At 68.7% G+C, this 57,671-nt stretch carries 49 protein-coding genes (1 of these 49 running past the window's edge); 27 read left to right on the top strand and 22 right to left on the bottom strand.

The window, feature by feature from the left end; all coding sequences use genetic code 11:
* The coding region annotated (locus ACWCPQ_RS28495) for an amino acid adenylation domain-containing protein (RefSeq protein ID WP_449904566.1) crosses the window boundary (this coding region is incomplete at its 5' end): on the top strand, positions 1 to 3,016 show 3,016 of its 10,263 nt. 7,247 nt of the annotated region lie to the left of the window's left edge.
* Positions 3,017 to 3,120: 104 nt separating this feature from the next.
* On the opposite strand, the gene ACWCPQ_RS28490 is transcribed toward ACWCPQ_RS28495, so the two are convergent.
* The 3 genes from ACWCPQ_RS28490 to ACWCPQ_RS28480 form a co-directional block, all read right to left on the bottom strand.
* Positions 3,121 to 4,224: an epoxide hydrolase family protein gene (locus ACWCPQ_RS28490; RefSeq protein ID WP_449904563.1), complete on the bottom strand. Its 1,104-nt coding sequence runs from the start codon at positions 4,222 to 4,224 to the stop codon at positions 3,121 to 3,123.
* A gap of 142 nt (positions 4,225 to 4,366) precedes the next feature.
* Positions 4,367 to 4,906, bottom strand: a complete 540-nt coding sequence (locus ACWCPQ_RS28485) for a GNAT family N-acetyltransferase (protein WP_449904561.1) — start codon at positions 4,904 to 4,906, stop codon at positions 4,367 to 4,369.
* Positions 4,906 to 5,562: a maleylpyruvate isomerase N-terminal domain-containing protein gene (locus ACWCPQ_RS28480; RefSeq protein WP_449904559.1), complete on the bottom strand. Its 657-nt coding sequence runs from the start codon at positions 5,560 to 5,562 to the stop codon at positions 4,906 to 4,908. Before ACWCPQ_RS28480 ends, ACWCPQ_RS28485 begins: the two co-directional genes overlap by 1 nt.
* A gap of 120 nt (positions 5,563 to 5,682) precedes the next feature.
* Between ACWCPQ_RS28480 and ACWCPQ_RS28475 the strand changes: the two genes are divergently transcribed.
* Together ACWCPQ_RS28475 and ACWCPQ_RS28470 are read left to right on the top strand one after the other, a co-directional pair.
* On the top strand, positions 5,683 to 6,219 hold the full coding sequence (locus tag ACWCPQ_RS28475; protein ID WP_449904556.1) for a potassium channel family protein: 537 nt from the start codon (positions 5,683 to 5,685) through the stop codon (positions 6,217 to 6,219).
* A gap of 9 nt (positions 6,220 to 6,228) precedes the next feature.
* Positions 6,229 to 7,095: an Fpg/Nei family DNA glycosylase gene (locus tag ACWCPQ_RS28470; protein WP_449904553.1), complete on the top strand. Its 867-nt coding sequence runs from the start codon at positions 6,229 to 6,231 to the stop codon at positions 7,093 to 7,095.
* Positions 7,096 to 7,139: 44 nt separating this feature from the next.
* On the opposite strand, the gene ACWCPQ_RS28465 is transcribed toward ACWCPQ_RS28470, so the two are convergent.
* The 6 genes from ACWCPQ_RS28465 to cobF form a co-directional block, all read right to left on the bottom strand.
* Complete coding sequence (locus tag ACWCPQ_RS28465) at positions 7,140 to 7,625, bottom strand: hypothetical protein (RefSeq protein ID WP_449904551.1); 486 nt, start codon at positions 7,623 to 7,625, stop codon at positions 7,140 to 7,142.
* Positions 7,626 to 7,684: 59 nt separating this feature from the next.
* Entirely contained in the window at positions 7,685 to 8,329 is a 645-nt protein-coding gene (locus ACWCPQ_RS28460) for a hypothetical protein (protein WP_449904548.1), read from the bottom strand.
* Between the two features lie 164 nt (positions 8,330 to 8,493).
* Positions 8,494 to 10,215: a carboxylesterase/lipase family protein gene (locus ACWCPQ_RS28455; protein ID WP_449904546.1), complete on the bottom strand. Its 1,722-nt coding sequence runs from the start codon at positions 10,213 to 10,215 to the stop codon at positions 8,494 to 8,496.
* Between the two features lie 68 nt (positions 10,216 to 10,283).
* Positions 10,284 to 11,777, bottom strand: a complete 1,494-nt coding sequence (locus tag ACWCPQ_RS28450; protein ID WP_449904543.1) for a dihydrolipoyl dehydrogenase family protein — start codon at positions 11,775 to 11,777, stop codon at positions 10,284 to 10,286.
* 8 nt (positions 11,778 to 11,785) lie between these two features.
* Positions 11,786 to 12,031 (bottom strand): DUF2630 family protein, encoded by a 246-nt coding sequence (locus ACWCPQ_RS28445; RefSeq protein ID WP_449904541.1) that lies wholly within the window; start codon positions 12,029 to 12,031, stop codon positions 11,786 to 11,788.
* Between the two features lie 36 nt (positions 12,032 to 12,067).
* Complete coding sequence (gene cobF / locus ACWCPQ_RS28440; RefSeq protein ID WP_449904538.1) at positions 12,068 to 12,808, bottom strand: precorrin-6A synthase (deacetylating); 741 nt, start codon at positions 12,806 to 12,808, stop codon at positions 12,068 to 12,070.
* 228 nt (positions 12,809 to 13,036) lie between these two features.
* Here cobF and ACWCPQ_RS28435 point away from each other — a divergent pair, with 228 nt between their 5' ends.
* The 8 genes from ACWCPQ_RS28435 (at position 13,037) to ACWCPQ_RS28400 (ending at position 19,493) form a co-directional block, all read left to right on the top strand.
* A complete protein-coding gene (locus ACWCPQ_RS28435) occupies positions 13,037 to 13,861 on the top strand; it encodes a hypothetical protein (RefSeq protein WP_449904535.1) in 825 nt (274 codons plus the stop codon).
* A 96-nt stretch (positions 13,862 to 13,957) separates the two neighbouring features.
* On the top strand, positions 13,958 to 14,797 hold the full coding sequence (locus ACWCPQ_RS28430) for a thymidylate synthase (RefSeq protein WP_449904532.1): 840 nt from the start codon (positions 13,958 to 13,960) through the stop codon (positions 14,795 to 14,797).
* A 5-nt stretch (positions 14,798 to 14,802) separates the two neighbouring features.
* Positions 14,803 to 15,300, top strand: a complete 498-nt coding sequence (locus tag ACWCPQ_RS28425) for a dihydrofolate reductase (RefSeq protein ID WP_449904572.1) — start codon at positions 14,803 to 14,805, stop codon at positions 15,298 to 15,300.
* Between the two features lie 140 nt (positions 15,301 to 15,440).
* Complete coding sequence (locus tag ACWCPQ_RS28420) at positions 15,441 to 15,767, top strand: cupin domain-containing protein (RefSeq protein ID WP_449904530.1); 327 nt, start codon at positions 15,441 to 15,443, stop codon at positions 15,765 to 15,767.
* A gap of 51 nt (positions 15,768 to 15,818) precedes the next feature.
* Complete coding sequence (locus ACWCPQ_RS28415; protein WP_449904528.1) at positions 15,819 to 16,847, top strand: Dyp-type peroxidase; 1,029 nt, start codon at positions 15,819 to 15,821, stop codon at positions 16,845 to 16,847.
* Positions 16,844 to 17,641: a family 1 encapsulin nanocompartment shell protein gene (locus tag ACWCPQ_RS28410; RefSeq protein ID WP_449904526.1), complete on the top strand. Its 798-nt coding sequence runs from the start codon at positions 16,844 to 16,846 to the stop codon at positions 17,639 to 17,641. The genes ACWCPQ_RS28415 and ACWCPQ_RS28410 overlap by 4 nt, the downstream gene beginning before the upstream one ends.
* Positions 17,642 to 17,688: 47 nt before the next feature.
* Positions 17,689 to 18,258, top strand: coding sequence for a hypothetical protein (locus ACWCPQ_RS28405; protein ID WP_449904524.1), 570 nt, complete (start codon positions 17,689 to 17,691; stop codon positions 18,256 to 18,258).
* A gap of 98 nt (positions 18,259 to 18,356) precedes the next feature.
* Positions 18,357 to 19,493 (top strand): lipase family protein, encoded by a 1,137-nt coding sequence (locus tag ACWCPQ_RS28400; protein WP_449904522.1) that lies wholly within the window; start codon positions 18,357 to 18,359, stop codon positions 19,491 to 19,493.
* Positions 19,494 to 19,499: 6 nt separating this feature from the next.
* Here ACWCPQ_RS28400 and ACWCPQ_RS28395 read toward each other — a convergent pair whose 3' ends face one another.
* On the bottom strand, positions 19,500 to 21,119 hold the full coding sequence (locus ACWCPQ_RS28395; RefSeq protein ID WP_449904520.1) for an acyl-CoA dehydrogenase family protein: 1,620 nt from the start codon (positions 21,117 to 21,119) through the stop codon (positions 19,500 to 19,502).
* A 123-nt stretch (positions 21,120 to 21,242) separates the two neighbouring features.
* On the opposite strand from ACWCPQ_RS28395, the gene ACWCPQ_RS28390 reads away from it, so the two are divergent.
* On the top strand, positions 21,243 to 22,655 hold the full coding sequence (locus tag ACWCPQ_RS28390; protein WP_449904517.1) for a hypothetical protein: 1,413 nt from the start codon (positions 21,243 to 21,245) through the stop codon (positions 22,653 to 22,655).
* A gap of 4 nt (positions 22,656 to 22,659) precedes the next feature.
* On the opposite strand, the gene pgi is transcribed toward ACWCPQ_RS28390, so the two are convergent.
* The 3 genes from pgi to ACWCPQ_RS28375 form a co-directional block, all read right to left on the bottom strand.
* A complete protein-coding gene (pgi, locus tag ACWCPQ_RS28385) occupies positions 22,660 to 24,297 on the bottom strand; it encodes a glucose-6-phosphate isomerase (RefSeq protein WP_449904515.1) in 1,638 nt (545 codons plus the stop codon).
* A gap of 805 nt (positions 24,298 to 25,102) precedes the next feature.
* A complete protein-coding gene (locus ACWCPQ_RS28380) occupies positions 25,103 to 25,903 on the bottom strand; it encodes a biotin--[acetyl-CoA-carboxylase] ligase (protein ID WP_449904513.1) in 801 nt (266 codons plus the stop codon).
* A 61-nt stretch (positions 25,904 to 25,964) separates the two neighbouring features.
* Positions 25,965 to 26,141, bottom strand: coding sequence for a hypothetical protein (locus ACWCPQ_RS28375; RefSeq protein WP_449904510.1), 177 nt, complete (start codon positions 26,139 to 26,141; stop codon positions 25,965 to 25,967).
* A 283-nt stretch (positions 26,142 to 26,424) separates the two neighbouring features.
* Here ACWCPQ_RS28375 and ACWCPQ_RS28370 point away from each other — a divergent pair, with 283 nt between their 5' ends.
* From ACWCPQ_RS28370 to ACWCPQ_RS28360, 3 genes are all read left to right on the top strand, one after another.
* Complete coding sequence (locus ACWCPQ_RS28370) at positions 26,425 to 28,065, top strand: acyl-CoA carboxylase subunit beta (protein ID WP_449904508.1); 1,641 nt, start codon at positions 26,425 to 26,427, stop codon at positions 28,063 to 28,065.
* A gap of 114 nt (positions 28,066 to 28,179) precedes the next feature.
* A complete protein-coding gene (locus ACWCPQ_RS28365) occupies positions 28,180 to 28,509 on the top strand; it encodes an acyl-CoA carboxylase subunit epsilon (protein ID WP_449904506.1) in 330 nt (109 codons plus the stop codon).
* A gap of 25 nt (positions 28,510 to 28,534) precedes the next feature.
* Positions 28,535 to 29,179 (top strand): Maf family protein, encoded by a 645-nt coding sequence (locus ACWCPQ_RS28360; protein ID WP_449904503.1) that lies wholly within the window; start codon positions 28,535 to 28,537, stop codon positions 29,177 to 29,179.
* Here ACWCPQ_RS28360 and ACWCPQ_RS28355 read toward each other — a convergent pair.
* Entirely contained in the window at positions 29,108 to 30,088 is a 981-nt protein-coding gene (locus ACWCPQ_RS28355) for a helix-turn-helix transcriptional regulator (RefSeq protein WP_449904500.1), read from the bottom strand. The genes ACWCPQ_RS28360 and ACWCPQ_RS28355 overlap by 72 nt on opposite strands.
* A 167-nt stretch (positions 30,089 to 30,255) precedes the next feature.
* Here ACWCPQ_RS28355 and ACWCPQ_RS28350 point away from each other — a divergent pair, with 167 nt between their 5' ends.
* The 3 genes from ACWCPQ_RS28350 (at position 30,256) to ACWCPQ_RS28340 (ending at position 35,061) form a co-directional block, all read left to right on the top strand.
* Positions 30,256 to 31,113, top strand: a complete 858-nt coding sequence (locus ACWCPQ_RS28350; RefSeq protein WP_449904498.1) for a sulfurtransferase — start codon at positions 30,256 to 30,258, stop codon at positions 31,111 to 31,113.
* Between the two features lie 1,056 nt (positions 31,114 to 32,169).
* A complete protein-coding gene (locus tag ACWCPQ_RS28345; protein WP_449904496.1) occupies positions 32,170 to 33,960 on the top strand; it encodes an acetyl/propionyl/methylcrotonyl-CoA carboxylase subunit alpha in 1,791 nt (596 codons plus the stop codon).
* A gap of 144 nt (positions 33,961 to 34,104) precedes the next feature.
* Complete coding sequence (locus ACWCPQ_RS28340; protein WP_449904494.1) at positions 34,105 to 35,061, top strand: patatin-like phospholipase family protein; 957 nt, start codon at positions 34,105 to 34,107, stop codon at positions 35,059 to 35,061.
* A 194-nt stretch (positions 35,062 to 35,255) separates the two neighbouring features.
* Here the strand turns inward: ACWCPQ_RS28340 and amaB are convergent, their stop codons facing one another.
* Positions 35,256 to 36,791, bottom strand: coding sequence for an L-piperidine-6-carboxylate dehydrogenase (gene amaB, locus ACWCPQ_RS28335; protein WP_449904490.1), 1,536 nt, complete (start codon positions 36,789 to 36,791; stop codon positions 35,256 to 35,258).
* A 112-nt stretch (positions 36,792 to 36,903) separates the two neighbouring features.
* Between amaB and ACWCPQ_RS28330 the strand changes: the two genes are divergently transcribed.
* Both ACWCPQ_RS28330 and lat read left to right on the top strand, forming a co-directional pair.
* A complete protein-coding gene (locus tag ACWCPQ_RS28330) occupies positions 36,904 to 37,356 on the top strand; it encodes an Lrp/AsnC family transcriptional regulator (RefSeq protein ID WP_449904487.1) in 453 nt (150 codons plus the stop codon).
* 85 nt (positions 37,357 to 37,441) lie between these two features.
* Positions 37,442 to 38,800 (top strand): L-lysine 6-transaminase, encoded by a 1,359-nt coding sequence (lat, locus tag ACWCPQ_RS28325; RefSeq protein WP_449904485.1) that lies wholly within the window; start codon positions 37,442 to 37,444, stop codon positions 38,798 to 38,800.
* A gap of 19 nt (positions 38,801 to 38,819) precedes the next feature.
* On the opposite strand, the gene ACWCPQ_RS28320 is transcribed toward lat, so the two are convergent.
* The gene (locus tag ACWCPQ_RS28320; protein ID WP_449904569.1) at positions 38,820 to 39,164 is read right to left on the bottom strand and encodes a hypothetical protein; all 345 of its coding nucleotides are present in this window, start codon (positions 39,162 to 39,164) and stop codon (positions 38,820 to 38,822) included.
* Between the two features lie 263 nt (positions 39,165 to 39,427).
* Here ACWCPQ_RS28320 and ACWCPQ_RS28315 point away from each other — a divergent pair, with 263 nt between their 5' ends.
* The gene (locus ACWCPQ_RS28315) at positions 39,428 to 41,188 is read left to right on the top strand and encodes a serine/threonine-protein kinase (protein WP_449904483.1); all 1,761 of its coding nucleotides are present in this window, start codon (positions 39,428 to 39,430) and stop codon (positions 41,186 to 41,188) included.
* Between the two features lie 11 nt (positions 41,189 to 41,199).
* Here ACWCPQ_RS28315 and ACWCPQ_RS28310 read toward each other — a convergent pair whose 3' ends face one another.
* Positions 41,200 to 41,751, bottom strand: coding sequence for a histidine phosphatase family protein (locus ACWCPQ_RS28310; protein WP_449904481.1), 552 nt, complete (start codon positions 41,749 to 41,751; stop codon positions 41,200 to 41,202).
* Positions 41,752 to 41,854: 103 nt separating this feature from the next.
* Here ACWCPQ_RS28310 and vapB point away from each other — a divergent pair, with 103 nt between their 5' ends.
* The 4 genes from vapB (at position 41,855) to ACWCPQ_RS28290 (ending at position 47,955) form a co-directional block, all read left to right on the top strand.
* Entirely contained in the window at positions 41,855 to 42,133 is a 279-nt protein-coding gene (vapB, locus tag ACWCPQ_RS28305) for a type II toxin-antitoxin system VapB family antitoxin (protein ID WP_449904479.1), read from the top strand.
* Positions 42,134 to 42,218: 85 nt separating this feature from the next.
* Complete coding sequence (locus ACWCPQ_RS28300; protein WP_449904478.1) at positions 42,219 to 46,769, top strand: ATP-dependent helicase; 4,551 nt, start codon at positions 42,219 to 42,221, stop codon at positions 46,767 to 46,769.
* A 104-nt stretch (positions 46,770 to 46,873) separates the two neighbouring features.
* Positions 46,874 to 47,653, top strand: coding sequence for a DNA-formamidopyrimidine glycosylase family protein (locus ACWCPQ_RS28295; protein ID WP_449904476.1), 780 nt, complete (start codon positions 46,874 to 46,876; stop codon positions 47,651 to 47,653).
* A gap of 113 nt (positions 47,654 to 47,766) precedes the next feature.
* The gene (locus ACWCPQ_RS28290; RefSeq protein ID WP_449904474.1) at positions 47,767 to 47,955 is read left to right on the top strand and encodes a hypothetical protein; all 189 of its coding nucleotides are present in this window, start codon (positions 47,767 to 47,769) and stop codon (positions 47,953 to 47,955) included.
* Between the two features lie 31 nt (positions 47,956 to 47,986).
* Here ACWCPQ_RS28290 and ACWCPQ_RS28285 read toward each other — a convergent pair whose 3' ends face one another.
* Positions 47,987 to 49,720 (bottom strand): glycerol-3-phosphate dehydrogenase/oxidase, encoded by a 1,734-nt coding sequence (locus tag ACWCPQ_RS28285; protein WP_449904472.1) that lies wholly within the window; start codon positions 49,718 to 49,720, stop codon positions 47,987 to 47,989.
* A gap of 404 nt (positions 49,721 to 50,124) precedes the next feature.
* Here ACWCPQ_RS28285 and glpK point away from each other — a divergent pair, with 404 nt between their 5' ends.
* Complete coding sequence (gene glpK / locus ACWCPQ_RS28280) at positions 50,125 to 51,621, top strand: glycerol kinase GlpK (protein WP_449904470.1); 1,497 nt, start codon at positions 50,125 to 50,127, stop codon at positions 51,619 to 51,621.
* Here glpK and ACWCPQ_RS28275 read toward each other — a convergent pair.
* The 4 genes from ACWCPQ_RS28275 to ACWCPQ_RS28260 form a co-directional block, all read right to left on the bottom strand.
* The gene (locus ACWCPQ_RS28275) at positions 51,603 to 52,808 is read right to left on the bottom strand and encodes an aminotransferase-like domain-containing protein (RefSeq protein ID WP_449904468.1); all 1,206 of its coding nucleotides are present in this window, start codon (positions 52,806 to 52,808) and stop codon (positions 51,603 to 51,605) included. The genes glpK and ACWCPQ_RS28275 overlap by 19 nt on opposite strands.
* A gap of 84 nt (positions 52,809 to 52,892) precedes the next feature.
* Positions 52,893 to 53,987: a hypothetical protein gene (locus ACWCPQ_RS28270; protein WP_449904466.1), complete on the bottom strand. Its 1,095-nt coding sequence runs from the start codon at positions 53,985 to 53,987 to the stop codon at positions 52,893 to 52,895.
* A 73-nt stretch (positions 53,988 to 54,060) separates the two neighbouring features.
* Positions 54,061 to 55,092 (bottom strand): hypothetical protein, encoded by a 1,032-nt coding sequence (locus ACWCPQ_RS28265; RefSeq protein WP_449904464.1) that lies wholly within the window; start codon positions 55,090 to 55,092, stop codon positions 54,061 to 54,063.
* A gap of 296 nt (positions 55,093 to 55,388) precedes the next feature.
* Positions 55,389 to 56,792, bottom strand: coding sequence for an NAD(P)H-quinone dehydrogenase (locus ACWCPQ_RS28260; RefSeq protein ID WP_449904462.1), 1,404 nt, complete (start codon positions 56,790 to 56,792; stop codon positions 55,389 to 55,391).
* A gap of 244 nt (positions 56,793 to 57,036) precedes the next feature.
* Here ACWCPQ_RS28260 and ACWCPQ_RS28255 point away from each other — a divergent pair, with 244 nt between their 5' ends.
* The gene (locus ACWCPQ_RS28255; protein ID WP_039822672.1) at positions 57,037 to 57,516 is read left to right on the top strand and encodes a gamma-glutamylcyclotransferase; all 480 of its coding nucleotides are present in this window, start codon (positions 57,037 to 57,039) and stop codon (positions 57,514 to 57,516) included.
* Positions 57,517 to 57,671: the final 155 nt, after the last annotated feature.

Here is a 57,671-nt window from a genome sequence, read left to right as displayed (position 1 = left end):
GCTCACCGGGTTGCAGAGCGCACAGGCCGCACTCCTGGAACACCACTACCTGGGATTGACCGATATCCAGCGGGCCGCCGGTACCGCCGTCCAGTTCGACAGCCTGTTCGTGTTCGAGTCCTATCCCACCGATCCCGCCGAGGTCGCGGCGACCACCGATATCGACGGGATGGCGATCACCGGAGTCGGTACCCGGGACAACAGCCACTACCCGCTCACTCTCGTGGTGACCGCCGACAGTACGGTCAGGATCGCACTGAAGTACCAGACCGGCCGGTTCGACGCCCCCACGATCGAGGCGACGGCCACCCGGTTGCTGCGGGTGATCGATCAGCTGGTCGACGCGCCGCGACTGCCGGTGGGCGAGCTGGAATTCCTGAGTGCGGCCGAGCGTGCCGAACTGGGTTCGCGTTCGGGCGGGCCGGCGGTGCCGGCCGGTACGCTGCCGGATCTGCTGGCGGCGGCGGTGGCCCACAACCGCTCCGCGCCGGCGGTGGTCTTCCGGGATCAGCGTCTGTCGTACGGGGAGATGGACGAGCGTTCCAACCGCCTGGCACGGGTGCTGATCGCCCGTGGTCTCGGTGCCGAGGATCTGGTGGCGGTGGCGGTGCCGCGGTCGGCGGATTCGGTACTGGCCGAATGGGCGGTCACCCGTTCGGGTGCGGCGTTCCTGCCGATCGATCCGACGTATCCGTCGGACCGGATCGCGCATATGCTCAGCGATTCGCGGGCGCGGGTGGGGGTGACCGTATCGTCGGTGCGGGCGGACCTGCCGGATTCGGTGGACTGGCTGGTGCTCGATCAGCTTCCGCTGTCGCAGTATTCCGCCGAGCCGGTCACCGACGCGGACCGGATCCGGCCGCTGACTCCGGCGAACACCGCCTATGTCATCTACACCTCGGGTTCGACCGGTGTGCCCAAGGGCGTGGTCGTCACGCACGCGGGTCTGGCGAACTTCAGTGCCGAACAGGTCGAGCGTTACCGGTTGACTCCGGATTCGCGGGCCTTGGCGTTCGCGTCACCGTCGTTCGACGCCTCGATCCTGGAACTGCTGCTCGCGGTGGGGTCGGCGGGTGCCCTGGTGGTGGTTCCGCCGGGTACCTACGGCGGTGCCGAACTGGGCGAACTCATCGCCCGGGAGCGGGTGACGGTCGGGCTGATCACGCCGTCGGTGCTGGCCTCGCTGGACCCGGCCGATCTGGCGGGGATGCGGGTGATCATCGCCGGTGGCGAGGCGATCTCGGCTGAGCTGGTCACCCGCTGGTCGGCAGTCGCAGCGGGCGGGGTGGAGCGCCGCTTCCACAATGCCTACGGGCCTACGGAAGCTACGATCGCCACGAATATCAGCGGGGTGCTGCTGCCGGGCGACCCGGTCACCATCGGTGGCCCGGTGCGGGGTATGCGGGCACTGGTGCTCGACGATCGGTTGAATCCGGTGCCCGAGGGGGTGGCCGGCGAACTGTACGTCGGCGGGATCCAGCTGGCGCGCGGCTATCACGCACGCGCCGGTCTGACCGCGGAACGTTTCGTGGCCGATCCGTTCGGCGCGCCGGGAGCGCGGTTGTACCGCACCGGCGACATCGTGCGCTGGCAGCGTGACGGTGTCGGTGATCCCGCGGTGGAATACGTGGGGCGTAACGACTTCCAGGTCAAGATTCGTGGCTTCCGGATCGAACTCGGCGAGATCGATGCCGCGCTCACCTCGTTCGGCGCGGTCGACTTCGCGGTCACCCTCGGCCACCGGACCGCGGTGGGCGCGGACGCGCTGGTGTCGTATGTGGTGGCCGGACCGGGCGGGTCGATCGATCCGGCGGAGCTGCGCTCGTATATCGCGGACCGGTTGCCCGCCCATATGGTGCCGTCGTCGATCACCGTGATCGACGAGATCCCGCTGACCCCGGCCGGGAAGCTGGATCGCAATGCCCTGCCCGAACCGGTTTTCGCGGCCGACGCCGGCTACCGCGCCCCGCGCACACCGTTGGAGCGGACCGTCGCCGAGGTCTTCGCCGAAGTCCTCGGGGTGGAGCGGGTCGGCGTCGACGATTCGTTCTTCGCGCTCGGCGGCAACTCGCTGCTGGCGACGAAGGTGGCGGCCCGGCTCGGCGCGGTCACCGGAGCCGAGATCAGCGTGCAGTGGTTGTTCACCGAGGCGACGGTCGCCGGGCTCGCCGCCCGGATCGCCGAACCGGCCGCCGCGGGCGAACTGTCCGAAGCGGCACTGCGGGTGGTGTTGCCCATCCGGGAGACCGGTACCGCGACCCCGATCTTCGCCATCCACGCCCGCGACGGTCTGGCCTGGAGTTTCGCCGCACTGACCGGGCTGCTGCCGGAGGATCAGCCGATCTACGGTATCCAGTCGCCCGCGTATTCCGAAGCCGATTACGATCCCGCCTCGCTCACCGAGATCGCGGACCGCTACCTGTCCGAGATCCGGCGGATCCAGCCGACCGGTCCGTACCGGCTGCTCGGCTGGTCGCTCGGCGGCGTGCTCGCCCACGCGGTGGCCACCGAATTGCAGGCGGCGGGTGAACGGGTCGAGATGCTGGCGCTGCTGGACAGCCATCCCGATGTCGATCCGGGCGTATTCGAATCCCTGCTCCGCGCGGCGCTGGTCGAACAGGGCATCGTGACCGACGAACCGGGTGCGGAGCGGGGTGTCGGGGAACTGAGCGATGCGGAACTGTCCCGGTTGCATCAGCTGATCCCGCCGGAGTTGCTGACACTGCCGGTGGAACGGTTGCGCGGTGTGTACCGGGCCGCGGCGCGCTCGGCGGAGCTCATCGCCGAGTATCGGCCCCGGACCTACCGTGGTGTGATCGATTTCTTCCGTGCCGAGGTGCCGACCCCCGATGCGCGGCAGCCGGGTCCGCGCGCCGAGGACTGGTTGCCCTATGTGGCCGGTGAAGTCACCGAATACGCGGTGCCCGCGACGCACGACGATATGACCACCGCGGCGGCGTTCGCGGTGATCGTGCCGTGGCTGGCGGCCCGGCTCGGCGACACCTCGGGCGAATAGTCCCGAGCCGGCACACCGAACTCGCGGCGGCGTCGCGATCGGTGTGCCGGTGCGGCGGGCCGGGCCGCGCGAGAAGTATCGGCGGCGGCCTGCCGGTGGTCTCGTCAGCGAGTGGCGGTGCCGGTGTCCCGGGGCAGGACGCGGAAGAAGTCCCGGACATCCGCGGCGAACAGGTCCGGTACCTCCATCGCGGCGAAATGCCCGCCGCGGTCGAATTCCGACCAGTGCCGGATGTCGTACAGCCGTTCGGCCAGAGGCCGGATCGATTGGGTGATGTCGTGCGCGAACACCGCCACCCCGACCGGCACCGGGCACGCTGTGCTGCCCCGCTGCGTTTCCCGGGTCAGCCGGGCCGAGGAGGCCGCCGTGGCGGTCAGCCAGTACAGGGAGACGTCGGTGAGGATTCGTTCGTCGTCGACCGGGGTGCGGGGGTCGGTCCACTGGGCGAAGCGTTCGGCGATCCAGGCGAGCTGGCCGACCGGTGAATCGGTCAGCGCATAGCCGATGGTCTGCGGAGTGAGGGCCTGCAGGGCCTGGTACGGCGGGCGGTTCGCCATCAACTGCCGGACCTTCGCGAGCCGGGCCTCGTCGGTATCGGACAGTTCGATATCGGCAGTCGGATCCGGCCGGGTGGGCAGGTAGTTGACGTGTACGCCGACCACGTGTCCGGGGTCGACGGCGCCGAGCGCGATGGAGATCCCCGAACCGAAATCACCGCCCTGCGCGCCGTAGCGTTCATGGCCGAGGCGGTGCATGAGTTCGGCCCAGGCCCGTGCGACGCGGGTGGCGTCCCAACCGCGTTCGTGGGTGGGCCCGGAGAAACCGAATCCGGGGATGGAGGGGATGACGAGGTGGAAGTCGAGGGCGAGGGGTTCGATCACGTCGAGGAATTCGAGGAACGATCCGGGCCAGCCGTGCGTGAGGATGAGCGCAAGGGCGTCGGGATTCGCTGATCGGACATGCACGAAGTGGATGTTCTGGCCGTCGATCTCGGTGGTGTAGTGGGGGAGTTCGTTGAGTTCGGTTTCGTGTTTCCGCCAGTCGTAGCGGGTGCGCCAGTGCACGGCGAGTTGTTGGAGGCGGGCGAGGGGGAAACCGTAGTCGTTTCCGGCGTCGGTGATCTCGTTGGGCCAGCGGGTGCGGGCGAGCCGGTCGTTCAGATCGTCGAGGTCGGCCTGGGGGATATCGATGTGGAAGGGGGCGATCATGGCTGTGACTCCAGGGCTTCGGTCGGTGCCGGGCCGTCGATCGGCTCGAACCTTTAGTTGGCATAACCAATGTTGGCTGATCCAACTATATCCCGATTGTTGTTGGTTACACCAACTGATTGCCGGGTCGGTCGCTCGCACCTCATGGTCGGCCGGGACCCCACCCGCTTCGAGGGCCCGCGAACCGAGGCGACACCAGGTAGACCAGTCGCCCCCGGTGGTCCGCACCGATGTGGTGGCGGGTGAATCCGGCTCTCGCCGCGGCACGTAGCGAGGCGGCGTTCTCCGGCCGGACGGTCGCCCACACCCGCGGTATGCCACCGGCCGCCGCCTCCTGGAGCACCGCCCGCGCGACTTCGCTTGCGAATCCTCGCCCCTGATGCGACCGGCGGATCTCGTACCCGATCTCCGGTTCGTCGGCACCGGTTCGTCCGGCGAAGAGACCGCAGTTCCCCAGGAGCCGGTCGGTCGCGGTCTCCCGCACCGCGTACCACAGCAGCCCCGTCCGCTCCCGGCTCTCGATCCGCCGCCGGATCCAGCTATGGGTCTGTTCCGGCGCGGTGAACGGGCCGTCGCCGATGGTGTGGGTCGCCGGGTCGGCGAAGATCGCGTGCAGTTCGGTGCTGTCCTCGATACCGAACGGACGCAGCAGCGTTCGCTCTGTCCGGAGGACCCGGCTCATCATCCGAGTACGAGCGGTAGTTTCGTGGCCAGCTCGCCCAGCGCCGCGGTCTCGGCGTCGGTCGGGGCGCGTCGGCCGGTGCCGACCAGTAGCGCGTCGCGATCGGAGAACGAAGCGGGGAAAGCGATACCCGCGATGTCCTCCAGTAGTTCGCGGGAGCGGGTGAGTCCCGCATCCGGCGGTTGTGCCGCATCCGGGAGATTCGCGACCAGGTCGAGGTGGTGCAGGGTCCATTCCAGGACATAGGCGGTCAGATAGTCGTTCACGGTGAGGACTTCGTCCCGGGTGCTCACGCGCAGATCCGGATCGGCCAGGGCAGCAGCGCGCCCGGCGGCCGAGCCGACATCGTCGAGATGCAGTTCCAGCAGGCGCGGCTCGCCGTACGCCGCCGCCAGCCGGACGATCAGCGCGTCGAGAGGATCGGCTCCGGTAGGTGGTGTCTCGGCGATATCCCAGTAGGTCGCCGCGCTCCGGGTCGGCTCCTTCTCGGTGGGCGTGACGAGGGTGATCAGCACATCCTGTGCGTCGATGATCAGATGGCACACCAGATCACGGACCAGCCAGCCGGTGCACCCGCACGGCTGCGCGAAATCCACGTCCGAGAGTCCGGCGACCGCCGTGCGCAACGCTGTCCACGAAAGTGAGAACGGGTCCACTGCCGCAAATTAGCAGCGCACACCCCCGGCTGCGAGCGATTTCCCGCTCGCGGCGAGTTCTGCCTGCCTCCTCGGCGCGCCCGGCCCGCGAGACAGGTGCCGCGGGCCGATCATGGCCGCATGGCATCTCGACGTATCAGCGGCCGGGCGCATCTGTGGCGCAACGTGGGCACTGTGCTGTGCGCGCTGCTGTTCTACTACTTCGTTCCGGTCGGCCTGGAACTGCCGGGCTTCTGGCCCACCCGGGTGGTCACCGTGGTCGCCTTCGTGGCCGGGGTGGGCGGACTGTCGTGGCTGGCCTACCGGCGTATCGGCCAGTTCCTGGCACAGAGCGACGATACCGGCCACCGGGTCGACGGGTTGCTCTTCCTGATCTCGCTGGTCGTGCTGTTCTTCTCGTTGTTCTACTACGTGCTGGAACTGCACCAACCCGGGCAGTTCGCCGATCTGCGGACACGCAACGACGCCCTCTACTACACGGTCGCCACGCTGGGCACCGTGGGATTCGGCGACGTCCACGCGGTGGGCCAGGCCGCGCGGATCGCGACCACCGTCCAGATGGCGTTCGACCTGGTGGTGATCGGCACCCTGCTGGCGGTCACCACCACCGGGATCACCCGGCGTTTGGATCACCCCGATGTCGGAGAGCCCCGGTAGCCTGATCGTGTGCCCGAACTACCGGAGGTGGAAGCGCTGGCGCAGTTCCTGCGGGAACACGCGGTCGGCGCGGTGGTGGGGCGTATCGATATTGCGGCACTGAGCGCGATCAAAACCTTCGAACCGCCGGTCACGGCCCTGTCGGGGCGCGATGTCACCGGAGCCGGCCGGTGGGGGAAATTCCTCGGGATGGACTGCGGCGGTCTCTGGCTGATCACGCATCTGTCCCGGGCGGGCTGGCTGCGTTGGACCGACAATCCGGCCGTGAGCCCACCCAAACCCGGTCGCGGCCCGCTCGCGCTGCGGGTGCACTTCTTCACCCGGGAGGGTGACACCCCGGCCTTCGACCTCACCGAGGCCGGCACCAAGAAGCGGCTCGCCGTCTATATCGTCGACGATCCCGCGAAGGTCCCGGGAATCGCCCGCCTCGGGCCCGACGCGCTGGCGGTCACCGAGGAAGAGTTCGCCGGACTCCTGGCCGCCGCACCGGGCCGGATCAAGAACGTCCTGGTCGATCAGACCGTGCTCGCCGGGATCGGTAACGCCTATTCCGACGAGATCCTGCACACCGCGAAGCTCTCGCCGTTCGCCACGGCGAAGACGCTGCCGCCGGCGAAGGTCGGTGACCTGTACGAAGCGCTGCGCGCCGTTCTGCTGGATGCCGTCGCCCGCTCGGCGGGGCAGGACGCGGCCCGGCTCAAAGGGGAGAAACGTTCCGGGATGCGGGTGCACGGACGCACCGGTCAGCCCTGTCCGGTATGCGGGGACACCGTTCGCGAAGTCGCGTTCACCGACCGGTCGTTCCAGTACTGTCCCACCTGCCAGACCGGCGGCAAGGTCCTCGCCGACCGCCGGATGTCTCGACTGCTCAAATAGGCCGCCGCCCGGATACACCTGTCGCCGGGGTTCGGCCGTGCGGGCTACTGGGCCGCGGCGGTGCCGGGGTCCGCGCCGCTCCTCTCGACGGCTTCCCGCAGTACACGCAGATCGGCCGACAGTTCCGCTTCCGTCGGTTCGTCCGCGAGCCAGGAATGCCGCTGCTTCGCCGCCCGCAGGCAGGCCAGATCCTGGCTCGTCCGGGTTATGGCGGCTGCGCGTTCGGAGTCGCTGCCCTCCGCGGCTATCGCGCGATTGGTCAGCACGCGCCATTCGACTCCCAATCGGTCCAGCGCCTGCCGCAGAGCCCCCTCCGGTGGCCGATGCAGCCCGATGAAATCGATATCGGCGACGGTGATGTCGAACATCTGGGCTTCGACGAAAAACAATGAGCGGAACTCGGCGCCGGTGTAGTCACGGTCGATCAGCCCGACGCTGCGGGGAGTCATCCCGGCACCATAGGAATACTGCGACGGATCGTCCACGGGTGAGGGGATGGCCCGGTCCTTCTCGACTATCGAATCACCCATTGTCACGGTCGTCCGGGAGCGCACGTCCGGTTTCAGGTAGATCTAGTTGTCGCCGTAATTCAACTCCGACAGCGCGTCGAGCAGTTCGTTCTGCGAGGGCCGCACTCCGTCCACCGCGACATATCCGTATACGGGTGGGTTTTTGTGCACGCCCGGGCCGAACCACTGTTCTTCGGCGTAGGCGCGGGGCCCGTTCGGGTTGCGGGAGCCGGGATCCGGCCCTCGTCCAGGATTTTCACCAGCTCTCTGTCCCGCACCCGGATCGCGATCGGCTTGCCGGCCAGCGCGATTCGCAGTTCCTCCCGCATCTGCGCGCGCACCGCATCGCTGTCGCGGCCCAACCTGACCGCCACGTCGTCGATCTGCCGATCGATCACCGCATACTGGCGTAGGGTCGGCCAATCCTCCTTCATCAGCTCGCCCCAACCGTCTTCATCCGGTCCCCGGTCACCGAATCGTCGGCGCAGTTCCCGGTCGAGATCCTGCCGCGTCCGCGCCAAGGTCGCCCGGTCCGGCGGTGGCAGGCACAGGCGGGCCCGGCCTACCTCTTCAGCGGTCTGCGTGACCCCGGCCCCTTCGCGGGCAAGTGCACCGGCCTGCCGGCAATTACCTTCGATCAGGTCGGCGGCCGACGCGTCCGCCCGTCCCGGGCCCAGGCTCGCGAGCAGGCGCTGCCGGAGCTGATCGGCGATACGGCGGATCATCGTGACAGCGGACCGTGTACCGCCCCGGGAGCGGCACCGGCGCCGTGGACATCGGCTCGGGACAGGTCACGCCGACGAGAGGTCCGACCGTTTCGGCGCTGCACGACCCGAATGTAGCGGACTGCCCGGCGAGGGGAAGCGGCTGCGCCCGAAAGAGAACCGGTTCAGTCCGTATGCTTCGGTCCGGGTGTGCCGCTGGCGGGTTCGGAGCGCTCGTCGCCGTCGGAGAGTTCGTCCGTCACGTTCACGGCGGCATCGGCCGCGGCGGCGGCCAGGGGGTATTCGGCCGCGACGGCGTCGAGCAGTGATCCGTCGCCGACCGGATCGGCCGCCGTCGTGTCCTCGACAACGGTTCCGCTACCACCGATCCCCGCCGGGATCAGCAGTGGTGCGCGTACCCCCGCCCACAATTTCCGCCGGGCGCTGTCCGGGTCGTTGTCCACCCGGGCAGGCGCGTCGATGATCAGTGTGCTGCGTTCGTGTTCGGTGTAGCGCGGCCAGGACGCCAGCGGTTCGCCCGTCCGGGCGAAATGCAGCCAGTTGTTCTGGATCCGGCGGGTCACCGAGAGCAGACCGCGCCGGCTGCCACCGGCGGTGAGGGCCCGGCTCCACGGTTCGTAGACCGCGCCGAAGGTCGGCAGCAGATCGGTCGCGTGGGTGGCGCCCAGTTTGTACAGCTGGAACGCCCGTGGCGCGAAATCGTAGCGATAGGCGTAGGTGGGGGAGTGGCGGCTGTGCCCCTCCATCACTGCGACCGACGGACGCCAGAAGAAATAGTCCCCACCGGCGCGGATCGCCGCCCGCTCGGCCGGGAAGCCCGGATAGGTGGAGAACACCCGGGGATAGATATCGGGACCGGCGACCGAGAGCGCCCGCTTCAGGCGTTCCGGCCGGGTGGGCAGCGTATCGGTGAACCTGTTGAACAGGGCACCCTCGTCGCGGCAGGTGCCGATGATCAGCGGGACCCGATGGGTGTGGCCTCCGGTGAAGGCATCGATAGGGGTGCGCGGCAGCAAATCGCCGTCGGCCACCGGCGCGGCCGGGAAAAAGCCCGGGAACTCCGCCATCACCGCATTCGACGCCCGGTTGAACGCCCGGCGGATATCGTGCGGATCTGCTTCGCGCAGGGCACGATTCGCGTCCTGCGGCCGGATATCCATCCGGTCGAGGATGCGGCGGGCGAATTCCCGGGATTCGGCGACCGTGAGACCCCAGTCCGCGGGCGGGCTCTGCGCGATCCCGCGATGGAACAGTCCCTCCGCGGAAGGGGTCGCCAGCAGGCTCAGTACCGCGTGCGCGCCCGCGGACTCACCGAAGATCGTGACATTTTCCGGGTCGCCGCCGAATGCGGCGATATTGGCCCGGACCCAGCGCAGTGCGGCGATCTGGTCGCGCAGCCCGAGATTGGAGTCGTAGGGGCTGTCCGGAGTGGAGAATTCGGAGAAATCGGCATACCCGAACGCGCCGAGCCGGTAGTTGATCGATACCACGATCACGTCGCCGTCGGCCGCCAGCTGGACACCCGAATAGAGGCGCAGCGCCGAAGTACCGAACAGATAGCCGCCGCCGTGGATGAACACCATCACCGGACGCGGTCGCGTCGAAGCGGTGGCGGGGGCCACGACATTCAGTGTCAGTGAATCCTCGCTCATCTCCTGGATCTTGCGCGGACCGAGGCGTACGCCGAAGCGCGGCTGGATCCCGGCGGCACGGAAGTAGGTCGCGTCCCGCACGTCGGTCCACGGCCGAACCGGCTGTGGCGACCGGAACCGTAGGTCACCGACGGGTGGGGCGGCGTAGGGCAGCGACCGCCAGTGCAGCACGCGGCGACCACGACGACCTCGGACGATACCGTCGGTGGTCGTGATCTGCCCGGTAGTGCTCACCTGTCCATCGGGTATGTGCGAGGGCCCTCCGTGGCTACGCTCCGCTCCCGCCTCCGGGCCTGACTCGCTCATACCTGCGATGGTAACGACGACCGATCGGTCTCCAACAGTCGTAACCAGAATTCGCTGATCGACGGAAAAGCCGGCACTGCGTGCCACAGTGCGTCCAGCGGGACGCGACCCGCGACCGCGATGGTCGCGGCGTGCAGTTGTTCGCCGACCTCGGGCCCGACGAAGGTGGCACCGAGCAGTGTGTCGGTCGCGTTGTCGATCACCAGTGCGGCGCGGCCCGTGTAATCGTCGCGGGCCAGTGCCGAACCGGCGACGGCGATATCGAGTTCGACCGTGCGGATGTCGTATCCGGCCGCGCGGGCGGCGGCGGCAGTGCGGCCGACGGCGGCGACCTCGGGATCGGTGAACACGACCTGTGGCACGGCGTGGTGGTCGGCGCAGGCCCGATAGCGCGGCGCGGACAGCGACCGGCCCTCGGCGCGGGCCGAGATCACGTCGCCGCAGACCCGGCCCTGATACTTGCCCATATGCGTGAGCGCGGCGCGGTGGTTGATATCGCCCACGGCGTAGAGCCACTCGCCGCCGACCCCCGATACGGTCAACTGATCGTCGACGGGGACGTAACCGGTTTCCAGACCGACGGTCTCCAAGCCGATATCGGTGGTGTTCGGCACTCGTCCGGCCGCCACCACGATCTCGTCGGCGACGAGCGTGGTCGCGCCGCCGGGCCCCTGCGCGTGCACCGTCACGGTGCCCCCGTGGATCCGGCCCTCGCCGTGGTCGGCGGCGTCCGGCCGGGACACCCGCTGCGGTTGTGTCCCGAACAGGATCCGAACTCCCTGCGCGGTGAGCGCGGAGGCGACGTACTCACCGGCGAACGGCTCCACCCCGGCGAGCAACCGCTCACCGCGGACCAGCACGGTCACCTCCGCACCGAGCGCCGACAACCAGGTGGCGGCCTCACAGGCCACCACTCCGCCGCCGATCACCACGACCCGATTCGGGACCTCGTGCAGATTGGTGGCGTCCCGGGACGTCCAGGGCAGGGCCGCGCGCAGGCCGGGAACATCCGGAACCGCGGCGTGGGTGCCGGTGGCCAGCACCACCGCTGCGCGGGCCCGCAATATCCGGTCACCGACGCGTACCCGGCGTTCGCCGTCGAGCCGGCCGGTACCGCGGATCACCTCGATGCCCTGCTGGGTCGCCCACTCGACCTGGCTCGAATCGTCGTGGTCGCCGTGCTGGGAGTGCACGAATTCGTCCCGCCGGCGCAGCACCTCGGCAATATCGGGACCCGATGCCTCGATACCGGGCAGACCCAGCGCTGCCCCCATGACATGGCCCGGCCGCAGCAGTGCCTTGCTCGGGATACAGGCCCAGTACGAGCATTCACCGCCGACCTTTTCCGGTTCTACGATGGCCGCTGTGCGGTCGCTACCGGCAATGGCGTAATCGGCCGCGTTCTCGCCTGCCGGGCCGCCGCCCAGCACGATGACGTCGTATTCGGTGATGCCACCTGCCTCGGCGGCACCACGGTCGCTGTCGGGCATCGGGCTCCTTACTGTAGGTAGCCCTCGACCTCGCCCGCCGATCGCGGCTGGGCCTCCTCCGGGGGTTCGTTGCTCTCGATCCGGGCGCGTCGCTGTCGCAGCAGATCCCAGCACTGGTCGAGCATGACCTCCACTTCGGCCAGTCGGCGCCGCTCCACATCGGGGTCGAGCTCCCCGCGCGAGGCCCGCGACCGCAGGTCGTGCTCGTCGTCGACGAGATCTTTGATCCGCCCGAGTATGTCCTGTTCGGTCATGCCGACCATGCTACGACCCGGGGGCCGATCACCTGCTCATTCGGCCGGGCGCAGCAGGTAGATGTCCATGATCCAGCCTTTGCGTTCGCGCAGTTCCGCGCGGCGCCGCACGATTTCGCCGCCGATCTCGCCGACCCGCCCGGCGAACAGGGTTTCGTCGGGCATTCCGAGATAGGCCCCCCACCAGATGAAGGTGTCACCGGGGACAGTGGTGAACGCGCAGTCGGCGTCGAGCATCACCACGGTCGAACCCGGTCCGAGACCGTCTTCGCGTAAGCGGCGTCCGGTGGTGATGTGCACCGGTTCGCCGATCCGGTGCAGGACGGTCCGGTGCCGGGCCGCGAGTGCGTGCACGCTGGTGACACCCGGGATCACCGTGTAGTCGAAACTCAGTACGCCCCGGGCCAGCACCCGCTCCACCATCCGCAGGGTGGAGTCGTAGAGGGCCGGATCACCCCACACCAGGATCGCGCCGACTCCGTCATGCGCCGCGAAGGCCTCTTCCAGCAGCAGCGAACGCCGTTCGTGCCAGTCCAGCACCGTGCCCCGGTAGTCGTCGGGTGTGCGGTCGCGGGGCGGATCGGGTATTTCGACGATCCGGTGCGGACGGTCGGCGTATTCGCCGAGGATCGCGGTGCGTACCTCCACCAGTTCGCGCTTCTCGGCGCCTTTGCCGATCACGAAGAAGACATCCACCTCGCGGAGAGCCTTGATCGCCTGCATGGTCACCTGGTCGGGGTCGCCGGCGCCGATACCGATCACATACAGCGTGCGCATGAGGTCAGCTTGGCAGGCCGGATCACCGGGCGTCGGTGGGGCCGGGTTGTCACCGGTGGTGACCTCCGCGATCGCCGGTATCGGTACCGTTCACGGCTGTCGATCGAGAGCACGCCGACATGGATGTTCTCGCGTCCGCACCGGTGTGGCTGCCGTGCAGGAGAAGGGTTGTTTTCGAAAAGGGCCAGTCGCAAGGTCGCGGGCATCGCGCATTCACTGTCAGAGACCTTGACCGATATCAGCGCGCATTTGGCCGGCAGCTGGCGTCGGCGCAGTGACACGGCAGCCGCCGGCGCCAAACTGCTGCGTCGGCGAGGAGCCGAACCGATCGGCGGGGTCCCGGGGTCGCCGGACGATCGCGGGCGCCGGGCGGGGCGCAAGAGCGAGCTCGCGGCCGGCGACGGTCCGATGCCGGCACCCGAGGCGACGGCCGCGCATATTGCTCGAACCGGATGGGCCACCGGACCGATGATGCTGCGTACACATACCACCGACAGGGGAGGGCTGATACCGCCGAGAACCCTCATGGAGTCCGTGTCCAACGCCCCGGTCGATACAGATCTCTTCATCAGCCGGGCCGGTCTGAGCGAACTGTTCGCCCAGAACATCGCCGGTGGGGTGCGGCTCGATCGGCTCGAATCACTCGGTCCCATCATCCCGCACTACAACTGTCACGGATACACCTTCAGCCGGGACGGTGCAGCGGGTTTCATGACCGGCCGCCTGGTGGACGGGATCTTGGCCGACAACGGGTTCCGCCGGATGGACAGCCTCGACGCCGTGGCGCCGGGTGATGTGGTGGTCTATCGGAAGGGCGGCGAGGTCCAGCATTCGGGAGTGGTCGCGGGCAGATATTCCGGCGCGATCCATGTGGATTCCAAACAGGGCCCGCTGTCGGTCGTACGGCACCGCATCGACGAGGTCACCGGCTTCTACGGGTCGGATGTGACGGTCTACCGCACCGATCGTCCGGAAGGGCGGTTTCTCACACCGGTCGAGAATTCCGACGAACCGGCACCGCCGTGGCCACCACCACCGCACGATGGGCGGTGAAACACCGGTAGCGTCTTCCGCCGCGGTGCATAGCACCCGGCATCACAGCACCCGCCCGGCCCCGCAGCGCGCCCGGGTGCGCAGTAAGCTCGGCGCGTGGTCAGCGCAGCGAAAAGTCAGGTCCCGGACCCGCGACACGCTCCGGACACCCAGTACGAAGATCTGCTCCGGCTCGTCCTGGACACCGGGACCGCCAAGGCGGATCGCACCGGTACCGGCACGCGCAGTGTGTTCGGTCATCAGCTGCGGTACGACCTCGCTGCCGGATTCCCGTTGATCACCACGAAGAAGGTGCATCTCAAATCCATCGTGTACGAACTGCTGTGGTTCCTGCGCGGTGATTCCAATGTGCGGTGGTTGCAGGAGCACGGGGTCAGCATCTGGGACGAATGGGCCGATGCCGACGGTGAGCTCGGGCCGGTGTACGGGGTGCAGTGGCGTTCCTGGCCGGCCCCCGACGGCCGCCATATCGACCAGATCGCCCAGGTGCTGCACACGCTGCGCACCGACCCCGATTCGCGGCGGATGCTGGTATCGGCTTGGAATGTGGCCGAGCTGGACCGGATGGCGCTGGCGCCCTGCCACGCGCTGTTCCAGTTCTACGTCGCCGACGGTCGGTTGTCCTGCCAGCTCTACCAGCGCAGTGCCGACCTGTTCCTCGGCGTCCCGTTCAATATCGCGAGTTACGCCCTGCTCACCATGATGGTCGCCCAGCAGGCCGGTCTGGCGCCGGGCGATTTCATCTGGACCGGCGGGGACTGCCATATCTACGACAACCACCACGACCAGGTCGCCGAGCAGCTGACCCGGCCGCCGTACCCGTTCCCGGTACTCGAACTCGAGCCGGCGGCCTCGCTGTTCGACTACCGCTACGAGGACATCCGGGTGCTCGACTACCGGCATCATCCGGCTATCAAGGCTCCGGTGGCGGTGTGACCGCGGTGGCTTCCGCCCGCGTGATCGGCCTGATCTGGGCGCAGACCCCCGACGGGGTGATCGGGGTGGACAATACGATTCCGTGGCAGGTCCCCGAGGATATGGCCCGTTTCAAGGCGACGACCGCCGGCCATCCTGTGATCATGGGACGGCGGACCTGGGATTCGCTGCCGGACCGCTTCCGGCCGCTGCCGGGCCGCCGCAATATCGTCGTGACCCGGCAGCCGGACTGGTCCGGCGAAGGTGCGGAATCCGCGCCCTCGGTCGAGGCCGCACTGGAACTCGCGGCCCCGGCCGCGACCTGGGTTATCGGTGGCGGCGAGATCTATCGCCTCGCCCTGCCGCGGGCCACCGAATTGCTGATCACCGAGGTCGATGCCGAGGTCGACGGGGACGCCTACGCCCCGACGCTCGGGCCCGAATGGTCGTCGGCCGACTCGGCGGCCTGGCTCGATTCCGCGGGCGGCCATCGGTATCGGATCAGGCGTTTCACCCGTCGCTGAGCGGCCCCCGGCCGCTGGGCGGTTGCGATACCGGACCAGCCTCGGAAAACGCCGGAACGGTGGCCCCCGGTCGGGCATACTCGGCTGTACGTCCCGCGATCACAGCCCGGTCGTGGGTATGCGGAGGCGAAAGGCTGTCCATGGACAAGAAATCGCTGACAGCGGTGGCCCGGCAGCAGTTGAAGCTGGCCGCGACCGTCACCAGTGGCCGCAGCTCGCAGACGATCTACGGTGGCCACGCGAACTCCCTGCGCCAGACCGTGGTGGGGTTGTGCTCGGGGCAGAGCCTGGCCGAGCACGACAACAACGGCGAGGCGACCCTGTTGGTCCTGTCCGGCACGCTCACGCTGCACAGTGGGGACAACGAGTGGAAGGGATCGGCCGGGGATCTACTGGTGGTGCCGAAGGCACGGCACAGTGTGCAGGCCATCGACGACGTGGCGTTTCTACTGACGGTCGCCAAGTAGACCCCACCGGGTCACGTGGTCGCCGGCGGTTCGCCGGTAGGGTGATCGTTCATGGGGCAGCCGCAGCCGATCCTGGAACCGCTCACACCGGCCGCGTATTTCCTCGTCGCCACCATCGAGCCCGGTGGTGAGGCGGCGGCGCGAGATCTGCTCGCCGAACTTCCCGGCCTCCGCCGGTCCGTCGGCTTCCGGTTGCCGGGGGCCGGGCTGGGTTGTATCACCGGGGTCGGTTCGGCTGCGTGGGACCGGTTGTTCGGCGGTCCCCGTCCGGCCGAACTGCACGAGTTCCCCGGTTACGACGGTCCGCTGCACCAGGCCCCGGCCACGGCGGGCGACCTGCTGTTCCACATCCGTGCCCAGGTACACGACGCATGCTTCGAGCTGGCCATGGCGATCGGTGACCGCCTGGCCGGTATCGGCACGATCGTCGACGAAACGGTCGGCTTCCGCTATTTCGAACAGCGCGACCTGCTCGGTTTCGTCGACGGCACCGAGAACCCCGAGGGTGGGTTCCCGGATACGCCCGCCGGCCGGGCCGCGCTGATCGGTGCCGGAGATCCGGATTTCACCGGCGGCAGCTATGTGATCGTGCAGAAGTACCTGCACGATATGGCCGGGTGGCGGGCACTGCCGGTCGCGGAACAGGAGCGGGTGATCGGCCGCACCAAACTCGAGGATTTCGAATTCGACGACGCGGTGAAACCCGCCGATTCGCATATCGCGGTGAACCAGGTGATCGAACCCGACGGCACCGAACGGGAGATCCTGCGCGCGAATATGCCGTTCGGCAGTGTCCGTGACGGCGAATTCGGTACCTATTTCGTCGGCTATTCGGCGACTCCCCGTACTACCGAGATAATGCTGGAGCGGATGTTCCTCGGGACCGACGAGGCCACCCACGATCGGATCCTGGATTTCTCCACCGCGGTCACCGGCACGCTGTTCTTCGTTCCGCCACAGGATTTCTTCGACGATCTGCCCGCCCCACCGGACGCGGCCGAGGCGGCGGATCCGGAACCGGCGCCGGTCGCGGACGGTTCCCTCGGTATCGGCACGTTGAAAAGGAGCAGCACGGTATGAACAACCTCCATCGCGAACTCGCGCCGATCACGGATTCGGCCTGGGCCGTTATCGAAGAGGAGGCCACGCGGACATTCAAGCGGCACAACGCCGGCCGTCGCGTGGTGGATCTGTCCGGCCCGCACGGTACCGACTATTCGGCCCGGGGCCTCGGGCACACGACACCCATCGCCGCCCCGCACGACGGGGTGCAGGCGCGCCAGCGCGTGGTGGCACCGCTAGTCGAGCTGCGGGTGCCGTTCACGCTGTCGCGGGAGGAACTCGACAATGTCGAGCGCGGCGCCCAGGACACCGATCTGGATCCGGTGAAGGACGCGGCCCGCAATATCGCCTTCGCGGAGGATCGCGCGGTGTTCGAGGGGTATACGGCGGCGGGTATCACCGGGATCCGCTCCGGTTCGTCGAACAGGGCGATCGCGTTGCCCGAGGATGTGTTCGGTGTGCCCGAAGTGATCGCGCTGGCGGTGAGCGAACTGCGGCTGGCGGGTGTGGACGGACCGTATTCGGTCCTGCTGAGCGCCGATCTGTACACGAAGGTGAGTGAGACCTCCAACCACGGACATCCGCTGCGCACCCATCTGGAACGCCTCGTTCCCGACGGCGAGATCATCTGGGCCCCGGCCATCGACGGCGCGTTCGTGCTCACCACCCGCGGCGGAGATTTCGACCTCACGCTGGGCCAGGACCTGTCCATCGGTTATCTGGCACACGACGCGGAGACCGTGCAGCTGTATTTCCAGCAGAGCATGACCTTCCACGTGTATTCCGCCGAGGCCGCCGTCGCGCTTTTCTGAGCCGGTGACCAGCGTCACCGGGCCGGTCACTCACCGTCCGGTAGCGTGTGGCCGAGAGCACCGGAGTGCGGTTGAACGGAGTCGGTATGCAGATGGTGCACGCGGGTGTCGTGCCCCCGGGCCGGGTGCTGGGATACAGCCTCGCCGGGGTCGCGGTGGTCGTCGTGGTGACCGTTCCGACTGTCCTGTTCTTCGGTCCGGCCCGGGTGTTCACCGGGATCGTGCTGGGTGCGCTGCTCGCGGTCGCCGCGCTGTTCGCGTTGTTCACCCGGGATGCCGTGGTCCTCACCGAGCAGGCGATCCATCGCCGTACGCCCTGGTCGGTGACCAGTATCGACTGGGATCGGGTGGTGGCCGGGCGTTTCGGCCTCGACGAGAAGTCACGCTGGTCGCTTGCGCTGGATCTTTCCGGCGGTGCGGAATTGCACGGCGAACTCGTCCTGTTGTCGATTCCGCCGGTCGACGGACCGATATCCGGCGCATACGACCTGCGTAAACGCGAGCAAATAAACGAGATACGCAATATGTTGCGGCATAAACGGATTCCCATTACGGTGCTTCCGGATATCGCGGGCGCACTCGAGCAGCATTGGCGGATCGCTCCGCCCACGAGGTGAACACCGGTCCGCCGGTTCGCCGCATACGTTTCCGGAGCGCGCAGATCGCGACCGCTGCCGCTATCGAGGAAACGACAACCGCACGGAAAAGGAGAGTAATGGTTCGCCACGTCCGGGTAATCGTGGGGATCGTCACGCTGATGGCGGCGCTCTGCGCCGGTCTGCCGTCGGCCGCGCGAGCCGACGAGGGCTGGTATCCCGGGCGACTGCTGGCGGCCGCGCCACTGGGCCGCGCATGGTCGGGCCTGGACGGTGTGCAGCGCATCGAATACATCACCACCGGACCCGGCGGCAAACTCGTTCCCGCCGCCGCTCTCGTGCGTATCCCCGGCGGACCCGTGCCGGAGGGCGGTCGCCGGGTGGTCGCCTGGGATCACGGCACCTCCGGCCTGGCGCAGGACTGCGGGCTCACCGGGTCGGCGCAACTGGAGCAGCACACCGGCCCGACCGTGCAGCGTCTCACCGATGCGGGGTACGCGGTGGTCGCTCCCGACTACATCGGACTGAGCCCCAACTCCCCGGGCCCGCACCCGTATCTGCAGACCAGCACCGAGGCCACGGCCACCATCGACGCGGTGCGCGCTGCCCGTGCGGCGTTCACCGAGCTGTCGTCGAGCTGGGCGGTGGCCGGGTGGTCGCAGGGTGGCCACGCCGCGCTCGGTACCGGCCGGTTCGCTCCGGAATATGCTCCCGAACTCGATTTCCGCGGCACCGCCGCGCTGGCTCCGGTCACCAACCTGGAGGACATCTTCCTGCGTTCGCGCCCGGATCAGCCCGAGATGCCCGGATATGTGGGCCGGTCCGTGCCCCTGGTGCTCGCGGGGATGACGGGCGCCCAGCTGGGGCCCGAGGTGGGCGACTTCCTGACCCCGCAGGGGCGCCAGTTCATCGCGGGGCTGAGCACCGGCTGCAATTCGCAGGCGCGCAAGATGCTGTCCAGCGTGGAGATCGGCGCAATGCTGACCCGGCCGCTCAACGATCCCGAGTTCGCGCCGGTGATGCGCGACTACATGTCCGTTCCGGTCAGTGGATACCAGGATCCTATCCTCATCGTGCACGGCAACTTCGACACTGTCGTGCCGCTACCGCTGAGCCTCGCGATGGTGGGGAAGTTCGTGCTGCACGGCACCCAGCATCAGGCCCGATGGCTGAACGCCGGGCACGAGAACCTGGAGAGCTCGGGTGGGATGGACCTCGTCCTCGCCTTCCTGGCCAAGGAGCTCCCGGTCGACTGATCCGGCTCAGACGAACGCCCGCTCGATGACGGCCGTCGTATCCACCCCGGTCGGTAGTGTGCCGAACGCGGCACCCCAGTCCGTGCCCAGGCGGGACGCGCAGAAGGCGTCCGCGACTGCGTGGTGGCCGTGCCGGACCAGCTGCGCACCCTGCAGTACCAAGGCCATCAGCTCGACGATCCGCCGCGCGCGGTACTCGATATCGCTGTGGTCGGCCAGTTCCTTGCCGATCAGGTCGATCGCGTGATCCAGGTACGGGTTCTCCCCGCGCGCCCGCGATACTTCCGTGAAGTAGGCCTCCACAGTGTCGGGCCGGGTACCCATCGCGCGCAGCGCGTCGAGCGCGGCGACATTGCCGGAACCCTCCCAGATCGACATCAGGGGCGCCTCCCGGTAGAGCCGGGGCATCCCCGACTCCTCGACGTAGCCGTTCCCGCCGAAGCATTCCAGTGCTTCGGCCGCGTGTACGGACGCGCGTTTGCACACCCAGTACTTCGTGACTGCCAGGGCGATCCGGCGTAGCGCCGCTTCGCCCGGATCCCCGGCCGCCCGGTCGGTGGCCCCGGCCAGCCGCAGCATGACCGTGGTGGCCGCCTCGGATTCGATCACCAGATCGGCCAGGACGTTGCGCATCGCGGGCTGATCGACCAGCGCGGCACCGAAGGCTTTGCGGTGCCGGGCATGGTGGACCGCGCGGACGGCGGCCGCGCGCATCCCGACCGAGGAACCGATGACGCAGTCGAGCCGGGTCATATTGACCATCTCGATGATGGTCTTCACCCCGGCGCCCTCCGCGCCGATCGGCCATCCGATCGCGTTCTCGTATTCGATCTCCGCCGAGGCGTTCGACTTGTTGCCGAGTTTGTCCTTGAGCCGTTGCAGCCGGATCGGATTGCGGGACCCGTCGGGCAGCACTCGCGGCAGCAGGAAACACGACAGTCCGCCCGGGGCCTGCGCGAGCGTCAGGAACATATCGGACATGGGCGCGGAGGTGAACCATTTGTGTCCGATGAGCCGATAGGTCCCGTCCGGCTGCGGAGTCGCGGTGGTGGTGTTGGCCCGCACATCCGAACCGCCCTGTTTCTCCGTCATCGACATACCGGCGATGAGCCCGGCCTTGGTGGACGGTTCACGCAGCCCGAACTCGTAGGAGCGCGAGGTGAGCAGCGGTTCGTACGCGGCCGTCAATTCCGGGTTGTGCCGCAGTGCCGGAATCGCGGCGTAGGTCATCGAGATCGGGCACATATGACCGGCGTCGGCCCCGCCCCAGACATAGAACTTCGCGGCCCGGGCCACATGCGCGCCGGTCCGGTCGTCGGTCCAGGGGGCTGCGTGCAGGCCGTGTTCGACCGCGACCGTCATCAGGTCGTGCCAGTGTGGATGGAACTCCACCTCGTCGACGCGGTTGCCGTACCGGTCGTGGGTGTGCAGGACGGGCGGGTATCGCTCGGCGAGCCGGCCCCACTCCTGCACCTGCTCGCTCCCGGCGAGCGCGCCGAGTTCGCGCACCTCCGCCTCCGCCCATCCGGCACCCTCCCGGTGCAGTCCGGTCAGCAACGAGGGATCCCGGGCGGCGTCGAACGGCGTGATCGGCGGAACCTGGTTGAAGACCTCGTGCGTAGGCATCCATCGATTATGCGTCCTACGTCACACTGCGGAACGGCGGGGATGACGACCGGTAGGTATCGGCGGTGGGCGTCTGGTAGGTGGCTGCGCCGGCGCCCCGGAATCAACGGCTAGCCTGTGCGGATGCGCCGCTTGAGCGTTGTCGACGAGATCTTTCTGCGGACCCATCGCGGGCTCGGCACCCCGATCGCACTCCAGGGCCTCTGGCGGACCGAGGAGCCGGTGGACCCGGTGGAACTCGCCCGGTTGCACGAAGGGTTGCGTACCGGGCCGCTGGCCCGCCGCGTGGTGCGTCCGCGGATACCGGGCGCGCGATCCCGCTGGCAGCACAACGATCGCGCGCATCCGCTGGAACTCCACCGCGCGGCTCTGGCACCGGAACAGATCGCGCGCTGGGCCGACGCCCGCGGCGCGGACCTCGATCCGGAATACGGCCCGGGCTGGCGCCTGTCGGCCTCGCCGCTCACGGACGGCGGCACGATCATCGCGCTCACCTGCTCGCATGTCCTCGCCGATGCGCGAGGGCTGATCATCGCCGTCGAACGCGCGCTCCGGGAGCCGGCTTCCGGAGCCGACACCGATACGCCGCGCCCGCCCGCCGCGCCGGTTCCGGAATCCGCCGGCGCACACGATTCGGATTGGGCCGACGCCGCGCAGATCTGGGCCACGGTCGCGCTCGGTGGTATCCGTGCCGCCGCGGTCCGGATACCGCGCGGGGTGCGGAACCCGGAATCCGGGGCGGACGGCCGCGGCGACGTGGGGAACCCATCCGGGGGCCGGGCCCCGGGACAGCCCGCGGTGGCTCCGGATCCGTTGCGGGAGCCGCGGTCCGAATCCACGGACATCGAACCACCCGCAACCGCCGGATCGGCCGGAGCCGGGCACGGCGAAATGTCCGAGCCCGCGCTGATACTGCGCTGCCCGGTCACGGAGTGGGACCGGATCGCCGCGGCGTACGGCGGTACCGCGAACAGTCTGTTCATCTGGTCGGTCGCGAACATATTGTGGGCCGCGGGTTTCCCCGCCACCGAGATCACGGCCAGTCTGCCGGTGGACACCCGGGACGAACCCCGGATCGACAACGATCTCGCCGTGACCGAGATCGCAGTGACCCCGCCCGACGGTCCGGCCGATATCCGCGCGAAGAGCCGAGCCGCCTACGAGCGGCGGATGTCGAGCCCCGGTGGCCTGCCGGAGGAATTCCTGTACCTGGTGCCGGACAAGGTGGCGCATCTGCTGTCCCGCGGCGCCGGCGAACGCGACATCCTCTGCTCGAATATCGGCCCCATTCCGCCGGCGCTGTCGGTGCTCGGGCCGCACGAGTGCACCGGAATCGCGACCCGCGCCCTGCACCCCGGCCTCCGCCTCGCGAACCGGCCGCGAACCCGGCTGTCGGGCTACCTGTGCCGGTTCCGTGACGACTACATCCTGACCCTCGCGAGCCTCTACCCGGAACACATACCCGACACCGGCGCACTGCACCGGCTCGCCACCACGACCGCCCAGCGGGTCGGTCTGCCGATCCGGCCCTGGTGACGGCTCAGCGGTTGGCGCGGTACCAGCGGATCAGCGAATCGGTGGACGAATCATCCTGCGGTGCGGGTTCCGCCGGGTCGGTGAGCAGCGGCGCGAGCGCCAGAGCCTGCTGTTTACCCAGCTCCACACCCCACTGGTCGAAACTGTCGATACCCCAGATCACCCCGGCCACGAACACCTGATGTTCATAGAGCGCGATCAACTGCCCGAGCACCGAAGGAGTGAGCCGGGGCGCGAGAATCGTGGTGCTCGGCCGGTTTCCGGGCATCACCTTGTGCGGCACCAGCTCCGGTGGCGTGCCCTCGGCGGCGATCTCGTCGGCGGTCTTCCCGAACGCCAGGACCTTGGTCTGCGCGAACAGATTGCTCATCAGGATGTCGTGCATACTGCCGGTGCCGTCGCGGGTGGGCAGATCGTCGGTGGGCCGGGCGAATCCGATGAAATCGGCCGGGATCAACCGAGTGCCCTGATGCAGCAACTGGTAGAAGGCGTGCTGGCCGTTGGTGCCGGGTTCACCCCAGAAGATCTCGCCGGTAGAGGTGGTCACCGGGGAACCGTCCGCGCGAACAGATTTCCCGTTCGACTCCATGGTGAGTTGCTGGAGATAGGCCGGGAACCGGGCGAGATCGTTCGAATACGGCAGCACCGCGCGCGACTGCGCCCCGAAGAAATTCGCGTACCACACACCGAGCAGAGCGAGCAGCGCCGGCGCGTTCTCCGACAGCGGTGCGGTGGCGAAATGACGGTCCATATCGTGCATACCGGCCAGGAATTCGGCGAAGCGGACCGGGCCGATCGTCACCATCACCGACAGGCCGATGGCCGAATCGACCGAGTACCGGCCGCCCACCCAATCCCAGAAGCCGAACATATTGTCGGTGTCGATACCGAATTCGGCCACCCGCCCGGCATGCGTGGACACCGCCACGAAATGTTTCGGCACCGCGTCCGGGCCGAGCGCGTCGACCAGCCAGCGGCGGGCCGCGGTCGCGTTGGTGAGCGTCTCGAGGGTGGAAAAGGTTTTGGAGGCGACGATGAACAGCGTGGTCGCCGGATCAAGGTCGGTCAGTGTCGCCACCAGATCGGCGGGGTCCACGTTGGAGACGAACCGGGCACCGATCCCGGCATCCGCGTAGTGGCGCAGCGCCTGATGCACCATCACGGGCCCGAGATCCGAACCGCCGATACCGATGTTCACCACCGTGCGGATCCGCTGCCCGGTCGCACCGCGCCATTCACCCGAGCGCACGGCATCGGCGAAAGCACCCATCCGGTCCAGTACCCGATGGACGGCGGCGACCGCGTCCTCGCCGTCGATGGTGAGCGAACTACCCTTCGGCAGCCGCAATGCGGTGTGCCCCACCGCCCGGTCCTCGGAGGTGTTGATGTGCTCACCCCGCAGCATCCGGTCGCGCTGCGGCTCCACACCCGCCTCCCGGGCCAGCTCCACCAGCAGCTGCAGTGTTTCCCGGGTGACACGATGCTTGCTGTAGTCGATCCGCAACTCACTCGCGGTCAGCGTCAGATCGCGACCGCGCGGGGGATCTTCGGCGAACAGATCCCTCAGTTGTAGGGCAGCGATCGCATCGTGATGATCGCGCAATTTCTGCCATGCCGCCGATGCGGTTATGTCGACGCTCACACTGGCCGAGCGTACAACCCACCGAACCCGGCCGCTGGCGGGGTCGGGACATGCCGCGCGTTCCGGGCGATCACACCACCGCAGCGGTGGTATTTGCCGGTCGGTAACCCTGTGGTCGGTCGAGCATGTGTGGGCCGTCGGGTGAGTCGCCGACGGCGCGCCCGTGGAGGTGCGGGTCGGGCGGGGTGTTCGTGGGGTGCGGGTCGGGCGGGGTGTTCGTGGCCGACCGGGGCGCTCGCGGGCGTCGGAGGTGGGCTCGACTCGTGTCGGTGGGGTGTTGGGTTTGTTGGTGTGGCGGGAAGGTGGGTTTGTTGGTGTGGCGGGATGTGGGCTTGCCGGTGGCGGGTGGGGTGTTGGGCTTGCCGGTGGCGGGCGGGATGCGGACCCACAGGTGAAGGTGCTGTGTTTTTGGCGCGCTGGCGCGCGCGGGGTCGAGGCCCCCGAAGTCTCGCCGTTCAGGCCTCGAGACTCGCGCCTGCGGCGCATGCGCTTCGAGGCCCCCGAAGTCTCGCCGTTCAGGCCTCGAAGCGCATGCGCGAAGCGCGAGTCTCGAGGCCTGAACGGCGAGACTTCGGGGGCCTCGACCCCGCGCGCGCCAGCGCGCCGAAAACACAGCGCCTTCACGAGCAACCGCACCCCTCACCCCCACGAGCAACCGCGCCCCCACCTCTACAGGCGCCTCCACCGCAGCTCCACAAGCGCCTCCACCCTCGCCCTCCACAAGCAACCCGTCCCTCCTCCGCAAACAACCCCCGGGACCTCACTTACCGATCCAGAAACCCACCCGACCCCGCCGGGACCTCGGTCAGTCCCCGGGTCGCAGGTGCGTCACGTCCCCCGCCGCCACCGCCTTGTCGTCGATCAGCAGCCGCCCCGCCGAGTCGATATCGCGAGCGATACCGGTGAGCACCCCACCCCCCGGCAGTTCCGCCCGGACCCGGGAGCCCAGTGTCGCGCAGCGTTCCCGGTAGGCGTCGGCGAGCAGTCCACTTGCCCAGCCCGATTCCCGCCAGTCGGTGTAGCGGCGCGCGAATTCGGTGAGCAATGCCAGTACCAGACGGGTGCGGTCGGTTTCGGTGGCTCCGCTGAGGAGCAGCGAGGTGGCGTGCGGGACCGGGAGTTCGTCGGCGGTGAGACTCACGTTCATGCCGATGCCGACGACGATCGCCGGCCGGGGGCCCCCGGCCGCGACTTCGGCGAGTATTCCCGCGACCTTGCGGCCTTCGATCAGGACGTCGTTGGGCCACTTCAGGGCGGCAGGTACCCGAGCGGTCGTGGTGAGCGTGTCGACCGCCGCGATTCCGGTGAGCAGTGGTAGCCAGCCGAGGGTCTCGGGATCGAGGCCGTCGGGCCGGATGAGCAGGGACAGCGATATCTGGGCGCGCGGCGGGCTCGCCCAGGGGCGGGCCAGACGCCCGCGGCCGCTCTCCTGTGCTTCCGCGACGAGGACCACGCGATCCACCTCGGGGTCGGCGGCGCGCGCGATCAGGTCGGCGTTGGTGGATCCGGTCGATTCGATCACGTCGATTCCGGTGTAGAACGCCAGTTCCGGGGTCCCGGTCAGCGCTCGCCGCAGATGTTCGACGTCCAACGGTGGCCTCTGCACGAGGGCAGGTTATCCGGCCGGGCCGGGGGTCACCGCACGGCGGGTGCGGTGACCCCCGGGTCTAGCCGGCGAGGTCGTAACCGAGTGTCCGCGAGCCCCCGTACTCCGCGTCGTTTCCCCCGGCTTCGATCTCTTCGGTTTCGGCCTCGGTCTCGGTGACGGTGGGTTCCGGCTCGGTAACCCGGGTGAACGCGACGGCCTCCGGGAATTCTCCGGTTCGAGTTGTCCAGTGCCACATAACAGGCCACCCCCCTTCTGTGCTCCAAAAGTGGCCTGCTGCAAGGATATTGCCCAGGCCAGTTGTGCGAAAGCGATTTGATTCCCGGGCGCGCGCCCGCGCCCGGGAGGGGTTAGTCTTGTGACGATTCACCACGCGTGTCGCGTGGACGGTCGCCGCGATTCGCGGTACACATATGAACCGGCGACGACTTGCCCACCTGGGGTTTTCTCGACCAGGGTCTACTCACCAGTAGCCAGATCTGGGTTAACAGCGTGCCGAGGCTCTGGTTACACTCCGACCCATGACGAGTGTCCAGCAGCAGCCCACGCCGGATTCGGCAGGTGCGCCCGATATCCACACCACCGCCGGCAAACTGGCTGACCTGCGGAATCGGCTGGAAGAAGCCCAGCATCCGATGGGTGAGGCCGCGATCGACAAGGTGCACGCCAAGGGCAAGATGACCGCGCGCGAGCGCATTCTGGCCCTGCTCGACGAGGGTTCCTTTGTCGAACTCGACGCCTTGGCCCGGCACCGCAGTGTGAACTTCGGCCTGGACAAGCAGCGTCCCCTCGGCGACGGCGTGGTGACCGGTTACGGCACCATCGACGGCCGTGAGGTGTGCATCTTCAGCCAGGACGTGACCGTGTTCGGCGGCAGCCTCGGCGAGGTGTACGGCGAGAAGATCGTCAAGGTCATGGACCTGGCGCTGAAGACCGGTCGTCCGCTGGTCGGCATCAACGAGGGGGCCGGTGCCCGTATCCAGGAGGGTGTCGTCTCGCTCGGCCTGTACGGCGAGATCTTCCACCGCAATATCCAGGCTTCGGGCGTGATCCCGCAGATCTCGCTGATCATGGGTGCCGCCGCGGGTGGGCACGTGTACTCCCCCGCCCTCACCGATTTCGTGGTGATGGTCGACCAGACCAGCCAGATGTTCATCACCGGCCCGGACGTCATCAAGACGGTCACCGGCGAAGAGGTCACCATGGAGGAACTGGGCGGTGCCCACACCCACATGGTGAAGTCGGGTTCGGCCCACTACGTCGCCTCCGGCGAACAGGACGCCCTCGACTACGTCAAGGATCTGCTGTCCTACCTGCCGAGCAACAACCGCGCCGAAGCGCCGCGCTTCCCGGCCTCCGATCCGATCACCGGCGCGATCGAGGAATCGCTCACCGAAGAGGACCTCGAACTCGACTCGCTGATCCCGGATTCGCCGAACCAGCCCTATGACATGCACGAGGTCATCCGCCGGCTGCTGGACGACGACGAATTCCTCGAGATCCAGGCCGAGCGGGCCATGAACATCATCGTGGGCTTCGGCCGGGTCGACGGCCGCAGTGTCGGCATCGTCGCCAACCAGCCGACCCAATTCGCCGGCTGCCTCGATATCGACGCTTCGGAGAAGGCCGCGCGGTTCGTGCGCACCTGCGACGCGTTCAATGTGCCCATCATCACCCTGGTGGACGTCCCGGGCTTCCTGCCCGGTACCGACCAGGAATACAACGGCATCATCCGGCGTGGCGCCAAGCTGCTCTACGCCTACGGCGAGGCCACTGTGGGAAAAATCACGATCATCACTCGCAAGGCTTACGGTGGCGCCTACGACGTAATGGGCTCCAAGCATATGGGCGCCGATGTGAACCTGGCCTGGCCCACCGCTCAGATCGCCGTGATGGGTGCTTCCGGCGCGGTCGGGTTCGTGTACCGCAAGAAGCTCGCCGACGCCGCCCGCGACGGGTCCGACGTGGACAAACTGCGTCTGGAACTGCAGAACGAGTACGAGGACACCTTGGTCAATCCGTACGTGGCCGCCGAGCGCGGTTACGTGGACGCGGTGATCCCGCCGTCGCACACTCGCGGCCAGATCGTCTCCGCGCTGCGGCTGCTCGAGCGGAAGATGGTGACCATGCCGCCCAAGAAACACGGCAACATCCCGCTGTGATCCGGCGATACGCTCAGTAGGCCGCACACTGATTCCGGGTATGCGATCGGTGAGCGAGGATCGGCTCGCTGAACAGCGCGAGCCGGCTCGAGGCAAGAGAGAGGATCTGGCACTGTGACGATTGTGGCAGAAGAAGAAGTATTGGCCGCAGCGGAACTGGACCTCGTGACCAGGGATGTGCCGGCCGATGCCGCGACCGAAGCTGCCGTGGGCACTGCCGCCGCAACGAACGGGGAGCAGCCTTTCCTCGTGATCGAGAAGGGCGCACCCACCGACGCGGAGATCGCCGCGCTGGTCTGTGTGTTCACCGCTGCCGCCGCCGCGGGTTCCGCATCGGCCGAGTCCGGTCCGCAGGATCTGTGGGGCAAGCCGACGCTGCTGCACCGCGGTAACTCCCCGTTCTCGCCGTACTCCTATCCGCAGCTGTCGCATCTGCGGTTCTGACACCGAATACAGGAGATCCCCAGACGTGACCCGGCTGGTACTCGCGTCCGCGTCCCCTGCCCGCCGGTCGGTGCTGCGCGCCGCCGGGATCGAACCCGTCGTCCGGGTATCGGATGTGGACGAGGACGCCGTAGCGGCGGCCCTTCCGGCCGGTACCGGACCACGGGAAGTGGTCGTCGAACTGGCCCGGGCGAAAGCCCGGGCCGTGGCGGCCACGTTCGGCGGAGTGTCCGCCGAGGGCGACTCCGATCTCGTCGTCGTCGGCTGCGATTCCATGCTGCTGATCGATGGCGAGTTACAGGGCAAACCGCATACGCCGGAGGTGGCGCTCGCGCGCTGGCAGGCGATGGCAGGCCATTTCGCCGATCTGGTCACCGGGCATTGTGTGCTCCGCCTGCGCGACGGCACCGTCGTCGCCGAGGCGATCGATTGCAGCGCCACCACCGTGCACTTCGGTAAGCCCGATCCCGCCGAACTGGACGCCTATATCGCCACCGGCGAACCGTTGCAGGTGGCGGGCGCGTTCACCCTCGACGGGCTGGGCGGCTGGTTCGTCGACCGGATCGACGGGGATCCGTCCAGTGTCGTCGGGATCGGCCTACCACTGCTGCGCCGACTGCTCCAGGAAGTGGGCGTTGGCGTCGCCCAGCTGTGGGCCGACCGCCCCTGAGGGAGGAGCGCCGCGCAACCCCTGCCCGCCCTGTTGCCGGGCGGCCGAAGCCAGCGGTCCGGTAGCGGCCGGGAGCGGGTCGGAATCCAGCGCGGCCGACGCCGGTGGCAGCTGACTGCCCGGCGGCACCGTCTGACCCGAGACCCGCGACAACCGCGCGGCCTGTCCCGCGGCCGGATCGATCCGGCCGGGCTGCGGCCGCCGACGGGCGGCGGTCACGGCGGATTCGGCCGGTTCCGCGGCCGGCGCCCGATCAGCGGGCGCAGCGATACGCCGTAAACGCACCTCACACATCTCCTCGCCCACGAACGGCACCAATTCGGCTTCCACCCGCCCCTGCGCCCCGGATCGCTCCAGCAGCGCAGCCAGCAGCCCGCGATGCACCCCGCAGACGACTTCGGTGTGGGTCCGCGCCAGATCGCGCAGCGGACAGGCCGTCAGCCGGACGACCGCGCCCTCCTCGGGATCGCGGGCACCGTTCTCGCGCCCGTCCCGTTCCGGGGCGAAACCCAGCTCCGACATCAACGAGACGATGCGATCCTTGGTATCGCGCACCGACTCCACCGGTTCCCCGGCCGTATCGAGTTTGTCTCCCCAGGCTCGCCCGGCCGCCAGACCGGCGGCCGCTTGCCGTTCCGCATCGGGTCCCAGCTGATCGGCCAGCACCTGGGCCAGATCCTGATATCCGATGGTCCGCTGGACCGCCTTGTACCCGATCCGCGGACGCCCGCGACCGCGCGGCGGTTGCTGGAACTGCCGGACCAGCGACTCCCGGGTGAGGATGTCGAGATGGAATCGCACGGTGGTGACATGCTGGCCGGTGATCTGCGCCAGCTGCTGGGCGTCGAGAGGCTCGCTCGCGCCGCGGAGGATCGCGAGCAGGCGCCGCCGCGGCCAAGAATCAGACATAGCTCACCCCTCCTTCGGGGAGACTTTATCGGAGAGTTGTGCGACTAAATCGCCCATTGCACCGACTTTGTGCTCAGCAACAAGGTCACGTCAAGTCACACTTACTATCCACTGTGCGGCTCGAACCTGTCGTCAGCACTGCCCGCCTCCTGTGAAGGAATCCGAACGTGCCCGTCGCCCCGGACCCATACCCCGCCTTCGCTTCCTATGCTTACCCACACCGTCTGGTAACCACGGAATGGCTCTCGGCAAACCTCGGCACGCCCGGTCTGAAGATCATCGAATGTAATGCCGACGTCCTCCTCTACGGCATAGGCCATGTTCCCGGTGCCAGCAAGCTCGACTGGCGCAGCGACCTCGACGACCCGGTGACCCGTGACTATATCGATGGCGAGCGGTTCACCGAACTCATGCGCTCCCAGGGCGTCGAACACGACGACACCGTCGTGCTGTACGGCAATGACGGTAACTCCCATGCCGCGCACGCGCTGTGGGTTTTGACCATGTTCGGGCACGCCGACGTCCGCCTGCTCGACGGCGGCCGCGACGCGTGGATCGGCGAGGGTCGCGATATGGTCTTCGAGACGCCCGAACCGTCCCGCAGCCGGTACCCGCGCAACGAACGCGACGATACGACGTCGCGGGCCTTCCGCGAGGATGTTCTCGACCGTCTGGGCGAACCACTGGTCGATGTGCGCTCACCACACGAATACGCCGGCGACCCCGGCGAGGGCGGACCCGGTACCGCCCTGCGCGGCGGACATATCCCCGGCGCCGTCAACATTCCCTGGACCAGCGCGCTGACCCCTGACGGCCGTTTCCGTGACCGCGCCGCGCTCGACGAGATCTACGGCGGCATCACCCCCGGGCCGCTCACCGTCTACAGCGGGGTAGGCGAACGATCCAGCCACACCTGGTTCGTCCTGAAATACCTGCTGGGCCGCGAATCCGTACGCAACTACGACGGCTCCTGGACCGAATGGGGCAACTCGGTCCGCATGCCGATAGCCACCGGCAGACCGTAGCGCCGAGACCCATCCACCCACCTCGAAAACTCACGCACCCCCCACAGCCGACTTCACCGAGCACCCCCGGCGCACCGACCCATACAAACCCGGACCTCGTACGCCGACGCACCCGCCGAGTCGAGTTCTACGAGACACCGCAAACGGTGGAGGCCCATCTCACCCTTGGGCGAAGGTGCTCAGGCGGCTGCATTCCCCGGATGGCCGACCGCCGTCGCATGAGCCGCAGGCGCGAGTCTCGAGGCCTGAACGGCGAGACATCAGGGGCCCCTCGACCCCGCGCGCCGAAAACACAGCACCTTCGCGAGCAACTCCACCTCCACCAGCAACCCCCTCAACCGTCACGAGCAGCCCACCTCCACCAGCAACCCACCTCCCTCTTCACGAGCACCTCCCCCACTCTTCGATCAGACCCACACCGCCCAGACCAGCAACCTCACCCGACCTCCACGAGCGAACCCACCCCTCACCACGAGGGGGTGGCCCGACCGCTCACCGAGATCAGCAACCTCACCTCAGCCGGCAAACCCGCCCCTCACCACCAGCGGCAGCCGCACGCCTCGCCTCGATCAGCAGCCCCACCATCCCCCTGGCAGCCCACCTCTCAGCTCGCACCAGCAACCCGCCGCTCACCACCACCAACCCCCCATCGACCGCCGTGAGCAGGCCCGCCCCTTCGCCCCGGCCGCGCCCAGTGCGTCTCTCCGACCGACCCACCCGAACCGGCAAACCGAGCCGACCGGAAACCATCAGCGCGTCAGAGGGCCGTGGAGTGTGCCACATACCCACTCCGAGGGCATTGTGATCTGGGACCTACTCCCCGGTAGCCCTATCCGAGTTCCGCCTTTGTTGGCAGACTGCCTACACTCGCCCCGAGACAGTTAGTGTCGACCACGGGCGCGGAGCCCGCGTAGCGGATCCGAACCCACGGACCCGGAGCCCCACCAAGCGATCCGAACCTTCGGAAGCCGGACAGCGGACCCCGATCCGCGGGAGCGGAGCCGAAGCGCGGCCCATCCCGCACATCGAACAAAGAGATTGCACACAGGAGGCTCAGTGCCCAGCCATGCCAGCGCGCGGATCACGAAGGTACTCGTAGCTAACCGAGGCGAGATTGCCGTGCGCGTTATCCGGGCGGCCAAGGACGCCGGTCTCGGCAGTGTCGCGGTTTACGCCGAACCCGATGCCGACGCGCCCTTCGTCAAGCTCGCCGACGAAGCCTTCGCCCTCGGCGGCCAGACCTCCGCGGAGTCGTACCTGGTCTTCGACAAGATCCTGGATGCCGCCGCCAAATCCGGCGCCGACGCCATCCACCCGGGTTACGGCTTCCTCTCCGAGAACGCCGACTTCGCCCAGGCCGTCCTCGACGCCGGGCTGATCTGGATCGGCCCGTCGCCGCAGTCGATCCGCGACCTCGGTGACAAGGTCACCGCGCGCCATATCGCCGAACGGGCGAAGGCGCCGATGGCCGCGGGCACAAAGGACCCGGTGAAGAACGCCGACGAGGTCGTCGAATTCGCGAAGCAGTACGGCGTGCCGGTCGCGATCAAGGCCGCGTTCGGTGGCGGTGGCCGCGGTATGAAGGTCGCGCACACCATCGAGGAGATCCCCGAACTGTTCGAGTCGGCCACCCGTGAGGCGGTCGCCGCCTTCGGTCGCGGCGAATGCTTCGTCGAGCAGTACCTGGACAAGGCCCGCCATGTGGAGGCTCAGGTCATCGCCGACCAGCACGGCAATGTGATCGTCGCCGGCACCCGTGACTGCTCGCTGCAGCGCCGCTTCCAGAAGCTGGTCGAAGAGGCTCCGGCCCCCTTCCTGACCGACGACCAGCGGGCTCGTATCCACGCCTCGGCCAAGGCCATCTGCAAGGAGGCCGGCTACTACGGCGCCGGCACGGTCGAATACCTGGTGCAGGGCGATACCGTCTCGTTCCTCGAGGTGAACACTCGCCTGCAGGTCGAGCACCCGGTCACCGAGGAGACCTCGGGTATCGACCTGGTCCGCCAGCAGTTCCGGATCGCCAACGGCGAACAGCTGGAGATCACCGAGGATCCGACCCCGCGTGGGCATTCCTTCGAGTTCCGGATCAACGGCGAGGACGCCGGCCGCGGCTTCCTGCCCGCCCCCGGCCCGGTCACCGAGTACTCCGAGCCCACCGGCCCGGGTGTGCGTGTGGACTCCGGTGTGGTGCAGGGCAGCGTGATCGGCGGTCAGTTCGATTCGATGCTGGCCAAGCTGATCGTTACCGGTGAAAACCGGACCCAGGCCCTGGAGCGGGCGCGGCGCGCGCTCGCCGAGTTCCATGTGGACGGCCTGGCCACGGTCATCCCGTTCCACCGGGCGATCGTGGAGGACCCGGCCTTCATCGGCGACGGAGAATCGTTCGACGTCTACACCAAGTGGATCGAGACGGAGTGGAAGAACTCCGTCGAGCCGTTCACCGGCGGCGCCCCGGTCGACGAGGACGACGAGCCGCGGCAGAAGGTCGTGGTCGAGGTGGGCGGCCGGCGGGTCGAGGTTTCGCTGCCGGGCCAGTTCTCCGTCGGTTCCGGCGCTCCGGTGGCCGGTGCCGGCGCGGTGCGCAAGAAGCCGAAGCCGCGCACGCGCGGCGGCGCCGGTGGCGGCGCGGCCTCCGGTGACGCCGTGACCGCGCCCATGCAGGGCACGGTCGTCAAGGTCGCGGTCGAGGAAGGCCAGACCGTCGAGGCGGGCGATCTGATCGTGGTCCTCGAGGCCATGAAGATGGAGAACCCGGTCAACGCGCACAAGGCCGGTGTGGTGACCGGCCTGAGTGTGGCCGCCGGCGCCGCGATCACGCAGGGCACCGTTCTCGCCGAGATCAAGTAACCGGCTCGGCGTCGCGGCCGCCTCGCTGTGGGCCGCGACCGGTATGCGACAGCATGCCGACCAGCGAGCCAACAGTAGATGCACAGTGCTCCGGAGCGGGTGAGCGGCCGATGGCCGCCACCCGCTCCGGCGTATGGTGACCTGGTGATTCCAGTACAGCCGACGGTCGCGGAGGTGATCCGCGACCGTTTCGCATCCGGTAGCCGGGCCGACGGTCGTCGGCTCGTCCTCGTCGTCGAGGGCGGCGGCAGCCGCGGGGTGTACTCCAGCGGCATGGTGCACGCGCTGGAGGAGCTCGGATTGGCCGAGGTATTCGACGCCGTGTACGGCACCTCGGCGGGCGCGATCAACGCGGCCTGGCTGTTGTGCGGCCGGGCGGGACAGGGTCTGAAGGCCTGGACCGACGCGGCGATCATGCGCCGGGCGATCGATCCGGTCCGCATGCTGCGCGGCCGGCCCGCGTTCGATCTGAACTATCTGGTCCACAAGGTGTACGACGGACTGCATCCGATGGATTTCCCGGCCATCCTGGCCAATGAGACCACCTTCCATCCCATCGCCACCGATATCCGCACCGGCGCACCGGTCGATCTGCACCCGTTCATCGTCGACAAGGCGACGCTGCAGACCGCGCTGCGGGCATCGTCCGGGCTGCCGCTGCTGGCCGGTCCCCCGGTCGAACTCGGCGGGCGCCGGTACTTCGACGGCGGGCTCTCGGAAACGGTTCCGATACGCAGCGCGCTGAAGGCCGGGGCCACCCATGCGCTGATCCTGCGGACCCGGCGCTCCGACGAACGCCGCCCACCGCCACCCTGGCTGCACGATGTGGTCGGCGGCACCTATATGCGGTTCATCGCGCCCGGCGCCTACCGGGCGTGGAAGTTGCGACCGGGCCAGCAGGCGCTGGAGGACGGAGTGATCGCCGGGATGGGCGCGGCAGCGTGTCAGATCCATCCGCCGGCCGGATCGCCGGATATCAGCAGCGTCGAAACCGATCCCGGCATTCTCGCGCGGGGAATGGAGATCGGGCGTCGCGTGGTGGCCGATTTCTTCGCTGGGTCCGATTGCTCCGCTTCCGGCGTCGCGTCGGGGCCCTGTTGACCCGCCGGATCTCGGATGATTCGGCGGGGGTTCGAGGCGCTCGAGGGGCCGACGCATCGCCCCCGGGAACCTCACCGCCGCCCTCCGCCTGCCGGCATCGATGGACGACGCCCTCACCTCGGCCACGCGCTGAAGGCCGTTCCGCGATGGGCGGAGCGGGAGGTCGGTGGCCGCGCGCGTGCGGCGGTCGCGGGTCAGTCGAAACGGATGCCCTGGGCCAGCGGTAGTTCGGTGGAGTAGTTGATCGTGTTCGTGGCGCGCCGCATGTATGCCTTCCACGCGTCCGAACCCGATTCGCGGCCGCCGCCGGTATGTTTCTCGCCGCCGAACGCGCCGCCGATCTCGGCGCCGGAGGTGCCGATATTGACATTGGCGATACCGCAGTCCGAGCCGTCGGCGGCGAGGAAGCGTTCGGCCTCCCGCTGGTCGGTGGTGAAGATCGCCGACGAGAGCCCCTGCGGGACGCCGTTGTGTAGGGCCAAGGCCGTATCGAAATCGTCGTAGGTGAGGACGTAGAGGATGGGGGCGAAGGTCTCCTCGCGCACCACCTCGGTTTGGGCGGGCATCCGGACGATCGCCGGATCCGCGTAGAACGCAGCCGGACCCACTCCGGCGGGTTCGACTCGCTCGCCACCGCACAGCACTTCGCCGCCGTCGCCGCGGGCCCGGGCCAGCGCGTCCCACATACCGGCCCAGGCATCGGGCCCGTACAGCGGTCCGACTTGGACGCCCGGGTCCAATGGGTTGCCCACTCGCAACTGCCGATAGGCCCGTATCAGGCGGTCGAGCAGTTCGTCCACGACCGAGGAGTGCACGATGAGGCGACGCAGACTGGTGCAGCGCTGTCCGGCGGTACCGACCGCGGCGAAGACGATGCCCCGCACCGCCAGATCCAGATCGGCGGAGGGGGCGATCACCGCGGCATTGTTTCCGCCCAGTTCCAGTAGGCAGCGACCGAACCGGGCGGCTACTCGGGGCGCGACCGCGCGCCCCATCGCCACCGAACCCGTCGCACTGACCAGCGCGACCCGCTCGTCGTCGACGAGCCGGGCGCCGGCTTGCGCCGAACCCAGGACGAGCTGATGGATCCGCCGATCGGCGCCGACCGTATCGGCCGCCCGGCGCAGCAGCGTATGGCAGGCCAGCGCGGTCAGCGGGGTCCGATCCGACGGCTTCCACACCACCGTATCGCCGCACACCAGGGCGAGCGCGGTGTTCCAGGACCAGACCGCGACCGGGAAGTTGAAGGCCGAGATCACGCCGACCACGCCCAGCGGATGCCAGGTCTCCATGAGCCGGTGGCCGGGTCGCTCCGAGGCCATCGTGTAGCCGTAGAGCTGGCGCGACAGTCCGACCGCGAATTCGCAGATATCGATCATCTCCTGGACCTCGCCGCGCGCCTCGGCGGGAATCTTGCCCACCTCCAGGGTGACCAGTTCGGCGAGTTCGTCCTGATGACGGCGCAGCAGGACGGACAGTTCACGCACCACGGCCGCCCGCTGCGGCGCCGGGACAAGGCGCCAGGAGCCGAATGCGGCGGCGGCCGCGGCAAGGGCGGTATCGATCTCGGCGGGTGTATCGGGCCGTAGACCGATCAGCACTTCACCGTCGATCGGGCAGTGCACGCGCATCTCCCCGGGGGCCGGCGGATCGACCTCCAGTGCACGCAGCACCGCGCCGATCCGCTCGGCGTATCCGGCGGTCACGGTCTCACGGTCGGTCTCGGTCATCGGGAACTCCTCGGGGTCGGCCGGACGAAATGCACTGTGCGAAGAGCAGGGCCGGAGAATGAACGTTCACAACACGGTTCCGGCGGTGTGTCCGCTACGTTAGCCTTCGCTGATGGCGGAAACACCGGCAAAACCATCCCTGGACGAGATCGATCGCCTGCTGATCCGGGAACTGATGGCCGATGGACGGGCGACACTGTCCAATCTGGCCGAGAAGGCGAGTCTTTCGGTATCCGCCGTGCAGTCACGGGTGCGCAGGCTCGAGGCGCGCGGCGTGATCCGTGGTTACACCGCGAACGTCGACCCCGAGGCACTGGGACAGCTCCTGTCGGCATATGTGGCGATCACTCCTCTCGATCCCTCCCAGCCCGACGATGCTCCGGCGGCACTGCAGAATATGCCCGGTATCGAGGCCTGCCATTCGGTGGCGGGCGACGAGAGCTACATCCTGCTGGTCCGGGTGGCCTCACCGCGGCATCTGGAACAGTTGCTGCAGCAGATCCGGGCGACGGCCAATGTCCGAACCCGGAGCACCATAATCCTGCAGACATTCTACGAAAAGTAGTCGATACCGTAACAAATCCCTTTAGTTACGCACTTGTCAGAAAATCTTCCTGACAAGCCGGTGTCGGGTCCCGTACCGTCGGAGTGTGACCATCGAACTGGAGCACTCCGGCACGGACGGTGGCAGAACCAACGGCCGCGTCCCCGCTTCCCGCGTCTTCGAGACGCTGTCGGCCAATATGCTGACCGACGGTTTCGATCTGGTACTCGACCTACGCGCCTCCCACGGCCGGCACCTGGTGGACGCGCGCGACGGCACCGACTACCTCGACATGTTCGGTTTCTTCGCCTCCAGCGCCCTGGGCATGAACCATCCGGCGCTGGCCGAGGACGCCGGCTTCCGCGCCGAATTGCTCACGGCCGCAGTGAACAAGCCGAGCAACTCCGATATCTACACGGTCGAGATGGCGCGCTTCGTAGAGACCTTCGTCCGCGTCCTCGGCGACCCCCGGCTGCCGCACCTGTTCTTCATCGACGGCGGCGCCCTCGCGGTGGAGAACGCGCTCAAGACCGCCTTCGACTGGAAGAGCCGACACAACGAGATGAACGGGCGCACAACGCCTCCCGGTACCGGGCTCGGCGTCCTGCACCTGACCGGCGCGTTCCACGGGCGCAGCGGATACACCCTGTCGCTGACCAATACCGACCCGGTCAAAACCGATCGGTTCCCGGCCTTCGATTGGCCACGGATCGAAACGCCCTGCCTCGGAACCGGTATCGATATCGAAGCGGCGGAGCGGCGCGCGCTCGACCAGGCCGTCCGGGCGTTCGCCGACCGACCCGGCGGCATAGCCTGTTTCATCACCGAACCGATCCAGGGCGAGGGCGGCGACCGTCATATGCGGCCGCAGTTCCTGCGGGCCGTCCAAGAGCTGTGCCACGCCAACGACGCGCTGTTCATCGTCGACGAGGTACAGACCGGCGTCGGAATGACCGGAAGCACCTGGGCCTACCGGCAACTCGGGCTGGCACCGGATGTGGTGGCATTCGGGAAGAAGACCCAGGTGTGCGGGATCATGGCCGGTGGCCGGGTGGACGAGGTCGGCGACAATGTGTTCGCGGTGTCCTCACGCCTGAACTCCACCTGGGGTGGCAATCTCGCCGATATGGTGCGGGCGACCCGGATTCTCGAAGTGATCGAACGTGACGGACTGGTCGACCGGGCCGCCGAACTGGGCCGGCTGCTGCTGGATCTGCTGCGCGAACTCGCCGACCGGCATTCCGCGGTCACCGAACCGCGCGGCCGGGGACTCATGTGCGCTGTCACACTGCCCGACAGCGCTTTCCGGGATGCGGTGCTCACCGCTCTGCGCGAGCGCGAACGGGTGCTGATGATCGGCACCGGCGAACGCGCCATCCGGTTCCGGCCGCCGCTCACCGTGGAACCCGACGAACTGACCGCTGCGGTGGCCGCACTGGACCGGGTACTCACCGCCCTCCGCTGACCGATCCCACCCGAAGCCGTCAGCCCGGGTCGGGACGCAGGCCCAGCGCGCCCTCGGCGAACCGGCGTACCGCCGTCGCCGCCACTGCCAGCGCCGCACCGTGGCCGGGACGGGCCCAGCCCTCGACCGCGGCGGTCCCGTCCGGGCGCGGGGTCACACCGATCTCGGCCACCAGTTCGGCGGTGGTCGGTTCGCATACCGCCCAGGAGAAATGGGATTCGTCGGCCCACTGCGCGGCCCGGCGGGTCACATGATCGGGATCGGTGATCCCGCCCGCGGCCAGGGCCGGCCGGTCGTCGATCCGCTCGTCCGCCCGCAGGGCACGCAGATACCATGCGCCTGCGTTGATCTCGATCGCCTCCACTCGACCACCCTGGCACAGCCCGACGGCAGCTCTCATATCCGGCTTCCGGGGCACCGTCGCGTGGCGACCGGTGCGGTCACACCGGTCCGCCCCGACCGGCCGGGCCAGGGGTGACTCCGCCCGGCCCGGTACCCGGATGTGGATCACCGATGGGCTTCACCGGCCGCGCCCATTAGGGTCGGGGTACAGTCCGGCCCCGGGCGGGTCCCGGACCACCGCGACCGCCCGGACCGCGGGCCGGCGGTGACTGGGAAGGGTGCGTTATGACCGGGCAGCGATTGGGCCGTTACCGGCTCGAGCGGTTGCTCGGCCAGGGCGGGATGGGCCAGGTGTGGCTCGCCCACGCCGACCCGGCCGACGGCCGTCCGGGCGGGCGGGTCGCCTTGAAGCTGCTGCCCGGCGAACTCGCCGCGGACCCGATCTTTCGGAGACGGTTCGAACGCGAGGCCGAACTCGTCGCGCGCCTGCACGACAGCCATATCGTGCCCATCCACGCACACGGCACGCTGGACGGCCGGCTGTTCATCGAGATGGAATACGTCGAAGGCGACGATCTCGGCCGGATCCTCCGGACCGGCGGGGCCCTGCCACCCGCCCGCGCCATCGATATCGTCACGCAGACCGCGGCCGCCCTGGATGCCGCGCATCGGGCCGGATCGGTACACCGCGATGTGAAACCGTCCAATATCGTGGTCCGGCGCGACGGTTTCGCCTACCTCATCGATTTCGGTATCGCCCGCGGCGCCGACAGCCCGGCCCTCACGGCATCGAACATGACGGTCGGCACCTGGGCCTATATGGCTCCCGAACGGTTCACCGGGCATACCGACGCCCGCGCCGATATCTACTCGCTCGGTTGTGTGCTCTACGAATGCCTGGCCGGTGTCCGCCCGTTCGGCGAAACCGATCCGGCCCGGCAGATGCACGACCATCTCACGACCAGTCCGCCCAGTGTGCGCGCTCTGGTTCCTGGGATTCCGGTGGAACTGGACCGGGTCGTCGCACGCGCGATGGCGAAGGAACCCGGTGATCGCTATCAGAGCGCCGGGGAGTTCGCGCGGGCCGCCACAGCGGCGCTGACGGGGGCCGCGACCGTTGCCGACCCGGCCGAACACCCGGGAACCCGCCACTACGAATTGGACGACCGGCCCGACGCACCCGCCGCCCGGCCGGGAACCCGCGCCTATACCGAACACCGCCCCGGCGAGCCGGTGCCGCCCCACACCTACCGGCCGACCCGGTCCTACACCGGACACGCACCGGCCGGGGCGCCGCATCCGCCCTCGTACCCACAGACGCGTGCGTACACCCGCCTGGAGACAGGAATGCGGCCGGGCCACGACGGCAGCCCCGCGCCGGCCGCCGGACCCGCACCGCACAGCCGCACCGCCCGTCCGATCGCCCCGTCCCGCCCCGCACCCCACTATCCGGGACCGCCGCCCGGTCGCCCCGCCCAGCGCACCGGTGCGGGAAAACCGCGGCGCCGCAAGAGCAGATTGCGCCGGCTGCTGCTGTGGCTGATCGTGCTCGTGGTGGTGCCGCTGCTGCTGATCGGCGGCTGTGTGGCCGCACTGTTCGAAGGCGCCGGGTCGATCCGGTTCTTCAGCGGTGACAACGGGCCGGCGAGCGCGACCGTCGCCGAGGCGGGCGCCCCGGTCCGGGACGGCAGTTTCGAGTTCACGGTGCTGAATGTGGAGTCCGGGGTCGGCGCCGTCGGTATCGAACGCGCCGAGGGAACCTTCGTGGTGGTGAGTTTCACCGTCCGCAATATCGCGGACCAGACGAAGACCTATCTGCCACTCGGTCAGGAACTCAACGATAGCGCCGGCGCGAAATACGGCCCGGATATCACCGCGACCGCACAGCGTGCGGCAGCCGCGGCCGCGCCGCGCAACCTGGCGCCGGGCGAATCGCTGGGCACCCACCTGGTCTACGGCGTACCGGCCGGATCGGCGCCGGCGAGCATCACCTTCCGGGATTTCCCGCTGTCCTTCGGCACCACGGTCGCCGTGAACGCGCAGTAGCCACGGACCGATCAGTTCAGCCGCAGCGTCCACGCGGTGCGATGGTGCAACCGGACCCGCGCGCCCGGTGCCACATCGAATCGCCAGAACGACTCCGGTGCCGCCCCCAGCGCGACGACCAGTACGGCCCGGATCACCGCCGGATGCGTCACCGCGACCGTACGCGGCCGTGCCGCGCCGACCACCTCGTCCAACCAGCCGCGGGCCCGTTCGATCAGGTCCAGGATCGACTCGCCACCGTGTTCGCGGTACCCGGGCTCGGTGAGCCAGCGCCCCACTTTCTCCGGCGCCAGCAGGCCCAGTTCCGTACCGCGCCATGTCCCGGCGTCGAGATCGCGTAATCTCGACAGTGGTGCGGCATCCAAGCCCAGCAATCGGGCAGTCTCTCTGGTCCGCCGCTCCGGGCCCGCGAGCACCAGCGCGCCCGCAGGTGGTTCGGCCGCCCGGTCCGCCAGCGCCGCTCGCCCCGCCGGGGTGAGCGGTTCGTCGGCCGGAAACCGCGCCACCCGCGACGCCTCGGTGACGCCGTGGGAGATCAAGTCGAGTTTTCGCACACCAGGCACCGTCGAAGCATAGAAATGCCGGACTGTCACCGGTAGCCGGTTCGCACTTCATCACCGGTTCCCGGCCCCATCGTGCCCCGCTGCCAGCAGGAGGTGATCGAGGATGACAGATATTCTGATCCGCGCCGTTCCCGGTGCGGTCATCGACGAGATCGACCGGCAAGCCAATGGCCTGGGTATTTCCCGTACCGAGTTCCTTCGTCGCAGACTCAGCCGGGAGTTCCGGCCGGTCGGCGGGGTGACCACCGCGGACCTGATCCGGCTGGCCGGACTGATCGGCGAGGAACACACCCCCGATCTGCTCTCCCCCGACCTCGCCGAGACCGAATTCGCCGATCCAGGTCTCACCGGCCCCCATCTGGTCGACGAGGCCCCGGCCTGAACATTCCCGTACCCGGCCGGCCCGGGCCGGCCGGGTACGTTCCGCGTCCGGTCCGGTGTCGGTGCCCCGGTGCACACTGGGACCCGTGACCGAGTTCTCCGCCGCCACCCAGCAGTGGTTCGACGGTGCCTTCCCTGCGCCGACGGCCGCGCAGCTGGGAGCGTGGCAGGCGATCGCGGCCGGTGAGCACACCCTGGTGATCGCGCCGACAGGGTCGGGCAAGACGCTGTCGGCGTTCCTGTGGGCCATCGATCGGCTGGCCACGGACGATCCGGCGGATTCGGGTACCTCGGTGCTCTATGTCTCCCCGCTCAAGGCGCTGGCCGTGGATGTGGAACGAAATCTGCGGGCACCGCTGGTGGGGGTTCGGCAGACCGCGCGCCGCCTCGGTCTGCCGGCACCGGAGATCAGCGTCGGCGTGCGCTCCGGTGACACCACCGCAGCGGAGCGCCGCCGACTCCAGCGCACCCCGCCCGATATCCTCATCACCACGCCGGAATCGCTGTTCCTGATGCTCACCTCCGCGGCCCGGGACACACTGCGTACCGTCCGCACCGTCATCGTCGACGAGGTACACGCCATCGCCGGTTCCAAACGGGGGTCGCATCTCGCGCTCTCCCTCGCGCGGCTCGACGGACTCACCGAACGGCCGGCGCAGCGGATCGGGCTTTCCGCGACCGTCCGGCCGCCGGACGAGGTGGGCCGGTTCCTGGTGGGGTCGGCACCGATCACCATCGTCTCCCCGCCCGCGCCGAAAACCTTCGACCTCTCAGTACGGGTCCCGGTGCCGGATATGACCGAGCCGGGCGATTCGGACCAGCCCGGATCGCTGTGGCCGCATGTGGACGAGGCGATCGTCGAACTCGTCCTCGACCACCGCTCCTCGATCGTCTTCGCCAATTCGCGCCGGCTCGCCGAACGCTTGACCGCGCGGCTGAACGAAACCTATGCGGAGCGACTCGGTGCGTCCGTCGATACGACCCACGCCCCGCCGGCCCAGCTCGGGCCGTCGACCGAAGTCGTCCACGGCGCCGAACCGTTGCTGGCCCGCGCCCATCACGGCTCGGTGAGCAAGGAGCAGCGGGCCCTCATCGAAGACGACCTCAAGAGCGGCCGGCTGCGCTGCGTGGTGGCCACCAGCAGCCTCGAACTCGGTATCGATATGGGAGCGGTGGATCTGGTGGTCCAGGTCGAGGCCCCGCCCTCGGTCGCGAGCGGGCTCCAGCGCATCGGCCGGGCCGGGCACCAGGTGGGTGAGATATCGCGAGGCGTCCTGTTCCCCAAACACCGCACCGATGTGGTGCACTGCGCGGTGGCGGCCCAGCGGATGCTGTCCGGGCAGATCGAAGCCCTGAAGATACCCGCGCATCCGCTCGATATCCTCGCCCAGCAGACTGTCGCGGCCTGCGCACTGGACACACTGGATGTCGACGCCTGGTTCGATACGGTGCGCGGCACCGGCAGTTACGCGTCATTGCCCCGTTCCTCCTACGAGGCGGTACTCGATCTGCTGGCGGGCCGATACCCCTCCGACGAATTCGCCGAACTGCGGCCACGTCTGGTGTGGGATCGCGACGCCGGCACCCTCACCGGCCGTCCCGGCGCCCAGCGACTGGCGGTGACCTCGGGCGGCGCGATACCCGACCGGGGCATGTTCGCGGTGTACATGGTCGGTGAGAAGGCCTCGCGAGTAGGCGAACTCGACGAGGAGATGGTCTACGAATCCAGGGTCGGGGATGTTTTCGCCCTGGGCGCCACGAGCTGGCGGATCGAGGACATCACCTACGACCGCGTACTGGTGACACCCGCGTTCGGACAGCCCGGGCGATTGCCGTTCTGGCACGGTGACTCCCTCGGGCGCCCGGCCGAACTCGGTGCCGCGCTGGGCGAATTCGTCCGGCGTGCCGGTTCGCAGACCTCGCCCGCGGCCCTGACCGAACAGACCAGCGCCGCCGGACTGGACGAGAACGCCACCGCCAATCTTTCGGCACTGCTGGAGGATCAGCGCACCGCGACCGGTCGGCTGCCCACCGACCGGACCCTGGTGGTCGAACGTTTCCGGGACGAGCTGGGCGACTGGCGACTGGTCCTGCATTCGCCCTACGGCCTGCCGGTGCATGCGGCCTGGGCGCTGGCCGTGGGGGCCCGGCTGCGGGAACGTTTCGGAGTCGACGCCGCCCCGAACGCCTCCGACGACGGCATCGTGGTGCGGCTCCCCGACACCACCGACGAACCGCCGGGCGCCGAACTGTTCGTCTTCGAACCGGACGAGATCGACGAACTGGTCACCGAACAGGTCGGTGGGTCGGCTCTGTTCGCTTCCCGTTTCCGGGAGTGCGCCGCCCGCGCCCTGTTGCTGCCACGCCGCGACCCCGGCCGCCGCGCACCGCTGTGGCAGCAGCGCCAGCGGTCCGCCCAATTGCTCGATGTGGCCAGGAAATTCCCGGAGTTCCCGATCCTGCTGGAAACGGTTCGCGAATGCCTGCGCGATGTCTACGACCTGCCCGCGCTGCGGGATCTGCTCACCGGGGTGGCACGTCGCCAGGTGCGGCTGGTCGAGGTGGAGACCGCCACCCCGTCACCGTTCGCCGGCGCGCTGCTGTTCGATTACATCGGCCAGTTCATGTACGACGGCGACAGCCCCCTGGCCGAACGCCGGGCCGCGGCCCTGTCCCTGGATTCGGCACTGCTCGCCGAACTCCTCGGCCGGGTCGAACTGCGGGAGCTGCTGGACAGCGAGGTCATCGCCGAAGTCGAAGCGGAACTCCAGCGCCGCACGCCGGACCGGCAGGCGCGGGATATGGAAGGCCTGGCGGATCTGCTGCGGTTGCTCGGGCCGATCACGGCGGCCGAAGCCCGGCAACGCTGCCGGGCCGATCCCACGGACTGGTTCGCCGAACTGGCCGGAGCCCGGCGCGCACTCGAGGTGTCCTATGCGGGCGAGGTGTGGTGGGCCGCGATCGAGGATGCCGCTCGATTACGCGACGCCCTGGGTGTCCCGCTGCCGATCGGCACCCCGGCGGCATTCATCGAACCGGTCGCCGACCCGCTCGGTGATCTGGTCGCCCGATTCGCCCGCACCCACGGGCCGTTCACCACGGAGTCGGTCGCGTACCGCTTCGGGCTGGGTACCGCGGTCGCGGCATCGGCACTGCATCGCCTGGCCACCGAGAAACGGGTGGTCGAAGGCGAGTTCACCCCGGAGACCGGCGGTTCGGAATGGTGCGACGTCCAGGTGTTGCGCCGGTTGCGGCGACGCAGCCTCGCCGCCGCGCGGCACGAGGTCGAACCGGTGTCCACCGGCACCTTCGGACGGTTCCTCCCCGACTGGCAGCACATCGGCACCGGTGAACTGCGCGGTATCGACGGTGTGGCGACCGTGGTGGAACAACTGGCCGGAGTGCCGATTCCGGCGTCCGCGTGGGAATCGCTGGTGCTGCCGGCCCGGGTCCGCGACTACTCACCCGCTTTTCTCGACGAGCTCATGGCCACCGGCGAAGTCCGCTGGTCCGGCCACGGCGTCATCAACGCCAAAGACGGCTGGATCGCCCTGCATCCGGCCGACGGGGCTCCTCTCACGCTGCCGCCGGCCGACGAACCCGAGTTCACCGAGGTCCATCTCGCGCTGCTCACCGCCCTCGGCGCCGGGCCCGCGCGCACCGCGCCGGCGGGCCACCTGTCCGACAGCGACCCCACCGCACCGCCGGTCCTGCACAGCGGTGGCGCCTACTTCTTCCGGCAGCTCTCCGATGCGACGGGTCTGCTCGACGACACCGGGGTCGCGGCCGCCCTGTGGGACCTGGTCTGGTCGGGTCTGGTCTCCGGCGACACCTTCGCCCCGGTAAGGGCCCGGCTGTCCGGATCCACCCGGACCCCCACCGCGCACCGGACCCCGCGCCGAGCACCGCGCGGTCGCACGTATCTGCCCCGCCCGGCGATGCCGAGCCGCTCCGGCCCGCCGACCGTGGCCGGTCGCTGGTCGCTGCTGCCCGACCGGGCGACCGACAATACGGTTCGCGCCCACGCCGGCGCCGACCTGCTGCTGGAACGTTACGGTGTCCTCACCAAGGGGTCGGTGCAGAGCGAGGGTGTACCCGGCGGTTTCGCGCTGCTGTACCGCGTACTCAGCGAATTCGAGGACCGGGGCCGCTGTCGTCGCGGGTACTTCGTCGATTCACTCGGCGGCGCCCAGTTCTCCACCACCGATGTGGTGGACCGGCTGCGTTCCTTCGACGGCGACCGCCGGTCCACGGGCGCGGCACTGGCACTCGCGGCCTGCGATCCGGCCAACCCCTACGGTGCCGCCCTGCCCTGGCCCAAAACCGAGGGCGGGGCCGGCCACCGTCCGGGCCGGAAAGCGGGCGCACTGGTCGTCCTGGTCGACGGCGAACTCGTCCTCTATCTCGAACGCGGCGGTAAAACGTTGCTCACCTGTACCGAAGATCCCGCCGCCCGGCAGGCCGCGGCGGGCGCGCTGGCCGATCTGGTTCGGACCGGGCGGACCGATTCGCTGGTCATCGACCGGGTCGACGGCGAGTCGGTCCACGGCAACACCTTCGCCGCCTTCCTCACCGAAGCCGGTTTCGCCGCGACCCCGCAGGGCCTGCGGCTGCGACGTGCGGTCGGCCGTCCCTAGCCCGGCGACCGCCGAGCACTACAGTGGCGTGAGACCACTCGAGGTGATCGAGACGGTCCACGAACTGCACCTCGAACCCGCGACGCAGAAAGACAGAGTCGCTCATGCCCGAAGGTGATGTCGTGTTCCTCGCCGCCGCGCGCCTGCGGGCCGCGCTCGACGGCGCGACACTGACACGCAGCGACTTCCGGGTGCCCCGGTACGCGACCGTCGATCTGCGCGGCCAGGTGGTGGACAGCGTCGGCAGTTACGGAAAGCATCTGTTCATCCGCACCGAGACGGTCAGCGTGCACACCCATCTGAAGATGGAGGGCACCTGGCGGGTGTTCCACTGCGGCCAGCGCTGGACCAAACCGCGGGTCGCCGCGCGGATCGTCCTGGGTACCGCCGAGGCCGAAGCCGTCGGATTCGACCTCGGCCTGGTGGAGGTACTGCGGCGCAGCGAGGAGCATCGCGCCGTCGAACATCTGGGACCGGATCTGCTGGGGCCCGGCTGGGATCCCACCGAGGCCGTGGACCGGTTGCGCCGGGACCCGGCCCGGCCGATCGGCCTCGCTCTGCTCGATCAGCGCAATCTGGCCGGGATCGGCAATATCTACCGGAGCGAGATCTGCTACCTGCGCCGGGTCCATCCGGCGCTGCCGGTCGGCGAAGTGGGCGACCTACCGGCGCTGGTGCACGAGGCGCACCGGGTGCTGTACCGAGCCGCGCATCAGCCGCCGTGGCGGCCGCTGGCCTACGGCCGGGCTCCCCGCCCCTGCCGGCGGTGCGGGACCTCGCTGCGGGTGGAGATGCTGGGTGAGACCGTACCGGGTTACGACCGCGTCAGCCGACGCGAACGCGGTATCTACTTCTGCCCGAAATGCCAGGTCCAGCCGGTCTGAGCTCGTAGGGTGGCGCATACCGGCCGTCGGCTCCGCTGTGACGGCCGCTATCGGCGCAGTAATGTTCGGCCGCTTTCCGACGACACACGGGTACCGCACTGGAAGCAGGTCCCATGAACACCCGAACCGTCCACTTGACCGCCGTCACCGGCAAGGTGCTCTCCGCGGTGCTGGCAATAGTGGCCACCGCGATGTTCTGCTATTTCCTGCTGCATCCCGCCGCGACACCGCAGGCACCGGCACCGGTACCGCTGGGGCCCGCGGCCACCACGGCGCCCGGCCACGCACCCGCCGCGCACTGAACACCCGCCGCGCACTGAACAGCGGACCGGCTCAGCCGTCGGTGGGTACCGGCTCCAGGATCTCCGGCCGCGGTTCGGGTGCGGCGATACGCAGCGCGTCGGCCGAGGCGTCGTCGGGCTGGGTCTGCGAGCGGACCTCGGCGTCCACCCGGGCGAGATAGGTCCGGATCTCCCGATCGGACTCCGTATCGCTCCAGCCGAGCACCGGGGCGATGAGCCCGGCCACCTCTTCGGCGCATTCGGCGCCGCGGTGCGGGTATTCGATGGAGATCCGGGTACGTCGCGCGAGCACATCGTCGAGGTGCAGCGCGCCCTCCGCGGCCGCGGCGTACACCGCTTCCACCCGGAGATAGGACGGCGCCGCAGTGATGGGTTGTCGGAGATCGGGCCGGTCGGCAGCCAACGCCATGACCTCGTCGATCAGCGAACCGTAGCGGTCCAGCAGATGCTTCACCCGGTACGGGTGCACCCCGTACTCCTCGGCCAGCTGGACGGTCTGGTTGACCAGCGCGAAATATCCGTCGGCGCCCAGCAGCGGCACCTTCTCGGTGATCGAGGGCGAGACGCGGGCCGGGATGTCCTGGGCGGCCTCGTCCACCGCGTCGTAGGCCATCACCCGGTAGGTCGTGTATTTTCCGCCCGCGATCGCCACCAGGCCCGGCGCGATCCGCGCCACCGCGTGTTCACGGGAGAGCTTCGAGGTCTCATCGCTCTCTCCGGCCAGCAGTGGCCGCAAGCCCGCGTACACACCGTCGATATCGGCGTGGGTCAGCGGCGTGACCAGTACCTCGTTCACCCGGCCCAGCAGGTAGTCGATATCGGCTTTGGTGGCGGCCGGATGGGCCAGATCGAGATTCCAGTCGGTATCGGTGGTGCCGATGATCCAGTGCGCCCCCCACGGGATCACGAACAGCACCGAGGTGGAGGTCCGCAGTATGATCGCGGCATCGCTGACGATCCGGTCGCGCGGGACGACGATGTGCACGCCCTTGGATGCCCGCACATGGAACCGGCCCCGCTGCTGAGACAGCGCCTGTACCTCGTCGGTCCACACCCCGGCCGCGTTGATCACGACGTGTCCCCGCACCTCACCGGTGGTGCCGTCCTCGCTGTCGCGCACCTGTACGCCGACCACCCGGTCGGCTTCCCGCAGGAACCCGACCACCTGGGTGGACATCCGGATGACCGCCCCGTAATGGGCGGCCGTGCGGGCGACGGTCATGGTGTGCCGGGCATCGTCGACCACCGTGTCGTAGTAGCTGATCCCGCCGATCATCGAGTTGCCGCGCAGTCCCGGGGCCAGTCGCAATGCCCCATGACGGGACAGATGACGCTGTCCCGGAACCGATTTCGCGCCGCCCATGGTGTCGTAGAGGAAAAGTCCCGCCGCGACGTAGGGCCGTTCCCAGGCGCGCCGGGTGAGGGGGTAGAGGAAACGCAGCGGTTTCACCAGGTGCGGCGCCAGACGCGACATGGACAGTTCGCGTTCCTTCAGCGCCTCGCGAACCAGACCGAATTCGAGCTGTTCCAGATACCGCAGACCACCGTGGAACATCTTGGACGAGCGGCTGGAGGTCCCCGAGGCGAGGTCGCGGGCTTCCACCAACGCCACCTTCAGTCCCCGGGTGGCGGCGTCGAGCGCGATTCCGGCTCCGACCACACCGCCGCCCACCACGATCACATCGAAGTGATCCTTGTTCAGACGGTCCCATGCGGCGCGGCGCTGATCGGGTCCGAGAAACTGCGGTCCGGGCTGAATGCTCATCGTCGTCCCTCCCTCGAAGCAGATACATGCCGCCCGCAAAGGCCACAGCGAACGCGAACGCATCGCATCACACAACCTCCCTCGAAGCAGATACATGCCGCCCGCAAAGGCCACAGCGAACGCGAACGCATCGCATCACACAACCTCCCTCGAAGCAGATACATGCGGCCCGCGGAGGCCGCAGCGAAGGCGGAGGTATCGCATCATGCGGATTCGACTCCTCGGTGCGCGATCGGCTGTGGGTTTGCGCGTTCGAAGGCCAGCCTAACGGGCACGGCCGGGCGAAGCCCGGCGACAGCCGGGCGCGGCCGGGCCCGAATCGGAGTATGCCGGGGGAAACCACCGGCGCACGTGACCGGTGCGACACTCGTCACCGATCCGCCGATTTACGTTAGCCTCCTGCCATGCGCTATGTGGCCGCCGTCGACCAGGGCACGACTTCGAGCAGGTGCATCCTGTTCGACCGGCAGGGACAGATCGCGGGCGTGGCCCAGCGTGAGCACGAGCAGATCTTCCCGAAGCCGGGCTGGGTAGAGCACGATCCGGAAACACTGTGGCGCAATACCGAATTCGTACTCGGGGCGGCCCTGGACGAGGCCGGACTCGCCGCCACCGATATCGCGGCGGTCGGGGTCACCAACCAGCGCGAGACCACCGTCGTCTGGGAACGCGACACCGGTCGGCCGATCCACAACGCCATCGTCTGGCAGGACACCCGCACCGACCGCCTGTGCACCGAACTCGCCGGAACCCAGGGCGCGGACCGCTACTCCGACCGTACCGGCCTGCCCCTGTCCACCTATTTCTCCGGCCCCAAAGTGCGCTGGATCCTCGATACAGTGCCGGGAGCCCGGAAGCGCGCCGAGGCGGGCGAACTGTGTTTCGGCACGGTGGACAGCTGGCTGCTGTGGAAGCTGACCGGGCAGCACATCACCGATGTCACCAATGCCTCTCGCACCCTGCTGATGGATCTGCGCACACTCACCTGGGACGAGCGGATCTGCGCGGAGATCGGCGTACCCACCACGATGCTCCCGCAGATCCGCAGTTCCTCGGAGGTCTACGCGGAGATCGGCGCGGGGCCGCTGGCCGGGGTGCCGGTCGCGGGGATTCTCGGCGACCAGCAGGCCGCCGTGTTCGGTCAGGCGTGCCTGGCTCCGGGCGAGGCCAAGAACACCTACGGCACCGGCAACTTCATGCTGCTCAACACCGGTACCACCCCGGTGTTCAGCGAGCACGGCCTCCTCACCACGGTGTGCTATCGGCTCGGTGAGGAGCCGCCGGTGTATGCCCTGGAGGGGTCGATCGCGGTCACCGGTGCACTGGTGCAGTGGTTCCGGGACAATCTCGGCATCATCTCCGCGGCGCCGGAGATCGAAGATCTCGCGCGCTCGGTGGAGGACAACGGCGGCGCCTATATCGTGCCGGCCTTCTCCGGACTGTTCGCGCCCCGCTGGCGGCCCGATGCCCGCGGGGTTGTCGCCGGTCTCACCCGGTTCGTCACCAAGGCCCATCTCGCCCGCGCGATCCTGGAGTCGACCGCTTTCCAGACTCGCGAGGTGATGGACGCCATGCGCGCCGATGCCGAAGCCCGGTCGCTGGATCTGGCGGCGACCGCGCTCAAAGTCGACGGCGGAATGGTCGACAACGATCTGCTCATGCAGTTCCAGGCCGATATCCTCGACCTACCGGTCGTCCGCCCACTGGTCAACGAGACCACGGCGCTCGGTGCCGCGTACGCGGCCGGGCTGGCGGTCGACTACTGGTCGGGCACCGACGATATCCGGGCCAATTGGGCCGCGGACAAGACCTGGACCCCCGCCATGGCCGATACCGAACGCGAATCCCGGCTCCGCGACTGGAACAAGGCGGTCGAACGCACCTACAACTGGGCGGACTGAACCGGCACCCGGGTTTCGGCGGCGCGGGCCAGCCGTCCCATCGCCTCGGCGAGTACATCCGGCGCGGCGGTGGTGAAGCACATCCGCATGGCGTTCGTATAGGGCTTGCTCACCGCGAACGCCCGGCCCGGTACAAAGGCGACTCCGGCGTCGAGGGCGCGCGGCAGCAGTTCGGTGGTGTCGGTGCCGTCGGCGAACTCGGCCCAGACGAACATGCCCCCGGAAGCCGACGAACAGCGCAGGGTGTCGCCGAAATGCTCGCGCGCGGCATCGACCAGAGCGGCGGCGCGTACCGCGTACACACCGCGGACGGTCTCGATATGACCGGCGAGCCAGGTGGTATCGGCGAGCAGTTCGGCGGCGATCTGCTGGGTCAGCGCCGAGCCGCAGAGGTCGGCACCCTGTTTGAGCAGTTCCACCGCGCGGCACACCCGCTCCGGGGCCACCATCCAGCCCACCCGCAAGGTCGGCGCGATGATCTTCGATGCTGACGACAGCCGGATGACCGACCGCGAGTAGGTGGCCACCGGTAGCGGCGCGGGCCGGTCGAACCACAGTTCACCGTACGGATCGTCCTCGATCACCCAGAAGCCGTGTTCTTCGGCCAGCGCCGCGAGTGCCTGCCGGCGTTCCGGGCTCATGGTGACGCCGCCGGGGTTGTGGAAATTGCTCACGGTGTGCACGACGGCCGGTCGTTCCCCACCGGCGATCAGCTCCGCGAGCAGGTCGACCCGCAGGCCCTCGTCGTCCAGCGGCACCGCGACGATCCGCGCACCGGCCGCACGGAACACCTGGAGCGCACCGACATAGGCAGGGTCTTCGACCACCACCAGCGCGCCCGGGTCCAGCAGTACTTCGGCCAGCAGCGACAGCGCCTGCTGCGACCCGTGTGTCACGAAGATCTCGGCGATATCGACCCGGCGGCCGAGCCGGTCCGATTCCCGGCCGGCCAATACCTCACGCAGCGGCCCCCACCCCGGTGACTCGGTGTACTGGAGCGCGGCGCTCTCGCGAAGTGCGGATCCGGCCGCGGCGGCGATCCGCGCGCCGGGCATCAGCTCGGCGTCGGGCAGACCTCCGGCGAGGCTCAGGATATTCGGATCGGCGGTGAGTTTCAGCAGGTCACGAATAGCGGAGCTGGTGAGGCCGGCCAGCTTGCCGGCCAGCGGCGGTTCGTAGTGCGACATGGGGCCTCCGGGGAATTACCGGTAATACCCCAGAATCATCCCACGAATTTTCACCATTTGGCATTGTGATTTCACATACTGGGATCAGCGGCGGTCCGCTATCACCCACAGCACCGTCTTCCCGTCCCTGTCCACCGTGGTCACCGTCTGCTTGTACACGGTCTTCTTCCCGCCGGGCTGCAACTCGGTGAGATCGACGTCGAACGAGGCCGGAGCCCGCTCGGTGATCCGTACACAATGCTCGGTACCGACCGGAATATGCGTCTCGATGGCGTCCTGGATCGTCTCCGCGCTGGAAATGGCGGGCGAATCCGCAGCGACGAACTGACGGGCCCCGACCCCGCTGCGCTCCACATAGAACTGGTGCTGGAATCCGAGAATGGCACCCGCGCCACTGGTCGTATCCCCGACCCCGTCCCCGACGATCACCCCGCCCTCATCGCTCGCCGGGCAACTCGAGGCCGAATCGGCGACCGGAGGCGCCGACGGCTCGTCGTCACCACCGCTGACCTCGACGATCGCCACCCCCACCGCGACCACCGCGACCAGCACCGCGACCGCCGTCACGATCCGGCCGATCGGAATCTTGCGGCGGGGTTTCTTCGACAGCGCACCGGCCACCGACTGCGGGGTGAGCTTCTGCGCGATCGGATCGCTGTCCCAGGACAGACCACCCGCCCGCGGCCGAGCCGAACCCGCGGCCTGATCGGTACCGCCGGGCTGGTTCGGCTGGTTCGGCGAAGGCCAGCGCAGGTCCGGGCCGCTCTGATGACGAACGGTGGCCTGATCCGGCTCCGGCGCCCGCTCGGAAGTATTGCGCGCGGTCGGCTCCGGTGGGATCTGGTGGCGAACCGTGGCGTCCGGATCGGGTGCGCCGGGCGCGGGGCGCGTCACCGAGCGGGAATCGGTGGGAGCCGGACGGTAGACCGGAGCGGAACTCTCCGGTGCCCGATATTGCGGCGCCGGCGGCGGAACCGGCGGCGGTTCCGGCGCGCCGCCAGGCGCCGGCCGCCAGGTCAGCCCGGAATCCTCCGAACGCGCCGTCGGCTTCCAGCCCGGCGCCGGTAGCTCACCCGTAGGCGGACCGAACTCCGATACCGGCGGACCGAAATCGCCGGTGGGGGGTCCGAAATCCGCCCGGTCGGGTTCGCGCTCTCTACCTTCGCCCTCGCCGGTCACAGCCTATCCCTTCCGAGACACGCGGGTGGGGCGGCCGCGCACGACCGCCCCACCCGGCAAGATTTCACTCACGTCAGTACTGGAGTGAACCACCCCACTGGGTATTGACGCCACCGAGGTTGAACGCCTGCTCCGGGTAGTTGCCCGGCGGCAGCAACGGCGGCGGCGGCGGAATCTGGGCCGCGGCGTCCAGGGCCGCTGCGCCGCCCGGCTGCTGCGCGATCCAATGCTCCACGGCAGCCTTCGCCGTGTTCACCGGGGTGGTGTCGACGACAGTGTCGAGCCTGTTGTCCGGCAAACCGTTCCCGCCGGTGAACGTCGAGATATTGATGGTGTTCTCGTCGACGAACTCCACCGAGATACCGGCCTCGCCCGTACCCGTGGGGGTCCGGAAACCCGCGGTACCGACATAGCCGGACTGGTTCGAGAAGTGGTGCGTGTTGGCGAAATGCCCGGGAGCCAGCGAACCACCGTCGAGGGCGGCACCGATCTCCATATGCGGACCCTGCATCTCGACGACCGGCGCCACCGGCGCCTCGTCCAGACTCGGCGCCTGCCACTGCGGGCTCTGCGGCTCGACCAGGGTATCGGTCTGCGGCGCACCCGGCTGCGCGTTCTCGCCGTCGGTATCCGGTGCCACGGCCGGGGCGTCGCCCGGCTTCGCCGGCGGCTGCTGACCCTGCGGCGTATTCGGCGAGATGGCCGGCTGCGCCGGGGCGGGCTGACCCGGCACCGGCAGCGGCGCCACACGCGGGGTGGTGACACCCGGCTGGGTGGGTCCGGTCAGGCCCTGGTCGTTCTCGCCGTCTTTCTTCTCCGGCGTCGTGACGCCGGGCTGGCTCGGGCTCGGCGTGGGGCTGCTCTCCGGCTGCTTTTCGTTGTTCTGCACGCCCGGCTGGCTCGGAGTGGTCTCCGGACCGTTCTGCTGCTGGTTGTTGGTGCCCGGCTGCGAAGGCGCAGGCGCCGGTGTCGTCGGTGTCGCCGGCTGATCGCTCGGAACGGCCCCCGCCGGCGACGCGAAAATGGCCATGGCCGCGGCAGTCGCAAGAGGCAGCGAAGTGCTCGCCACCGCCCGGCCGGCCCGGTTCGGCTTACGATGTTTCACTTTTCGCCCAATCCCTTTCCCGGATGCGGCGCCACCTGCGGCTACACCCAGTTCCGTCTCATTCGAGACACGAACTCCAGCGGGTGACCCGAAGTGGGCCTCGCTGTCCGAGTCCGAAAGGACGAACCCCCCGGCACCAAACCTCGCGACCGCCCGTCGATCGCATCTCTGCCAGGGAAGTGAACCATACTCGAGCAGTTCCGGCAATGTGGCGAAAACTCACCACCGGCAGGAACACTCACGGGTGCCCCACACAGGAAAAAGCGGTGGCGCATCCAGGAACTTCGCGCCTTTTCCTACCCCAAGTCGTCGTGGCGCATGAGCTGGCGGGCGGCCTCCATGACCGAACCGGTGAGCGAGGGGTACACCGAAAAAGTCTGCGCCAGATCGTTGACCGTCAGATTGTTCTGTACCGCCAGCGCGATCGGCAGGATCAGCTCGGAAGCGATCGGGGCGACCACCACCCCGCCGATCACCACTCCCGTCGCCGGGCGGCAGAAGATCTTCACGAAGCCGCGGCGCAATCCCGACATCTTGGCGCGCGGATTGGTGTTGAGCGGCAGCATCACCGTGCGTGCCGGGACCTCGCCGTCGTCGATCGCGGTCTGACTCACGCCCACCGTGGCGATCTCCGGGCGGGTGAACACCGCCGAGGCCACCGTTTTCAGGCGGATCGGGCTGACTCCCTCGCCCAGTGCGTGATACATGGCGATCCGGCCCTGCATGGCGGCCACCGAGGCCAGCGGCAACAGACCCGTGCAGTCGCCCGCGGCGTAGATACCCGGAACGGCGGTCCGTGATACCCGGTCCACCCGCAGATATCCGCCGCGATCGAGCTCGATACCGGCCTGTTCGAGGCCCAGGTCGCCCGTGTTCGGAGTGGAACCCACGGTCATCAGCGCATGCGAGCCCGTGACGGTGCGCCCGTCGGCCAGGGTGACCAGCACCGAATCGCCGGTACGCTCCACCTTGTCGGCGCGGGCGTGCTTCACCAGTTCCACGCCGCGTTCGGCGAAGGCGTCCTCCAGGACCAGCGCGGCGTCGGCGTCCTCACCCGGCAGCACCCGGTCCCGGCTGGACACCAGGATCACCCGCACCCCCATTTCCGTATACGCGGAAACGAATTCGGCGCCGGTCACACCGGACCCGACCACCACCAAGGTCTCCGGCAGCTCGGCCAGATCGTAGAGCTGGCGCCAGTTCAGGATCCGCTCGCCGTCCGGTTCGGCACCGGGCAGTACCCGCGGCGACGCGCCGGTCGCGAGCAGCACCACTTCCGCCTCGACGACCTCCTCGGTCGAATCCGGAAACGACACCACGACCCGATGCGTCGCCCGGCCCGTTCCCGGCCCGGCCAACCGGCCCCGCCCCGGCAGCACCCGCACCCCCGCCGCCTGCAGTTTCGACCGGATATCCGAGGACTGGGCCAATGCCAGCGCCTTCACCCGCTCATTGACCTCCGGCAGCCGCACTTCGGCCTGACTCGGATCGAGTGTGATCCCCAGGTTCCGGGCCCGCCGCAGATCGGTGCGTACACCGGTGGAGGCGATGAAGGTTTTCGACGGCACACAATCCCACAGCACACACGCCCCGCCGATTCCGTCGGAGTCGATGAGCACCACCTGGGCCCCGTGCTGGGCCGCGACCAACGCCGCCTCGTAACCGGCCGGTCCGCCGCCGATGATTGCTATGCGGGTCATACATTCCCCTGTCCTGATCACCCGCGCGCGGCGCGGCAGCTTCGCGGCCCTCGTTCGCCGCGTCCAGCCTAGTAGGTGCTGCTCCGCACAAGGTCATCGGCATTGCGCGCGTGGCCGGAGCGCAATCGGTGACCCGTCCGCCACGGCCGCGCCGGATCGCACATGTGCCGCCGGGAGCACATTCCGGACGGCGATTTACGACGCCCCGTACCGGTACGGGCGACCACACAACTAAGCTGCCGGTGTGCCGATCTACGCTGCCTACGGGTCCAATATGGATTCGACCCAGATGCTCGAGCGCTGTCCGCACTCCCCCATGTCCGGGACGGGCTGGCTGGAGGGCTGGCGCCTCACGTTCAGCGGGGACGATATCGGCTGGGAAGGTCCGCTCGCCACGGTCGTGGAAGAGCCCGGTTCCCGGGTCTTCGTCGTGCTCTACGACGTCTCCCCGGAAGACGAGCAGCGGCTCGACCGTTGGGAGGGTTCCGATTTCGGTATCCACCGCAAGATCCGGCTCCGCGTCACCCCGAGCCCCGGCAGCGGCACCGATCCGATCCTCGCCTGGCTGTACGTCCTCGACGCGTACGAGGGCGGACTCCCCTCCGCCCGTTACATAGGAGTGATGGCCGACGCGGCGGAGAAAGCGGGAGCCCCCGAGGAATACGTGCACGCGCTCCGGACCCGCAACAGCCGCAACGTAGGACCCGGCAACAACTTCAGCTGAGTTGATTTGCCCCGCCTTCGGCGGGGCGGGCTGTGTTTATTGCCCCGCCTTCGGCGGGGCGGGCGGGGCCCTCGTGACCCCGGTTCTTCACTCCGGCGCTCAGTCGCTGCGCTCCTTCGCTCTGTCGCTCCAGAACCGGGGCGGGCCCCGCCTTT

It is taken from the genome of Nocardia sp. NPDC001965 (genome assembly GCF_053594175.1).
The sequence above is the reverse complement of the archived record's forward strand: the minus strand, read 5'-3'. Positions and strand labels throughout refer to the sequence as shown.

What these genes read in the sequence shown, in the direction of transcription:
- ACWCPQ_RS28490 (WP_449904563.1), bottom strand. Translation starts at nt 4,224, where the DNA reads ATGATCGCCCCCTTCCACATCGATATCCCCCAGGCCGACCTCGACGAT.
- ACWCPQ_RS28485 (WP_449904561.1), bottom strand. Translation starts at nt 4,906, where the DNA reads ATGAGCCGGGTCCTCCGGACAGAGCGAACGCTGCTGCGTCCGTTCGGT.
- ACWCPQ_RS28475 (WP_449904556.1), top strand. Translation starts at nt 5,683, where the DNA reads ATGGCATCTCGACGTATCAGCGGCCGGGCGCATCTGTGGCGCAACGTG.
- ACWCPQ_RS28465 (WP_449904551.1), bottom strand. Translation starts at nt 7,625, where the DNA reads ATGGGTGATTCGATAGTCGAGAAGGACCGGGCCATCCCCTCACCCGTG.
- ACWCPQ_RS28460 (WP_449904548.1), bottom strand. Translation starts at nt 8,329, where the DNA reads ATGATCCGCCGTATCGCCGATCAGCTCCGGCAGCGCCTGCTCGCGAGC.
- ACWCPQ_RS28450 (WP_449904543.1), bottom strand. Translation starts at nt 11,777, where the DNA reads ATGCCCGACAGCGACCGTGGTGCCGCCGAGGCAGGTGGCATCACCGAA.
- ACWCPQ_RS28445 (WP_449904541.1), bottom strand. Translation starts at nt 12,031, where the DNA reads ATGACCGAACAGGACATACTCGGGCGGATCAAAGATCTCGTCGACGAC.
- cobF (WP_449904538.1), bottom strand. Translation starts at nt 12,808, where the DNA reads ATGCGCACGCTGTATGTGATCGGTATCGGCGCCGGCGACCCCGACCAG.
- ACWCPQ_RS28420 (WP_449904530.1), top strand. Translation starts at nt 15,441, where the DNA reads ATGGACAAGAAATCGCTGACAGCGGTGGCCCGGCAGCAGTTGAAGCTG.
- ACWCPQ_RS28415 (WP_449904528.1), top strand. Translation starts at nt 15,819, where the DNA reads ATGGGGCAGCCGCAGCCGATCCTGGAACCGCTCACACCGGCCGCGTAT.
- ACWCPQ_RS28410 (WP_449904526.1), top strand. Translation starts at nt 16,844, where the DNA reads ATGAACAACCTCCATCGCGAACTCGCGCCGATCACGGATTCGGCCTGG.
- ACWCPQ_RS28400 (WP_449904522.1), top strand. Translation starts at nt 18,357, where the DNA reads ATGGTTCGCCACGTCCGGGTAATCGTGGGGATCGTCACGCTGATGGCG.
- ACWCPQ_RS28395 (WP_449904520.1), bottom strand. Translation starts at nt 21,119, where the DNA reads ATGCCTACGCACGAGGTCTTCAACCAGGTTCCGCCGATCACGCCGTTC.
- ACWCPQ_RS28390 (WP_449904517.1), top strand. Translation starts at nt 21,243, where the DNA reads ATGCGCCGCTTGAGCGTTGTCGACGAGATCTTTCTGCGGACCCATCGC.
- ACWCPQ_RS28375 (WP_449904510.1), bottom strand. Translation starts at nt 26,141, where the DNA reads ATGTGGCACTGGACAACTCGAACCGGAGAATTCCCGGAGGCCGTCGCG.
- ACWCPQ_RS28370 (WP_449904508.1), top strand. Translation starts at nt 26,425, where the DNA reads ATGACGAGTGTCCAGCAGCAGCCCACGCCGGATTCGGCAGGTGCGCCC.
- ACWCPQ_RS28355 (WP_449904500.1), bottom strand. Translation starts at nt 30,088, where the DNA reads ATGTCTGATTCTTGGCCGCGGCGGCGCCTGCTCGCGATCCTCCGCGGC.
- amaB (WP_449904490.1), bottom strand. Translation starts at nt 36,791, where the DNA reads ATGACCGAGACCGACCGTGAGACCGTGACCGCCGGATACGCCGAGCGG.
- ACWCPQ_RS28330 (WP_449904487.1), top strand. Translation starts at nt 36,904, where the DNA reads ATGGCGGAAACACCGGCAAAACCATCCCTGGACGAGATCGATCGCCTG.
- ACWCPQ_RS28315 (WP_449904483.1), top strand. Translation starts at nt 39,428, where the DNA reads ATGACCGGGCAGCGATTGGGCCGTTACCGGCTCGAGCGGTTGCTCGGC.
- vapB (WP_449904479.1), top strand. Translation starts at nt 41,855, where the DNA reads ATGACAGATATTCTGATCCGCGCCGTTCCCGGTGCGGTCATCGACGAG.
- ACWCPQ_RS28295 (WP_449904476.1), top strand. Translation starts at nt 46,874, where the DNA reads ATGCCCGAAGGTGATGTCGTGTTCCTCGCCGCCGCGCGCCTGCGGGCC.
- ACWCPQ_RS28290 (WP_449904474.1), top strand. Translation starts at nt 47,767, where the DNA reads ATGAACACCCGAACCGTCCACTTGACCGCCGTCACCGGCAAGGTGCTC.
- ACWCPQ_RS28285 (WP_449904472.1), bottom strand. Translation starts at nt 49,720, where the DNA reads ATGAGCATTCAGCCCGGACCGCAGTTTCTCGGACCCGATCAGCGCCGC.
- glpK (WP_449904470.1), top strand. Translation starts at nt 50,125, where the DNA reads ATGCGCTATGTGGCCGCCGTCGACCAGGGCACGACTTCGAGCAGGTGC.
- ACWCPQ_RS28275 (WP_449904468.1), bottom strand. Translation starts at nt 52,808, where the DNA reads ATGTCGCACTACGAACCGCCGCTGGCCGGCAAGCTGGCCGGCCTCACC.
- ACWCPQ_RS28260 (WP_449904462.1), bottom strand. Translation starts at nt 56,792, where the DNA reads ATGACCCGCATAGCAATCATCGGCGGCGGACCGGCCGGTTACGAGGCG.